General features: G+C 62.0%; 34 protein-coding genes and 1 pseudogene. 17 read left to right on the top strand and 18 right to left on the bottom strand.

Going from position 1 to position 42,075, the window contains the following annotated elements; all coding sequences use genetic code 11:
• The first annotated feature begins 103 nt into the window (after nucleotides 1–103).
• The 8 genes from eat to ACPZMI_RS20605 all read left to right on the top strand — a co-directional run bounded on the left by eat (nucleotide 104) and on the right by ACPZMI_RS20605 (nucleotide 7,602).
• On the top strand, nucleotides 104–1,552 hold the full coding sequence (gene eat / locus ACPZMI_RS20640; RefSeq protein WP_426352952.1) for an ethanolamine permease: 1,449 nt from the start codon (nucleotides 104–106) through the stop codon (nucleotides 1,550–1,552).
• A gap of 49 nt (nucleotides 1,553–1,601) precedes the next feature.
• Nucleotides 1,602–2,996, top strand: a complete 1,395-nt coding sequence (locus ACPZMI_RS20635) for an ethanolamine ammonia-lyase subunit EutB (RefSeq protein ID WP_426352951.1) — start codon at nucleotides 1,602–1,604, stop codon at nucleotides 2,994–2,996.
• 8 nt (nucleotides 2,997–3,004) lie between these two features.
• Nucleotides 3,005–3,823 (top strand): ethanolamine ammonia-lyase subunit EutC, encoded by an 819-nt coding sequence (gene eutC / locus ACPZMI_RS20630; protein ID WP_186720316.1) that lies wholly within the window; start codon nucleotides 3,005–3,007, stop codon nucleotides 3,821–3,823.
• 108 nt (nucleotides 3,824–3,931) lie between these two features.
• Nucleotides 3,932–4,390 carry a GNAT family N-acetyltransferase gene (locus ACPZMI_RS20625; protein WP_186669225.1) on the top strand — a complete coding sequence of 153 codons (459 nt, stop codon included), beginning with the start codon at nucleotides 3,932–3,934 and terminating at the stop codon, nucleotides 4,388–4,390.
• A 209-nt stretch (nucleotides 4,391–4,599) separates the two neighbouring features.
• The gene (locus ACPZMI_RS20620) at nucleotides 4,600–5,247 is read left to right on the top strand and encodes a DedA family protein (RefSeq protein ID WP_186669223.1); all 648 of its coding nucleotides are present in this window, start codon (nucleotides 4,600–4,602) and stop codon (nucleotides 5,245–5,247) included.
• Between the two features lie 6 nt (nucleotides 5,248–5,253).
• Nucleotides 5,254–6,069, top strand: a complete 816-nt coding sequence (locus ACPZMI_RS20615; protein ID WP_426352950.1) for a M90 family metallopeptidase — start codon at nucleotides 5,254–5,256, stop codon at nucleotides 6,067–6,069.
• Nucleotides 6,070–6,162: 93 nt separating this feature from the next.
• The gene (ppa, locus tag ACPZMI_RS20610) at nucleotides 6,163–6,690 is read left to right on the top strand and encodes an inorganic diphosphatase (protein ID WP_003255365.1); all 528 of its coding nucleotides are present in this window, start codon (nucleotides 6,163–6,165) and stop codon (nucleotides 6,688–6,690) included.
• 225 nt (nucleotides 6,691–6,915) lie between these two features.
• A complete protein-coding gene (locus ACPZMI_RS20605) occupies nucleotides 6,916–7,602 on the top strand; it encodes a LexA family transcriptional regulator (RefSeq protein WP_186669218.1) in 687 nt (228 codons plus the stop codon).
• Between the two features lie 267 nt (nucleotides 7,603–7,869).
• On the opposite strand, the gene ACPZMI_RS20600 is transcribed toward ACPZMI_RS20605, so the two are convergent.
• From ACPZMI_RS20600 to ACPZMI_RS20575, 6 genes are all read right to left on the bottom strand, one after another.
• Nucleotides 7,870–8,376 (bottom strand): fimbrial protein, encoded by a 507-nt coding sequence (locus ACPZMI_RS20600; protein WP_186669216.1) that lies wholly within the window; start codon nucleotides 8,374–8,376, stop codon nucleotides 7,870–7,872.
• A gap of 16 nt (nucleotides 8,377–8,392) precedes the next feature.
• Entirely contained in the window at nucleotides 8,393–8,872 is a 480-nt protein-coding gene (locus ACPZMI_RS20595; protein WP_186710326.1) for a fimbrial protein, read from the bottom strand.
• Between the two features lie 17 nt (nucleotides 8,873–8,889).
• Entirely contained in the window at nucleotides 8,890–9,810 is a 921-nt protein-coding gene (locus tag ACPZMI_RS20590) for a fimbrial protein (RefSeq protein ID WP_426352949.1), read from the bottom strand.
• An 11-nt stretch (nucleotides 9,811–9,821) separates the two neighbouring features.
• Nucleotides 9,822–12,407, bottom strand: a complete 2,586-nt coding sequence (locus tag ACPZMI_RS20585) for a fimbria/pilus outer membrane usher protein (protein WP_426352948.1) — start codon at nucleotides 12,405–12,407, stop codon at nucleotides 9,822–9,824.
• Nucleotides 12,408–12,449: 42 nt separating this feature from the next.
• Nucleotides 12,450–13,151, bottom strand: a complete 702-nt coding sequence (locus ACPZMI_RS20580) for a fimbrial biogenesis chaperone (RefSeq protein ID WP_426352947.1) — start codon at nucleotides 13,149–13,151, stop codon at nucleotides 12,450–12,452.
• A 61-nt stretch (nucleotides 13,152–13,212) separates the two neighbouring features.
• A complete protein-coding gene (locus tag ACPZMI_RS20575; RefSeq protein ID WP_186669210.1) occupies nucleotides 13,213–13,794 on the bottom strand; it encodes a fimbrial protein in 582 nt (193 codons plus the stop codon).
• Nucleotides 13,795–14,639: 845 nt separating this feature from the next.
• Between ACPZMI_RS20575 and ACPZMI_RS20570 the strand changes: the two genes are divergently transcribed.
• The 5 genes from ACPZMI_RS20570 (at nucleotide 14,640) to ACPZMI_RS20550 (ending at nucleotide 22,813) form a co-directional block, all read left to right on the top strand.
• Complete coding sequence (locus ACPZMI_RS20570) at nucleotides 14,640–14,984, top strand: hypothetical protein (RefSeq protein WP_186669209.1); 345 nt, start codon at nucleotides 14,640–14,642, stop codon at nucleotides 14,982–14,984.
• Nucleotides 14,985–15,095: 111 nt separating this feature from the next.
• On the top strand, nucleotides 15,096–17,918 hold the full coding sequence (locus ACPZMI_RS20565; protein ID WP_426352946.1) for an ATP-binding protein: 2,823 nt from the start codon (nucleotides 15,096–15,098) through the stop codon (nucleotides 17,916–17,918).
• Complete coding sequence (pvrR, locus tag ACPZMI_RS20560; RefSeq protein WP_426352945.1) at nucleotides 17,915–19,114, top strand: response regulator cyclic di-GMP phosphodiesterase PvrR; 1,200 nt, start codon at nucleotides 17,915–17,917, stop codon at nucleotides 19,112–19,114. Before ACPZMI_RS20565 ends, pvrR begins: the two co-directional genes overlap by 4 nt.
• Before the next feature lie 116 nt (nucleotides 19,115–19,230).
• Nucleotides 19,231–22,134: a hybrid sensor histidine kinase/response regulator gene (locus tag ACPZMI_RS20555; RefSeq protein WP_411383702.1), complete on the top strand. Its 2,904-nt coding sequence runs from the start codon at nucleotides 19,231–19,233 to the stop codon at nucleotides 22,132–22,134.
• A gap of 31 nt (nucleotides 22,135–22,165) precedes the next feature.
• Complete coding sequence (locus ACPZMI_RS20550) at nucleotides 22,166–22,813, top strand: response regulator (protein ID WP_411383701.1); 648 nt, start codon at nucleotides 22,166–22,168, stop codon at nucleotides 22,811–22,813.
• Between the two features lie 585 nt (nucleotides 22,814–23,398).
• On the opposite strand, the gene rocD is transcribed toward ACPZMI_RS20550, so the two are convergent.
• From rocD to ACPZMI_RS20515, 7 genes are all read right to left on the bottom strand, one after another.
• Complete coding sequence (gene rocD / locus ACPZMI_RS20545) at nucleotides 23,399–24,592, bottom strand: ornithine--oxo-acid transaminase (RefSeq protein WP_426352944.1); 1,194 nt, start codon at nucleotides 24,590–24,592, stop codon at nucleotides 23,399–23,401.
• Nucleotides 24,593–24,604: 12 nt separating this feature from the next.
• Nucleotides 24,605–25,723, bottom strand: a complete 1,119-nt coding sequence (locus ACPZMI_RS20540) for a succinylglutamate desuccinylase/aspartoacylase family protein (RefSeq protein WP_426352943.1) — start codon at nucleotides 25,721–25,723, stop codon at nucleotides 24,605–24,607.
• 73 nt (nucleotides 25,724–25,796) lie between these two features.
• Nucleotides 25,797–27,044, bottom strand: coding sequence for an OprD family porin (locus ACPZMI_RS20535; protein WP_426352942.1), 1,248 nt, complete (start codon nucleotides 27,042–27,044; stop codon nucleotides 25,797–25,799).
• 118 nt (nucleotides 27,045–27,162) lie between these two features.
• Nucleotides 27,163–28,800, bottom strand: coding sequence for an ABC transporter ATP-binding protein (locus tag ACPZMI_RS20530; RefSeq protein ID WP_426352941.1), 1,638 nt, complete (start codon nucleotides 28,798–28,800; stop codon nucleotides 27,163–27,165).
• Entirely contained in the window at nucleotides 28,797–29,687 is an 891-nt protein-coding gene (locus tag ACPZMI_RS20525) for an ABC transporter permease (RefSeq protein ID WP_081255193.1), read from the bottom strand. The genes ACPZMI_RS20530 and ACPZMI_RS20525 overlap by 4 nt, the downstream gene beginning before the upstream one ends.
• Nucleotides 29,684–30,625, bottom strand: coding sequence for an ABC transporter permease (locus tag ACPZMI_RS20520; protein WP_063542551.1), 942 nt, complete (start codon nucleotides 30,623–30,625; stop codon nucleotides 29,684–29,686). Before ACPZMI_RS20520 ends, ACPZMI_RS20525 begins: the two co-directional genes overlap by 4 nt.
• A gap of 1 nt (nucleotide 30,626) precedes the next feature.
• Complete coding sequence (locus tag ACPZMI_RS20515; protein WP_426352940.1) at nucleotides 30,627–32,183, bottom strand: ABC transporter substrate-binding protein; 1,557 nt, start codon at nucleotides 32,181–32,183, stop codon at nucleotides 30,627–30,629.
• A 416-nt stretch (nucleotides 32,184–32,599) separates the two neighbouring features.
• Between ACPZMI_RS20515 and ACPZMI_RS20510 the strand changes: the two genes are divergently transcribed.
• Nucleotides 32,600–33,517: a LysR family transcriptional regulator gene (locus ACPZMI_RS20510; protein WP_411383694.1), complete on the top strand. Its 918-nt coding sequence runs from the start codon at nucleotides 32,600–32,602 to the stop codon at nucleotides 33,515–33,517.
• Nucleotides 33,518–33,545: 28 nt separating this feature from the next.
• Entirely contained in the window at nucleotides 33,546–35,024 is a 1,479-nt protein-coding gene (locus ACPZMI_RS20505; RefSeq protein WP_426352939.1) for a serine hydrolase domain-containing protein, read from the top strand.
• Between the two features lie 106 nt (nucleotides 35,025–35,130).
• Here ACPZMI_RS20505 and ACPZMI_RS20500 read toward each other — a convergent pair whose 3' ends face one another.
• From ACPZMI_RS20500 to ACPZMI_RS20490, 3 genes and pseudogenes are all read right to left on the bottom strand, one after another.
• Complete coding sequence (locus ACPZMI_RS20500) at nucleotides 35,131–35,934, bottom strand: nucleotidyltransferase domain-containing protein (RefSeq protein WP_426352938.1); 804 nt, start codon at nucleotides 35,932–35,934, stop codon at nucleotides 35,131–35,133.
• Between the two features lie 37 nt (nucleotides 35,935–35,971).
• Nucleotides 35,972–37,177 carry an RtcB family protein gene (locus tag ACPZMI_RS20495; RefSeq protein ID WP_411383691.1) on the bottom strand — a complete coding sequence of 402 codons (1,206 nt, stop codon included), beginning with the start codon at nucleotides 37,175–37,177 and terminating at the stop codon, nucleotides 35,972–35,974.
• A 21-nt stretch (nucleotides 37,178–37,198) separates the two neighbouring features.
• Nucleotides 37,199–37,507: pseudogene (locus ACPZMI_RS20490) on the bottom strand (SPFH domain-containing protein); the annotation flags it as partial.
• Between the two features lie 316 nt (nucleotides 37,508–37,823).
• Between ACPZMI_RS20490 and rtcR the strand changes: the two are divergent.
• Complete coding sequence (rtcR, locus tag ACPZMI_RS20485; protein WP_426352937.1) at nucleotides 37,824–39,413, top strand: RNA repair transcriptional activator RtcR; 1,590 nt, start codon at nucleotides 37,824–37,826, stop codon at nucleotides 39,411–39,413.
• On the opposite strand, the gene ACPZMI_RS20480 is transcribed toward rtcR, so the two are convergent.
• Entirely contained in the window at nucleotides 39,404–40,120 is a 717-nt protein-coding gene (locus tag ACPZMI_RS20480; protein WP_426352936.1) for a hypothetical protein, read from the bottom strand. The two genes, rtcR and ACPZMI_RS20480, sit on opposite strands and share 10 nt — an antisense overlap.
• On the bottom strand, nucleotides 40,120–41,304 hold the full coding sequence (locus ACPZMI_RS20475) for an AAA family ATPase (protein ID WP_426352935.1): 1,185 nt from the start codon (nucleotides 41,302–41,304) through the stop codon (nucleotides 40,120–40,122). The genes ACPZMI_RS20480 and ACPZMI_RS20475 overlap by 1 nt, the downstream gene beginning before the upstream one ends.
• Before the next feature lie 418 nt (nucleotides 41,305–41,722).
• Here ACPZMI_RS20475 and ACPZMI_RS20470 point away from each other — a divergent pair, with 418 nt between their 5' ends.
• Nucleotides 41,723–41,995, top strand: a complete 273-nt coding sequence (locus tag ACPZMI_RS20470; RefSeq protein ID WP_426352934.1) for a DUF3077 domain-containing protein — start codon at nucleotides 41,723–41,725, stop codon at nucleotides 41,993–41,995.
• Nucleotides 41,996–42,075 lie beyond the last annotated feature (80 nt).

Here is a 42,075-nt window from a genome sequence, read left to right as displayed (position 1 = left end):
CTGGGCCGCAAAGCGGCCCCAACCGCTCTGGCTCGCTTCCTGCAACACAAATCACCAAGGCCCGGAACCCCTCCGGCCAGCAAAAAAAACAACAGGTGAAACCATGCCAAGCGATCACTCCGCCGGCACGCCGGCAAGTTCCTCCGTAGATTTCGAGAAAGTCGGCTCCGACTATTTCCAGCAACGTGAACTGAAAAAAGGCGCCGCAGGCTGGGTCCTGCTGGTGGGCCTGGGCGTGGCCTACGTGATTTCCGGCGACTACGCCGGCTGGAACTTCGGCCTCGCCCAAGGCGGCTGGGGCGGCATGTTCCTGGCCACGCTGCTGATGGCCACCATGTACCTGTGCATGTGCTTCTCGCTGGCCGAGCTGTCCTCGATGATCCCCACCGCGGGCGGCGGCTACGGCTTCGCGCGCAGCGCGTTCGGGCCCTGGGGCGGCTTTCTCACCGGCACGGCGATCCTCATCGAATACGCCATCGCCCCTGCCGCCATCGCCGTGTTCATCGGCGCCTACTGCCAATCGCTGTTCGGCATCGGCGGCTGGATGATCTACCTGGCGTTCTACATCGTCTTCATCGGCATCCACATCTTCGGCGTCGGCGAGGCGCTGAAGCTGATGTTCATCATCACCGCCATCGCTGCGATTGCACTGGCGGTGTTCCTGATCGGCATGGTGCCCCATTTTGATGCAGCCAACCTGTTCGACATCGCCAAGACCGACGCCGTCGGCGCCAGCAGCTTCCTGCCATTTGGCTATGTCGGCATCTGGGCGGCAATCCCCTATGCGATCTGGTTCTTCCTCGCCGTCGAAGGCGTGCCCCTGGCCGCCGAAGAGACCAAGAACCCCAAGCGCGACCTGCCCCGCGGCCTGATCGGCGCGATGCTGGTGCTGCTGGCCTTCGCCCTGCTGATCCTGGTGGTCGGCCCCGGCGGCGCCGGCTCCGAAGCGCTCAAGGCTTCGGGCAACCCGCTGGTCGAGGCGCTGTCGAAGGCGTACGGCGGCTCGACCTGGATGGGCGGCTTCGTCAACCTGGTGGGCCTGGCCGGGCTGATCGCCAGCTTCTTCTCGATCATCTACGCCTATTCGCGGCAGATCTTCGCACTTTCACGCGCGGGCTACCTGCCGCGCAAGCTCTCGGAAACCAACAAGAGCAAGGCGCCGGTACTGGCCCTGGTGATCCCCGGCATCATCGGTTTCGCCCTGTCGCTGACCGGCCAGGGTGACCTGTTGATCCTGGTCGCGGTGTTCGGTGCCACCTTGTCCTACGTGCTGATGATGGCCGCGCACATCACCCTGCGCATCCGCCGGCCGAAGATGGAGCGCCCGTACCGCACTCCCGGCGGCATCTTCACTTCGGGCGTGGCCCTGGTGCTGGCCTGCATCGCCGTGGTCGCCGGCTTCCTGGTCGACCCACGCGTGGTGATTGGCGCTGCCGTGATCTATGCGATATTAATTGCCTACTTTGCTTTCTACAGTCGCCACCATCTGGTGGCCGGGACGCCGGAAGAGGAATTCGCCGCGATCCAGAAGGCCGAAGAGGCCCTGCACTGATCGCCGACTTACGCCGCAGGCCAGCCCTGCGGCGCCCTGGAGATTCTGTATGGCAAGTTTCGTACACACGGTAGGCAATCTGGTCTACCGCTTCGACAGCCTCAAGGAAGTCATGGCCAAGGCCAGCCCGGCGCGCTCGGGCGACTTCCTGGCCGGTGTTGCCGCCAGCAACGACGGTGAGCGGGTCGCCGCACAAATGGCCCTGGCCAGCATCCCGCTCAGTCACTTTCTCAACGAAGCGCTGATCCCCTACGAACAGGACGAGATCACCCGGCTGATCATCGACACCCATGACGCCGCCGCCTTCGCCCCGGTCAGCCACCTCACCGTCGGCGGCCTGCGTGACTGGCTGCTCAGCGAGGCGGCCGACGAAGCCAGCCTGCGCGCCCTGGCCCCCGGCCTGACGCCGGAAATGGCCGCCGCCGTATCCAAGATCATGCGTGTCCAGGACCTGGTGCTGGTGGCGCAGAAGATCCGCGTGGTCACTACCTTTCGCGGCACCATGGGCCTGCGCGGGCGGCTGTCGACCCGCCTGCAGCCCAACCACCCCACCGACGAGCCGGCTGGCATCGCCGCCAGCATCCTCGACGGCCTGCTGTACGGCAACGGCGACGCCATGATCGGCATCAACCCGGCCACCGACAGCATCGCCTCGATCTGCGCCCTGCTGGAAATGCTCGATGCGATCATCCAGCGCTACGACATTCCCACCCAGGCCTGCGTGCTCACCCACGTCACCACCTCGATCGAGGCGATCAACCGAGGCGTGCCGCTGGACCTGGTGTTCCAGTCCATCGCCGGGACCGAGGCCGCCAACGCCGGCTTCGGCATCAACCTCAACGTGCTTCAGGAAGGCTACGAGGCCGGGCTGTCGCTCAAGCGCGGCACCCTCGGGCAGAATCTCATGTACTTCGAGACCGGCCAGGGCAGCGCGCTGTCGGCCAACGCCCACCACGGCGCCGATCAACAGACCTGCGAGACCCGCGCCTACGCCGTGGCTCGGCATTTCAAGCCATTCCTGGTCAATACCGTGGTCGGTTTCATCGGCCCGGAGTACCTGTACAACGGCAAGCAGATCATCCGCGCCGGCCTGGAAGACCACTTCTGCGGCAAGCTGCTCGGCGTGCCGATGGGCTGCGACATCTGCTACACCAACCACGCCGAAGCCGACCAGGACGACATGGACACCCTGCTGACCCTGCTCGGTGTAGCCGGGATCAACTTCATCATGGGCATCCCTGGCTCCGACGACATCATGCTCAACTACCAGACCACCTCGTTCCACGACGCGCTTTACGCGCGCCAGACCCTCGGCCTGAAACCCGGCCCGGAATTCGAAGCCTGGCTGGAACGCACCGGCATCTTCACCCAGGCCGACGGCCGGGTGCGCTTCGGCGACAACCTGCCTCCGGCCTTCCGCCACGCGCTGGCGCAGCTCGCATAGGGACGACCATGGACCGACATACCCCCACACATGACAATCCCTGGCTGGCCCTGCGCAACCTGACGCCCGCGCGCATTGCCCTGGGCCGTACCGGCACAAGCCTGCCGACCGGGGCGCAACTGGACTTCCAGTTCGCCCACGCCCAGGCTCGCGATGCGGTACACCTGCCCTTCGACCATGCCGGCCTGCGCCAGCAACTGAGCGACCGTGGCCGTGACAGTCTTTTGCTGCACAGCGCCGCTGCCGATCGTCACCAGTACCTGCAGCGTCCCGATCTGGGCCGTCGTCTGAGCGACGACTCGGCGCTGAAACTGCGCGAACACGCCCAGGCCAACCCGGGCGGCGTCGATCTGGCAATCGTGGTGGCCGACGGCCTCTCGGCGTTGGCCGTGCATCGCCACACCTTGCCGTTGCTGAGTCGCTTCGAGGAACAGGCCGCCGCCGATGGCTGGAGCAGCGCCCCGGTGATCCTGGTGGAGCAGGGACGGGTCGCGGTGGCCGACGAGGTCGGCGAGCTGCTCGGTGCGCGGATGACCGTGATGCTGATCGGCGAACGCCCCGGCCTGAGCTCGCCCGACAGCCTGGGCCTGTACTTCACCTACGCCCCGAAAGTGGGCCTGACCGACGCCTACCGCAACTGCATTTCCAACGTGCGCCTGGAAGGCCTGAGCTACGGCATGGCCGCGCATCGCCTGCTGTACCTGATGCGCGAGGCCTGTCGCCGGCAGCTTTCAGGGGTGAACCTGAAGGATGAAGCCGAGGTCCACAGCATCGACAGCGAAAATTCCCCCAAAAAATGCGGAAACTTCCTGCTCGGTGAAGGGTAAAAAACATGTAACCCAAGGCGGATTGCGCTTCTAGGCTGCCTTGGGGCAGCATGCCGGTACGAGGCAGCTTGCATCCCCCCGTTCCCACATGGACTCTGAGGCCTGCTCATGCGCATCATCAAGGCAACCCTGGAACACCTCGACCTGCTCACCCCGCTGTTCGTCACCTATCGCGAGTTCTACGGGCAACTGCCCTACCCCGATACTTCGCGCACCTTCCTCGAGAAGCGCCTGAAACGCGGCGAGTCAGTGATCTATCTGGCCCTCCCGGATGACGACGACCACAAGCTGCTGGGCTTCTGCCAGCTCTACCCGAGCTTCTCGTCACTGTCGCTCAAGCGCGTGTGGATCCTCAACGACATCTACGTAGCCGAGGATTCCCGGCGCATGCTGGTGGCCGACCACCTGATGCGCGAAGCCAAGAAGATGGCGAAGGAAACCAACGCCGTACGCATGCGCGTGTCCACCAGCAGCAACAACGAGGTGGCGATGAAAACCTACGAGTCCATGGGCTTTCGCAAGGATACCGAGTTCGAGAACTACGTCCTGCCGATCAGCCAGGATTGACCAGCCGGGCTTCTGGCCTGTGGGGACGGCACCTGCCGTCCCGTAACCCGCCGCTACAAACTCCCCGGGCATCTTCCCGACTTCGCCGTATAATGCCCCATTCGTCATGTGTGAAAAGTTACCTATCCACCGGTGAACATGCCCACGCAAAATGACGTCGTCCGTCATCGCGCGCCCGTGGAAGCGGGTCAAGACAACAGGTGCTGTACATGGAATTCAACCCGCTGGACCTTATCCTGCATCTCGATGCCTACCTCGACCTGCTGGTGACCAACTATGGTCCCTGGATCTACGCCATCCTGTTCGCGGTGATCTTCTGCGAGACCGGCCTGGTGGTCATGCCCTTCCTGCCGGGCGATTCGCTGCTGTTCATCGCCGGCGCCGTGGCCGCGGGCGGTGGCATGGACCCGGTACTGCTCGCCGGCCTGCTGATGATCGCGGCGATCCTGGGCGACAGCACCAACTACGTGATCGGACGCACGGCCGGAGAACGGCTGTTCCGCAACCCGAACTCGAAGATTTTCCGCCGCGACTACCTGCAGCGCACCCACGAATTCTACGAACGCCACGGCGGCAAGACCGTCACCCTGGCGCGCTTCCTGCCGATACTGCGCACCTTCGCGCCATTCGTCGCCGGCATCGCCCACATGCATTACCCGCGCTTCCTCGGCTTCAGCGTCGCCGGCACCCTGCTGTGGGTCGGTGGCCTGGTCACCCTGGGCTACTTTTTCGGCAACGTGCCCTTCATCAAGCAGCACCTGTCGCTGATGGTCGTAGCCATCATCGTCCTGTCGCTGGTGCCGATGATCCTCGGTTTGCTGCGTGGCCGGCTGGGCCGTACCGCCAAGGCCCACTGACCGTCCATGTGGTCGTTCAGCGCCTGGCGGCGCAAGCGCACCCTGGCGCGCTACCAGGTCGATCAAGCACTGTGGCAGGCGATCCGTGACCGTCTGCCCCTGCTCGACGGCATCAGCGACGAGGAAGACCGCTGGCTGCGCGAGGCCAGCGTGCTGTTTCTCTACGACAAGCACCTCACCACCCTGCCCGGCGTCGAGCTGGACGACGAGCAGCGCCTGTTCCTCGCGGCCCAGGCCCAGCTACCGCTGCTGCACCTGGGCGAGCTGAACTGGTACCAGGGCTTTCACGAGATCATCCTCTACCCCGACGACTTCAAGAGCCCGCAGCGCCACCGCGACGCCAGTGGTGTCGAGCACGTGTGGGACGCCGAACACAGCGGCGAGGCCTGGCAGCAGGGCCCGGTGATCATGGCCTGGGCCGGCGTCGAGGCCAGCGGCGGCTGGGAAGCCTACAACCTGGTGATCCACGAGCTGGCGCACAAGCTCGACATGCTCAACGGCGACGCCAATGGCCTGCCGCCCCTGCACCCAGGCATGGACGTCAGTGCCTGGGCCGAGGCCATGCAACAGGCCTACGACGACCTCAACCGCCAGCTCGACGCCAACCCTGACCTGGAAACGGCCATCGACCCCTACGCAGCGGAAAACCCGGCCGAGTTCTTCGCCGTGACCAGTGAATACTTCTTCAGTGCCCCTGACTTGCTGCATGAAAGTTATCCACAGGTGTACCGGCAATTGTCGCTGTTCTACCGCCAGGACCCGCTGGCCCGCCTGACACGCCTGCAAGCCGAGCACCCGCAGTACCGCGACGCCTCCGTCTGATCTGCCCGCACATCAGGCCGACCGTGGCATGCGTTGGCGGAATGTGCCTATAATCGCCGCCACTTTTTTGGTCAATCACGGGGGCAAAGCCCAATGAGCTACAGCAAGATTCCTGCGGGCAAGGACCTGCCGAACGACATCTACGTCGCCATCGAGATCCCGGCCAACCACGCGCCGATCAAATACGAGATCGACAAGGACAGCGATACCCTGTTCGTCGACCGTTTCATGGCAACCCCGATGTTCTACCCAGCCAACTACGGCTTCATCCCCAACACCCTGGCCGACGACGGTGATCCGCTGGACGTGCTGGTCGTCACCCCGTACCCGGTCGCCCCAGGCTCGGTGATTCGCGCCCGTCCGGTCGGCGTGCTGAACATGACCGACGACGGCGGCGGCGACGCCAAGGTCATCGCCGTACCGCACGACAAGCTGTCGCAGCTGTACGTCGACGTGAAAGAGTACACCGACCTGCCGGCCCTGCTGATCCAGCAGATCGAGCACTTCTTCGCCAACTACAAGGATCTGGAGAAGGGCAAGTGGGTCAAGATCGAAGGTTGGGAAGGCGCTGACGCCGCCCGCGCCGCGATCACTAAGTCGGTTGCCGCCTACAAGGGCTGATGACCGCCTTGCCATGAAAAAACCCGGCCATGTGTGCCGGGTTTTTTTATGCCTGTCAGATACAGACACCGTTTTCTTGCGGGGTCTTCAAATGCCTCATCCAGAAATAAGAGAAAAATCCCACATTAGCCTGCAAAAGCGGCCGACAAAAACTCCAGATTCCCACCATCAGCATAAACATCCTGTTTATTTCCTCGCCTCGCGCCACAATCTAGACTCGCCGCCATGAACAATTCCGGTGACCGTCTCAAGACCCTTCTGCAGGAATGTGGCCTGACCGCTTCCGACTTCGCCGCCCAGCGCAAGGTCACGCCCCAGCACGTGAACAATTGGTTCAAACGGGGTATTCCCCTGGCGCGCCTGGACGAACTCGCCGACCTGTTCTGCGTCCATCGCCGCTGGCTGCGCAACGGCGAAGGCCCCAAGCACCCGAGCCCGATCCTGCGTCCCGGCCTGCCTCAACCCGAAACCACGCTACCCGGCCATGGCGGCAGGCAGATCTGCGTCGATTTCCACCGCCTGCTCGACGGCCTGCTCATACCGGATCCGGACCGCCACCTGCTGGTGTCGGCCCAGGCCTTGGAGACGCTCGGCATCCTCCCGGAAAATGCCATCTGCCTGGACATGCCGGACGCCAACATGGCCCCGCTGATCCCCATTGGCGCCGCCCTGGCCATCGACCGCAGCCTGACCCGCGTGGTCGACGGGCAGACCTACGCGCTGCTGCACGAGGGCCGGCTGCGGGTGCACAGCCTCAGCGTGGGGCAGAACGGCACGCTGTGCCTGCACAGCCACGACCGACGCAACTACGCCGTCGAGCGCTACACCCCGGCCCAGCGCCACGCCCAGGGCATGCAGGTATTGGGTTGGGTATTCTGGTGGTCGTGGTTCAGCCGTCAGCGGCCCGTATGACACACCCGGTGCCAATTTTCGCTGGGCATCCCTGGCGAGCCCTAGTATGCTACGCGGCACATTTAGCCGAGGGTCGGCACAAGCCGCATCCCAGAGCACCTGACGACGCCCCACACGGCCGTTTGTCATCTTTTTCAGGCCTCGATGGCCAACCTGTTAAGGCGGTTGCGGCTTACCAAAAATTAGCCAAGCCCGTCCCCGAGAGCCGGCCACAAGCCGGCTTTTTATTTGTCCGAAGAAATCCAATAGTACTCATCGGCCTTCCCCTCACAAATACTCCATAACCATCAGCAACTGTGTCTGATACCCCCCAACCGCTGGAGTCTGATCCCCCATCTTGATCGCCTTGGCTCCCAAACTAAGCTGCAGATTTCCACCGGAAACGGTGAACGCCAACACTTCGTTGAGCCGCAAAGCAGATGTCGGCGAGGCCGAAGTCAGGTCACGCAGCCGCAGACGCAAACCCAGTCCATTGAGGGTGGTCTTGAGCGTGGCGTCGTCGTATGCCGCATCAGCCGGCACCAGGCGCAGATTCACCCGAGTATCGTCGGCGCAGCGAAACGCCAGCGGCACGTCGGTCCAAGGAGATGAGCCAGCCGTCAGTTCGTTGCGGCTTATCGCTGGCAACGAAACGCTCTGGCTCTGCGGGAACAGTGTGGTGCACAAAGGCCGTACCAACGCGCCGGTAACTTGCAGCTCACTCGCTGCGTCGGCGCGGACCAGGCTTGCCTGGCACATCAACACAGGCAGGCACAGTGCAATGATCCCCCTCATCCCAGCCCCCGTCGATTTACAGATAAACAATATTCACGACCGCCGAGGCCGAAAAGGCTCCCTCAGTCAGCGCGCCCTGCGCAACCAGCCTGGCCGACATACCAAGATCGACTGCCCCCGATACATTGCTCACCGTCCGCGCCACCCCGCGCACATTGATGGCGGTGTTGTTGTCCTTGCGCAGCAGCTGGTAGCCGAGGTTCGCTCGACCGGCAGATGCGATGGTGTCGGTCAGCGCGCTCGAAGCCGTAATTGCGATCGTGAACGATGAGTTAGCGGGACAGGTGAGCGCCAGGGGCAGATCGATTGCCGGCGCTGCGGCCACTTTGTCGTATTCGATACTGCCAAAATTGGCGGTGAGGGTTCTGGCGCTGGTCAAGGTGCACGGCGGTCGCGTGAGAGTGCCACTCACGTTGATGGTCACCGACTCGGTAGCGGCGTTAGCTGATGCGCTCATTACAAGGGCAGCCGCAGCACAAAAAAATGGAATTCTCATGGTTCAGCTCCGGAAGATCAGGGGTACGTTAGCGTTAGGGTGTACTGGCTGGAAAAATTGCCTGTTGGCGGAGCGCCCGCATTATTCAACCTCGGCTGAAAGCGCAAACTCAGGTTGTTAGTGCCCGCTGCCAGCGCGATGCTTCGCGCGCTGCCAAGTGCGACCGGGCTGTTCGTGTCAGCCCAGGTGCTGGCCATGGACAAGCCGGACAAGGTGGTCGCGGAAAGTCCTTGTGCCGCGTTCACGACAGCTTGCGTGGGTGTGAGGGTTGCACGAATGGTCGATGCTGACTGGCAGTTGACAGCGATGTTCGCTACCTGACTGGCGCTTGCAGTTTCAGCGTTCGACAGCGTACCGAAGTACACGTTGGAAGGTGCGGTGGAGTTCAACCTGCAGGCCGGGTTTGCCACGGTGTATTGCACCAACCCGGAATAAACCCACTCCGACCAATTCTCGTAGCCGCCAATGGAAGTGATTGCGTAGTTGAACTGCAGAAAGTAGGGCCCAGGCCTGTCCACCGCCCTCGTGTAGATATTGGTCGAAATCGTGAATCGCGTGCCGACAGGCAGCGCGGTGCAGCCGTTAGGCATGCAAGTCGTACCGGTAGTTCCAAGCCCCCCCCGACTGACTTGCTGACCGTTGGCCATGACCACAAATGTGCCAAGGGGTGTACCGTTCGAATATTGCGCGTTGTAAGTGATGTTGGCACCGACGGGGAAGCGCCGAGTGATGTTGCAATCAAGGCTCACGGGAATCGTGAATATATCGCCCGGAGCCAAGGTGCCTCTGTCCATTTGCAAAGGCGTGCTGGCGCAGGTCAAGTTGTTGCCGACGAACGCTTGCGCAGCGGGGTGGAACAGCACCGCCATGATCATGATGAGTGCTGTCCAGCACGTCTGGGCCATGTTCGGGCGAGGGGTTGAGGTAAGAAGCTTCATATCAAGAATCCTTAGGAGCTCATCGGTGAACGCGCGCAGGTGATCGCTATCTGCTCGATGCCTTCGCCCTTGAGCGCGAAGTGTTCGAGATCCAAAGGCGCTTGACACCAAGGTTTGCCGTCCACCTCGACGATCAATTGCGATACATCCGGCACCCCCGTGAGGTATACCCGGCCGCTGTCGGCAATCATGGCGCTACTGAGCAAATGGCCGGCCTGGTCACTGAGAGTGGCCTGGGCCGCAAACGGCGCTTCCTCACCGTCTGGTGTCACCAGCCTGACCAACAGACGTCGACCGTTACGGGTTTCGAAAGCCGCCTTGATGAAGGCGCCGCGTGTAGGCAAGACTTCTTGGACCAGATCACTGATGTCAGTGGTGTCAGACAAGGTGTCGGTGTTGAGCGACACTTTGTTAGCCCGATAAGGCTGAGCTGACGGCACGATGGTATAGCCGGACTGATTGGTGCGGATGCCGCTGCGCGACTTAACGCCAACGCCAGCGGCGCCCGGCGTAGAGACGATGATGTTGGTCTCGCCCAATGGCTGGGTGAACATGACAGTATCGCTGGTGGCGACCAGGCCACCTTCGACGCCATAGTCGAATTGCGTGCTTTGCCGATCAGAGCTGTAGGCACCATGCCAAACGGCATTGGCGGCGTTGTAGCGCGCGGCCAGCGAATGTCCCGTCAAGCGGTCACCCTGGGTATCGCGTTGCTCCAGGCCCAGGTTGTAGGTCAATGCGTTGTCGGCAAGCAGCGAGTCGCTCAAATTGAGGTTGCGGTTGGCGTTGCCAGCATTGTCGCGGCTGGCTCCCGCACTTACCCTGCGACTCGACCCTGGACCGCCGAGCGGCAGGCTGACCCCTATCGATACACTGTTCTGCGTTTGCCCTGCCCCGCGCGCTTGGGCCAGGCTCAGGGTATAGGCTGCACTGCCGACGCTGAAGTTATAGCCCAATTGAAGCGAGGTGGTACTGCGTGTCTGGTTCCAGAACTGGGTCTTGCTAAGGTTGGCAAACATTCCGCCATACGCGCCGAACTGCTGCGAAATATTGGCGGTGAACGCACTTTTCATATGCCCGGAAAAGTACTCGGAAGCTAACAACGCGCTGTCGAGCAGGTGTTCGTCATCAATCACTGCGGTCGCAGGCGATTTGGCACGCAAGTTGACCGCCTCGTTGAAACTGTAATAGCCCGCTGTGGAATAACGGTAGCCAACCAGACTGAAATTGGTGTCGGTCGCCTCTACGGACTTCGAGTAGCGAAAGCGATACGACTGGCCAGAACTGCTGCGCGCATCGATACCACGCGTCGCTGCCTGAGTCACGTCAAGAGAAATTGCGCCAAAGCCTGCGATGTCCTGCGCGATGCCGAACAGCGCGGAACGATAATCAGCGCTCAAGATGCTGCCGGCCAGCAGCGTCGTGCCGCTGGCCACGCCGCGGCGGTAGCTAAGCTGGGCGAAGGTCGGTTTTGGCAGGCCGGACGTCGAGTTGGCGGAACGATACTGGCCCACGGTGAATTCATAGCTCTGCTGCCCTTCGCGCAGCATGTAAGGCACCGACGAGAACGATTGAACGTAGACCTGACGATCGCCATTGGGCCCCTCCACGGTCACTTCGATGTCACCATTATTGGGTGTGGAATACAGGTTTTTCAGCGCAAACGGGCCAGACGGCACCCACTGCTCGCTAATGACATAACCACGTTGACGCAGCGTCACCAACGAGCGACCGTTGGCGATCCCGCGGATCACTGGGGCGAAGTTACGCGCATCATCCGGCAGCATGTCCAAGTCCGTCGCGACACTGACGCCGCGATAGGAAATCGCATCGAACAAGTCACTGCTGGTCGCACCCTCGCCAACGGTCGCAATGGCCATGCTGTCGCCGAGCGCATGCTGGACATAGGTATCCACCGACTTCCACTGGCCTGCCGTGCCAGTACTTTTCTGGTACGTAGAGAAATTACGCAGACGCCATGCACCGGCATTGATCCCACTGCGCAGGCTGCCGAATTCTGCTTGCCGGCGGCTGTTGTCGTTGCGGTTATCGCTGCCGGTGAACGTGTAGTTGGCGAACGCCACAGACTCACCGTCCGACCAACGCCGACGCCGCAACTCGAAGGGCACTTCGCCAATGAACGCTTGAGGGACTTGCAACTGCAACTGCTGTTTGCCGAAGTTGTAGTCATACGTCACGCCAGCCAAGCTGCCGGAAAACGCTATACACCCATGTTCGTAACTTTCGGCGCTCGCAAGACGGTCAGTATCGACGCCCAACTCCTGCAACGCAGCCAGGGTAAAGCAAGGGTACAACGCGGTGATGCTCGCCGGCTGGTCTGCCGGCGTGCGGATGAACTGAACATCCCGCACATCCAGCGCCTTGCCGTTCAAGCTGAGCGACACCTGGTAGATTCCGGGCAATTGGCCTTGACTGAGCGCACCAACTTGCGCAACCACAGCCTCACCGCCGCGTCCTCCGCCGATTTCCAGAAAGCTGGGATCGAAATCAATGGCAGCCAGCGCACTGGATGGACCAGCGCAAACGAAAACCAAGGATAGACAGGCAGCCGGGGTGTGACGCAGCCGCTGACTCATGCGCCCCGTTGCCATGGCGTATCCCTCATGCAAGCAAATGAATTAATTGACCAGGGTCTTTACCGGTGCTTCGACTGCGCTGCCGTACTCATTGATGTAAGTAAGGTTAATCGTGTCGCCTGCGCGTACAGGGAGGTCAACGATCCTACTTTCGCCTGGCTTGATGAGTTCGAGCAGCCCTTTACGCTCGATGCCATTGACCACCAGCTTGCTGACGACCACGTGGTAGCCAGACGGGTTTTGAATATGCAGACGGCCCCGTCCAGCTGAAGCTTTTAGCCCTGCCACAGCGTCAACTAAATTGCCTTGCAACCCCTCAGGGCGATAAAACAGTTTGATACTGGTTTTAACGGCAATCTGCAGTACGTTCTGATGGGCCGGATCGGTGGACTTTGCGGGAATAGCTTTTACATTGACCGTAAACAAACTTTCTTTATCGCTGGCGAAGACACTTTTATCGATGGCCATAATCCGCAGCATGTTCTGACTACCGGGATCGAGGCGAAACAATGGAGGCGTAATCAGAAAGGCATCGCTGCTGCTCTCACTGCCACCGTACTCACTGACCCAGGACTGGATCAGATAAGGAATATTGTCTTCGGCGGAGTTGGTTACTGACAGGCTCGCTTCCTTTTGCTTGGCCTGATAGACGACCCGCGTGGCGCCTACATTGACACCCGCATGCGCCAGCACGCTGCTAAGGCTAAGTACCAGGGCGAACAACCCTGCGAGTTTCGATTTCATCTGATGTCACACCCTTGGCCCAGGATCCACGCTGCACGTGGACCCTGGTGATTCAGCGTAATTAGCGATAAGTGATGTCGAAGCTGGCAATGGCATTGACGCGACCGGTGCCAATACCACGCGCAGTGACGGCACCGTCGGTGTCTACCGTGTCGGCTACCAGGCGCACGTAAGAGGCAGTGAAGTCGAAGGTGTTGCTGGCTGGGCGCAGGCTGTAGGCAGCGCTTTCAGTGTTGAGCGGCAGCTTGGCACCGGTGCGGGCATCGGCGATCTGAATACCCACGCCTGCAACCTGATTGCTGCCGACCATGCCCAATACCGTCGCATCGCTGGCGGCTTGCTGACCGCTGAACTTCACGGTTGCGTTACGCAGAGTCGGCCCGCTGCAGTTCTCCAGCGAAATGCTGAAAGGTGTACCGCCATTGGCAGCCAGGGCACCGACGGTATTTGGGAAGTCTGCGATACGCACTTGACCCATATCGACAGACTGAGTAGCACTTTGAGTATTGATTGTGCACGCGTTGTCATTGACCACGCCTGTGAACTCGATTTGACCATCGGCCGCTTGCGCAGCGGTGAGCATGAAAGAAGTTACCAGGGCAGCGCAGGACAATGCGGAGTATTTGATTGAACGAACAGACATGACAGGCCTCGCTTTATAAGTGATAGGTCCCTGGCAACGCATACTGTCAGCAGGGGATTGAACTATCGCTTAGCTCACCCGTGATCAACATAAGACGAATCTCAAAAGCCAATCTGCCCAGCACAGGGCAACTAATAGAGGCAGAGGCGCCATTCAGCAAATAGGTTTCCACGGAAAAATAGTTGGCCTTCAGGCATTAGGAAACCCCAAGCGAAGTTTCTGACCAACCGGAAATGGGCGGCATGGGCATGCAGAAAAGCCCGATGTTCAGGTGCTGATTTTATTGGATGACCAATGCAACGCTTTGGTTATCCGCCCCTGGTGCACAGCCCCCCACACCACGAAATGATTGCCAGCGTACCTGCGACGAGCCGCAATCTGCCAGATCGCGGGTCGCCCTTCATGCGCCGGCCGTTTCTCCACGCCGGTATGACCCGCTTCGGCACAGATAAAACTTTCCTAGGGTCTGTATGAAAAGCCTTGAGACGAAGGTCAGGCAAGGCGAAAACAGCCGAGGAAGCGGAGTTTACGGGTTGTAAATGAGCATTCCGAGGCTGTTTTCAACGCAGCATCACCGAGTATCAAGGTTTTTCATACAGAGCCTAGCCATGCAACAGGTGGCGGGCGCCGCTACATCGGCCACATTCGCCGCGGCACCATGCCCGGGCAGTTGATCAGAGTGCTATTTCAGCCCCGCTAAGGAGGTCTGTACTGACTTGATGGAAAAATCCTCGCGGCAGGGAATCGTGCATGCCGGACCATTCGTCGGGTGAAAGGATTCAGCTATCACCCTATTTGGCCGCCAGCCGATAAGCCGATTAGTCACACAAAATTGGAATGCAAACATGAAAGGATTTTTCGTTGCTGCGGTGCTCTGCTCTTTGCCCCTATTGAGCCAGGCCGAAGATAGGACGCCGCTGCATGGCACTGTGCGCTTCACTGGAGCGGTGGTGACTGGACTCTGCAATGTCACCACTTACAGCCAAGGCAGGGTGTGGGAATCATGTGCGCAGGATGCGACGTTTTCGACCTTGACGGTTCAAGCCGCTGCGAGCACACCGCCCCAGCACATCAGCATCCAGCCATTGCCGCAGCCCTCAACCAAGATGGATCAGGAGTATGTACTGATCAACGCCACGGGCAGCGCGGTCAAACAAGGCCGCTATGTGATTACCCAGAAAGTGCTTTGAAGCATGCCTAAGCATCCCCCCATGCTCAGCAGCCGCTGACCAAGGCTTGCCGACTAGAGATTGAGATCCGTCCTATTCAGGACACGGCAGCCGCGCACTAGGCTGGCGCCGATGAGACCTGACCACCTGATCCCGACGCTCCACTCCTCGCTCTCGACGCCGCAGGCGGCGCGCAAGCTCCTGTGCCTGTTCGCCTTCAGCCTTGTAGCGGGAGTGTTCATCGGTGCTTACAGCTACCTTCGTGTAACGCTGAATCAGGAGATATCGTCCCGCCGCAGCTACATGAACGAAGCGATCTTTGATGCTCAGGGTTTCTTCGTCAGCCGCCAGACGCTGCTCAAAGGGTTGGGGTTGTCTACGGTCAGGCAACCCACGCTTGCCGCCGCCGAAACCAACAATGTGCCGGAAGAGGAGATTCATATCATCCTCGGCCAGGACCATGAAATCTGGAGCCTATGGCTGACCCGGCGCATGCTCGATTACTTGCGGACCAACGAGGTCAACCTGATCTATGTGCCGCAAACGCCAGGCGCAGAGGTGCAACGCCTGTTCACCGCCGCCACCCATGCTGAGAGCATGCCCTCGCGGGTGCTTGAGCGCGTGCGATCGGCCAACGATATCCAGGCGTCTCAAGATGAACTCTGGCTGACCGATCCCGGCCGACTGGATTCACCGCTGTATATCTTCATCAGAATGGACGAACGCAAGGCCACCTCAGGCTGGCTGGGGCTCGAGGTCGATGGCCCAAACCTGATCAAAGCCCTGCAGCACGAGCAGGCTGGTGACTTCAAGTTGCTGGATGCCAATGGTCAACTGATTCTGAGCAACGCCCCGCTCCCGCCTGCAAGCACGCGACGGGCTGATAACGTCCCGACGTCCACCAGCTTCGGCTGGGAGGGCGGGTTCTGGTTGCCGGAAAGGCTGACTATCCGCAAACATCTGGACTATTCCAACTGGCAAATCATCTACAGCATACAACTGAAATCCTTGCTTCCCAGCTTGGCAATACCGCTTGCGGCGGCGCTTCTTATTTGCCTTCTGGCCACGGTGTTCATGCTCTGGTGCGTCAAGCGGATCAACCAGCGGTTGATCGTGCCGGCCGCCGCGCGTATTGACGCCCTGATAGAAAGCGAGGCGTTCTGCAGCGCAGTGATTCACGTCGCCCCTGTGGCCTTGTGCGTGCTGCGCCGCAGCGATGGCGCGGTGGTGCTGGAAAATCAACTATCGACACAGTGGCTGGGGATGGGCGATGAGCGAACGCGGCTATGCCATCAATGGATTGACCGCGCTTTTGGTTCCGAAGCAGAGCGAAGCAGCACTGACGAACTACAGATGGCGGACGGTCGACATCTGTTCCTGAGCTATGCTCCAACGCGCTATCAGCGCGAAGATGTACTGATCTGTGCATTCAGTGACATCACCGAACGCAAAACCACCGAAATGGCCTTGCAGCAGGCTCGCACCCTGGCCGACGCAGCCAATGAAGCCAAGACGCTGTTCCTGGCAACGATGAGCCACGAAATCCGCACCCCGTTGTATGGCGTGCTGGCAACGCTCGAACTGCTTTCCCGGACTCAGCTGGACACACAGCAGCGCGGCTACCTCACCGCGATCGAAGGCTCCTCGGCATCCTTGCTGCAATTGATCTGCGATGTGTTGGATGTGTCGAAGATCGAAGCCGGCCAACTGGCACTGGAGCTCACGACTTTTGCGCCGCTGGAGCTGACTCAGGACGTAATCCAGAACTATACCGGCGCGGCCCAGAGCAAAGGCCTGCAGCTGTTCGCCTGTATTGATCCGCGACTGCCCGAGCACGTGCTGGGGGACGTCACCCGGATTCGTCAGATTCTCGGCAACCTGCTGAGCAACGCAGTCAAATTCACCGAGACCGGACGCATTGTGGTGCGCCTGCTGCTGATGTCCCGCGAGGGCGAACGGGCCATGTTGCAGTGGCAGGTAGTCGATACCGGCAAGGGCATTCCTACGCAGGATCAACAACAGCTGTTCGAGCCGTTCTTTCAAAGCAGCCCGACCGCCAATGTGGTCGCTGGCACCGGCCTGGGCCTGTCCATCTGCAAGCGCCTGGTGCACTTGATGAATGGCTCGCTCAGGGTGTTCAGCGAACCGGGCCTGGGCAGCAGCTTCACGTTCACCCTGCCGCTCGAGCAGGTCTCAGCGCACACGCAGTACGCCTGGGCTCAGCCACTGGTCAGTGAGCGCATCTATGTCCACTCGCAGGTGCAGGAACTGGCTGAGCACACTGCGGGCTGGCTGCGCCGCTGGGGGGCACGGGCACAGCTGACAGGCCAGGATACGAGTCAACTGGATACTGGCGCGACGCTGGTCGAGCTGTGTCCAGGTCAGGCCAGTACCACCCTCAAAGATGACTGGAATGGTAATCGGGTCGTGGTGGCGCAGGATGCACACGGCATTGTCCAGGTCGACGAGCGCACCTGGCGCGTGGGGCTGAACAACCTTCAGGCACTCAATCGTGCCGTCGGCCAAGCGTTGGGCATAGAACTGCAAGACGAGCCGATGAAGCCTGTCACGGTTCAGAAAGGCCGGCTGAATCTGCACCTGCTGGTGGCAGAAGACAACATGATCAATCAGCTCATTCTGCGCGACCAACTCGAGGAACTAGGCTGCACCGTGGTGCTGGCGCGCGACGGTGTCGAGGCCCTGGCGCTGTGGCAAGACGCCGACTTCGACATCGTCCTGACCGATGTCAACATGCCGCGCATGAACGGCTATCAACTCACCGGAGAGCTGCGCGCAAGGGGCTGCAGCGTACCGATCATCGGTGCTACTGCCAACGCCATGCTGGATGAGGCAGAGCGTTGCCTGGGGGCAGGCATGGCACACCTGCTTGTCAAACCCTTCACGCTGCACGCCTTGTACCAGTGCTTGCAGCCTTACCAGAGAAGCGTGTCGTGAACGTGTATCGCGTGCTAATAGTCGAGGACCATCCGTTTCAACACCAGTACCTGACGACTGTCTTCCAGGCGGCAGGCGGCTTTGAGGTGGAACTGGCCTGGGATGGCGCCACTGCACTGCAGCGCCTGGCAAGTAGCCGATATGACTTGCTGCTGACTGACCTGATGATGCCGCATATGGACGGTGTGCAACTGATACAGCAACTGGCGCAACTGCATCGTCCCCCTGCCCTGGCATTGATGACTGCAGCATCGCGACGCATGCTGGTTGGCTCCGGCCAGGTCGCCAAGAATCTTGGGCTGCGCGTCGCCGGCCTGATCTCCAAGCCGGTCCGAGAGGCTGAAGTTGTCGGTTTGCGCGAACGACTCGATGACCTCACCGAGCAGGCCCGAGCGTTCAGCAGCAGACCGCGAGGCTGCCGTTCGCGAAGCACCTTGGCCAAGGCCCTCGAGACCGGTGAAATCCAAGCGTGGTTCCAGCCGAAGATGTCGCTGCATGACGGAAGCATCGTCGGTGCCGAGGCGCTCGCGCGCTGGGTACATCCTGCCGAAGGTTTGCTTATGCCCGGCGCTTTTCTCGATGAGATCGAAAACGCCGAACTGGAAATCGAGCTGCTCACCTGCATGCTGGGTCAAACCCTTGGCGCCCAGGCACAGTGGGAGCGCATGGGCCATCCGCTGCCTGTATCGATCAATCTGCCGACCCACCTGCTCGATCATGCCGACCTGGTCGACCGCTTGCTGGCCCAGGTACAGATCAACCAGGCCGACCCCCGCCAGATCACCTTCGAGCTCACCGAGACCTCTACCACCCAACTGTCCAGCAGCTACTACGCCGGTGCATGTCGCTTGCGGCTGATGGGGTTCGGCCTCGCTCAGGACGACTTCGGCAGGGGGTACAGCTCGTATTTCAATCTGGTGTCGACGCCGTTCACGGAGCTCAAGATCGACCGCTCGCTGGTATCAGGCTGCGGCGAAAACGACGGCTTGGCGTCAGCCTTGCTCAGCATCACCGAACTGGGACGCAAGCTTGGCCTCATCACGGTCGCCGAGGGTGCAGAAACCCAAGCCGAATTGGCAGTGCTTCGCCGAATCAAGTGTGACCACGTGCAGGGTTTTATCATCTCTCCAGCCGTCGCGCGGGATGACTTGGCCAATTTATTAAGGGAAGATGGCCCACGGCCAGCACTAATTTGAAACCTCATGGTCAAACGATTCAGCTCAGGGAAGTGCTGACTTTTCAAGGACGATAGACGCTATTTGCGCACCTTTAGCGTCGGTCTATTTTCTTCCTTTAGCCGAGCCCTACCCCCATGAAACACGCGAGCCTACACCTGGACGCCCTGGCGCTGAGTTCCCAACGCCTGAACAAAGCTCTGTTGCTGATGACAGGCTTGCTGATACTTCTGTCCAGCACCTGCTACTGGGCGGTGTCGCGGCTGCTGGAGGCCGAACAACAGCGCGTCGAATTTCATTTCGCTCGGGTCGTGGAAATCATCCACGAGCACGAGTCGTTTATGCGAAATGTAGCGACCGGCTACCGTTACAGCAGCTCGCCGCCCCTGCACTCGGTACAGTCCGTTTCAGTGATCCAGACTCAGCCTATTGGTGATCAGGTGTTGCTCAAGGCCAAAGGTTTCGACCTTTCGTTGCCGTTCTCCCTGGCCCATGGCCCAGGCTATAGCAAAGAAGACGAAGGCCGAGCGCTGGCCTTGGGCGTGCAGATGACCGACTACTTTGGCGGGTTCTGGGCCAGTTCATTCTATTCTTCACCACAACTGTTCATTCTCAGCCCGGCCGGCGAAGCCAGCCTGGCAATTCCCGCCGCAGATGCACCTCGCCAGCATCTGCCGTTGCTGCAAGAGCAATACAGCTCTGTCATCAACCGTCTGCAGCAGATCCTGCCCTCACAGACCCTGCTGAACGATCATCGTGTGCGCTGGATGCGCGCGCCCTCGCAGCTGTACCAGAAGCACCGCAGCATTGTCGCGATGATCGGCCTGGACGCTGCCAGTGCCCTGCTTCCTGCCGGCAAAGCGAATGGCCTGCTGGTCCTAGCCGCCACCGTCGATACCGCCCAGGTCGATGAGTTCGAGCGGGTGCTGCAATTGCCGGTGTACAACCAGTTCACCCTGATCTCGCCTGAGGACGACGTAGTGCTCGGCACTCTGGAGCCAGGCACCACTGCTCCTTTGGGGCTGAGCTTCAATCAGCAGGGGCTGCGTTTCAAGTTGATATCGAACTCCGGGGAGCGCTGGACCGGCCTTTATGCAATCAGCTATCAGGACTTTCTGCGCTATGCCAAATGGCCGTTGATGGGGCTGATGCTGACGTTTATTGCGGCGATTCTGGTCGGCCTGTGGATCAACCGCTGGTACCAGACCCGTATCGTCATACCAGCTCAAAAGGCGCAAGAACGCCTGTTCGAGAACGAGTCATTCAACCGCCTGATGCTGCACAACGCACCCGTTGGGTTGTGTGTTCTGCGTCGCAGTGACCGCAAGCTGCTGCTGGAAAACCAGCGCGCTGCGCAGTTGGCTGCCACCCCAGCCGTCCTCCAATTGCTGGAAAGCCATGATGGCGATCAGGCGCCCGGGGAGACCTGCCTGCTGGTCGACGGTCGCTATGTTCAGGTCGTGGTCGTGGCCGCCCGCTACGAGGGCCAGGACGTGTTCCTGTGTGGCTGCAATGACATCACACGGCATGTAGACGAGACCTTGATGCTGAACCAGGCACACCGCCGCGCCACTGCCGCCAACGAAGCCAAGACCGTGTTCCTGGCGACCATGAGTCACGAAATCCGCACGCCGCTTTATGGCGTGCTGGGCAATCTGGAACTGCTCTCGCTGACTGATATGACCGAGCGTCAACGCCACTACCTGGAAGTCATCCAGGGCTCGTCAACAGTGCTGTTCCAACTGATCAGCAACGTACTGGACGTATCCAAGATCGAATCGGGCCAGATGCCGGTTGAGGAGGCGCCGTTTGACCCCGCTCAACTGGTGGAGGATGCAGTGGTTGCCTTCAGCGCAACCGCACGCAACAAAGGCCTGGATATCGAAGCGGAGATAGATCCGCAGATCCCCAAGCAGATCCTGGGTGATGCCGGGCGGCTGCGGCAGATACTGCACAACCTGTTGGGCAACGCCATCAAGTTTACCGACTCGGGCCGTGTTCGCCTGCGTCTGACTGTGCAATCGCGCAACGCCGACTGCGTTTCGCTGCAATGGCAGGTCACCGATACCGGCGTCGGCATCAGGGAGCAAGCGATTGAGCAACTGTTCAAGCCGTTCTATCAGGTCGCGCCCGGCCAGGATGGCAATGGTGCAGGGTTGGGTCTGTCGATCTGCAAAAAGTTGAGCGAACTCATGGGCGGGAGCATGCGGGTTGTGAGCGAGCCCGGGCTGGGCAGCAGCTTCTCTCTGCTGATCACCCTGCCTATCGTTCACACTGCGCCACCGCCACCGCCGACCTCACTGCTGCCTACATGCCTGGATGAGCCCTGCCTGAACGTGCGCGTACTGGTTGCAGAGGACAATCCGGTCAGCCAAGCGGTGCTGCGCGAGCAGCTCGAAGCGCTGGGTGCCCACCCGACGGTTGCCAACGACGGTCAACACGCACTGAAACTGTGGCATACCCAGACATTCGACCTGGTCATCACCGACATCAACATGCCACGTCTCAACGGTTATGAGCTGGCGCAAGCCCTGCGCGTGCAGGGCGTGGATGTACCGATCATCGGCGTTACCGCCAACGCCCTACGTGAAGAAGGCGAGCATTGCCTGGCCATGGGCATGAGCGCCTGGGTGGTCAAGCCGCTGAGCCTGGGCATGCTCCGCCAAGCCCTGATGTCGCACTGCCGTAAAGCCAATAGCCAGCAGTTGCAGCCTTTGGCGCCGTCGGCAAAGGACGATCAGGAAGGCTGGATCGAGCTGTCGCCTGCCATGCGTGAGCTGATGGCTCAGACGCTGGTGGCGGACATTTCTCAGATCGAGCAAGGGCTTCAGGCGTCAGATGCACTTGTCGTGCGTCAACGCCTGCACAGCATGAGTGGAGCTCTGGCCAGTGTGCACGCACAGGCACTCCACCACCTCTGCCAGCAACTGGAAGAAGCGTTGCATGCGGGTCCGCTCGACGCGCCGCTGATCGTACAGATCAGAGCCCTCTGCGCCCGCCTCGCGGCATTGGCGCAATCTTTGGGCGAGCAAACTCAATGATGCCTACCATCTACTGCAAGAGATTCCACCAATGTCTCAATTGAAGATCGTCATCGCCGATGACCATCCCATAGTGCTACTCGGCGTGCGCGAAATCATCCAGCGCGATGGGCGCTACACCGTAGTAGGCGAGGCGGTCAGCTCCAGTGAGTTGATCGAGCAGCTGCGCAAGCACAACCCGCAGCTGCTTATCACTGACTTCAACATGCCCGGCGATGCCACCTATGGCGATGGCCTGAAGTTGATCGAGTACGTGCTGCGCAATTTCCCACAGACGCAGGTCCTGGTGCTGACGATGATTTCCAACAGCCTGATCCTGTCACGCCTGCAGGAACTGGGGGTTGTCGGCGTGATCCAGAAAAACCACCTGCATCAAGAGATCGAGAAGGCGTTGACCGCTCTGAGTTCGCAGCGTCGCTACACCAGCCCTAAACCCGAGGCGCGCTCGGTGCTGGTCCGCCCCGGCCAGATAGAGGATCGCTTTCAAAGTCTCTCGCCTCGTGAAATGGAGGTGCTGCGCCTGTTCGTGACTGGCTTGTCGGTGAGTGACATTGCGCGGCAACTGTGCCGCAGCAACAAGACGGTGAGTGCACAAAAAGTGTCGGCCATGCGCAAGCTGGAGATCGACAGTGATCAAGAGCTGATGGCCTACTGCATAGAAACTCGTCAGTTTTCCTGACAACGCCCAATAAGCGGGCTTCGTACCTGACGGCCGACACATGACACCTAGAACAGCGCAGGCAATGGTCTTTGCGGTACGCCGCAATAACGCAATAGCGCTGAGCGAGAACCTTCAGAGATAATCGATGATCGGCTGCACATGGGGCTGATAGCGTCCAAATGCAGGAGATTGATCACTTACCATGACAACCCGCACTGCCCGAGTTAGCCGCACGCCTGATTCTGCGACAGTGAAGCTCAAGGCGTCATACAGTCGCATATCCAGGACCGCAGGGCCTTGATCGAGATCGTGCAAGCGCAGCCCCAACCCTTAAAAGGATAGCGCTCAAGGTCACGCTGTCGCCTGCCGGGACACGGTCAATGAAACGCAGATTGACTTGCGTATTCTCGACATATCGAACTCCAACTTCAGCCCACAGCGGCGTTGCGGCCTTGAGCACGCTCAAACTGACTGGCGGTAGCGCAGCCGATTAAGTGATCGGGAACAGGGCCGCGCACAGGGAAACAGCCGAATCAGGATCAATAGCAAGATCGTGGGGGCGGGCTTGCCCGCGAGAAGAACACCGCGGTCCAATCCACTCGGCTAGCAATCAACCAGCACCTGGGCAATCCGCTCCAGCCCCCAGTCCAACTCATCGCGGCTGATGCACAGCGGCGGCGCGATGCGCAGCACGGTCTCGTGGGTTTCCTTGGCCAGCACGCCCAGCGCCATCAGCACCTCGCAATACGGCCGCGCCGGGCGGTCCAGCTCGATCCCGACCCACAGCCCACGGCCACGAATATCACGCACGAACGGCACCGCCATCTCACGCAGGCGCTGTTGCAAGTAGGCGCCGAGCTCGGCACTGTTCTGCGCCAGTTGCTCGTCTTGCAGCACGCGCAGCGCCTCCAGGCCCACCGCTGCCGCCAGCGGGTTGCCGCCAAAGGTCGAACCATGGCTGCCGGCATCGAACAGGTCCATCAGCGCATGGTCGGCGATGAACGCCGAGACCGGCAGGATCCCGCCGCCCAGCGCCTTGCCGACGATCAGGCCATCCGGGCGAATGCCCTCGTGCTCGAAAGCGAAGGTCTTGCCGGTACGCCCAAGGCCCGACTGGATCTCGTCCAGAATCAGCAGGGTGTTGGTGGCGTCGCACAGCTCGCGCAACTGACGCAGGAAGCCCTGTGGCGGCACGCGAATGCCGGCCTCGCCCTGGATCGGCTCGATCAGCACGGCGCAGGTATTCGGGCCGATGGCGGCACGGAAGCTGTCGATATCGCCGAAGGTCGCGGTGTCGAAGCCGTCGCTGAACGGGCCGAAGCCATCCTTGTACTGCGGCTCGGTGGAGAACCCGACGATGGTAGTGGTGCGACCATGGAAGTTGTCGGTGGCGGTGACGATACGCGCCTTGTCACGGGCGATGCCCTTGACCCGATAACCCCAGCGACGCGCGGCCTTGATCGCGGTCTCCACCGCCTCGGCGCCGCTGTTCATCGGCAAGGCGGCCTCGAAGCCGGCGATCTCGCACAGGGCTTCGAGGAAGTGACCGAGGGTTTCGGAGTGGAAGGCCCGCGATACCACGCTGACCTTCTGCAACTGGGCGATGGCGGCAGCGACGATCCGCGGGTGGGCGTGGCCATGGCTGACCGCCGAGTAGGCCGACATCATGTCCAGGTAGCGCTTGCCGTCGCAGTCCTCGACCCAGACACCCTGGGCACGGCTGATGGCCACCGGCAGCGGCGAGTAATTGTTGGCGCCGAAGCGCTGTTCACGATCGATGATATGGGTGATGTTCATGAAAACTCCTGATCAGGCGCTGAGCAGCTTGCCGGTGCGAATGGGGGTGGTGCCGGTGACGCGTCCCAGCGGATCGCCAGGGCGCACGAAGCGCACGTCGCGGCGCATGTACAACACGCCGGCAGTGGCGCTGCGGACCGTGGTCACCTCGCCGCTGAGCGGGTCGATCAGGTCGAACATCGGTTCGCCCGGCTGCACCCGGGCGCCCAGGGCGACGCGGTGCACCAGCACGCCACCGACCGGGGCGATGAACTGCTCGCTGCCAGCCAGCGGGGTGCCCGGCCACAGCAGTTCCGGCAGGGGCGCCGGCTCGCCGCTGATGAAGCCGGCATGGCACAGGTAGTCGATGATCGCGCTGGCGTCCTGCTGTGCCAGCGCGCTGTCGACATCGCGCTGGCCGCGGTGTTCGACGGTGACGCAGGCATTGCCCAGCGGAATCGGGTAGGCGCCTTGCAGACGCTCGCGCAGGCGCCACCAGATCAGGCTCAGCGCCTCGTCGAACGACAACGCCTGGGAATCCACCGACAGCAGCGAAGCTTGCGAGCCGATGTAGCGGGCCAGCGGCTCGACCTGCTCCCAGCTCCATTCGGAGGTGTACAGGTGCATCACCGCCTCACGCGAGCAGTGCAGGTCCAGGACCAGGTCGGCATCGTGTGCCAGCAGCATCAGCCGACGCTGCAGCGACGCCATTTCATCGCGCGGGGCGATCGCCTCCAGGCTTAGCTGCCAGGCGGCGCGCACAGCCTTGAGGTTGTGTTGGGCATCGTCGGTGAGTTCCCCTTCCACCCGCTGCAGGATCGCCTCGAGCGGGAAGGGAAAATCACGGTTGTAGTTGCGCCCGCTGCCCAGCTCGAAACGTCCGCTCGGCGCGCCCATGACGAACTGGGCGAGCCCTGCCGGATTGGCCACCGGCACCAGGACGATCTGGGCCGCCAGCCGGCCGTCGGCCTCCAGGGCGAGCAGGCGCTGGCGCAGGTCGGTGGCGACCAGCATCGCCGGCGTTTCGTCGGCGTGCAGGCAGGCCTGGATATACACCTTCCTGGTGTAGACGTCCGGCCCAAAGTGCTCGCTGACGATCTCGCGTTGGGTGCCGTGCGTGGCAGTGAGCAGTGGATGTGCGATTCGTTTCATACAGTATTCCATGGCCGCGGGCGGCGTCGTTCATGAAGCAGAAGGCAGGCCACCTCCCGCGGGAAACCCGGCGCTACCAGAGCGCCCAGGTGTACCCCACGATGAAGCGGTTCTCGTTGATGTCGTTGGCATAGCTGGAGTTGAGCTGGGCGTTGCGCCAGCGCAAGGACAAGCCCTTGACCAGGCCGGACTGCACCACGTAGCCAATATCCAGGTCGCGTTCCCACTCACGACCCTGCTCGCCGACCAGCCTGGTGGTTTCGATCCCCCAGCCCTGGGCGTAGCGCATGCCGAAGGTCAGGCCCGGCACGCCAAGGGCGGCGAAGTCGTACTCGTAGCGGGCATGCCAGGCACGCTCGTTGGTCTGCGAGAAGTTGACCAGCTGATACTCGGTGAACAGGTAGGTGTTGGCGCCATCGACATACGGGAACGGGGTGTCGCCGTACTGCTTCTGGTAGCCCACGCCGAAGTTGTGGCCAGCCCACTCGTAGCTGAAGCGGGTGCTCAGCGCGCGGTTGTCGACCTTGCCGGCCAGGCCTGCGCCGTCCTTGTCGGCATCCCAGTAGCGCAGCTCGCTGCGCACGGTGCCGGGGCCGAACTTGAAGGCGTGCTTGAGACCGAAGAAATGCTGCTGATAGAGGCGCTCGAGCTCGCCGTAGTAGTAGCTCAGCTGCAGGTCCGGCAGCAGGTTGTAGTCACCGCCCGCGTAGCGGAACTGATTGCTGGTGGCGGCTTTGTAGGCGCCGTTCTGCGCGGTCATGTTCATGGTTTCGCGGTCGGTCGACTCGCGGTCACGCATGCGGTCGAACTGGCCCAGGCCCAAGGTCAGGTTGGAGATGTCCTTGGAGCTGACGGTCGCGCCCTGGAAGGTCTGCGGGAACAGGCGGCTGGTGTTGGGCTGCAACACCGGCAGCTTGGGCACCTGCTCGCCGACACGCAGTTCGGTCTTGCTGATGCGCACCTTGCCGGCCACACCCAGCTTGGAGTACTCGTCGGCGGCACGTCCGTCACTGCCCTTGGGCAGCAGGCCGGTGCCGGAACGGTCGGGGCTTGAGTCCAGCTTCACGCCCAGCATGCCGGTGACATCCAGGCCGAAGCCGACGGTGCCCGGGGTGTAGCCGGAGATGAAGTTGAAGGTGAAGCCCTGCGCCCACTCATCGCGCTTGGACTGCTTGGCCGCTTCGCGGTAGTCGCGGTTGAAGTAGTAGTTCTTGGTATCCAGGTTGGCGCTGGAGTCCTTGAAGAAGTCGGCCATGGCCGCCCCCGGAAGGACCGTGACGACGCTCGCGCCCATCAGGATTTTCTTGAAATCTCGGTTCATGTCTGTGCTCCCCACCTTCTTGCTTTTTTCGTTGTTGGATGTTTTGAAGGCATGACTTCCCCCTGGGCGCTCAACCGGGGTTGGCGCCATCCGAGGAAGGTGAATCAAGGTTTGTGGATCAGCTCGTCGCAGGCGTCTGGCGCAGCCTGAAACCGCCACCTTCGAGCTTCTCCAACGGGCACGACGCTGCCAGCAATTGCCGGGTATAGGCATGCTGAGGGCGATCGAAGATCTCGTCGCGCGGCCCGATTTCCACCACATCGCCCTGGCACATCACCGCGACCCGGTGAGCGATGCGCTCCACCGCTGCCAGGTCGTGGGAGATGAACAGGCAGGCGAATCCGTACTGCTTCTGCAGGCGCTCGAACAGCTCGAGGATCTGCTTCTGCACGGTCATGTCCAACGCCGAGATCGGCTCGTCGGCCACCACCAGGCTGGGCCTGCGCACCAGCGCCCGGCCGATCGCCACACGCTGGCGCTGGCCGCCGGACAGCTCGTGCGGCAAGCGGTCGATCAGACGCTCCGGCAGGTTGATGTCGTTCAGCGTCGCCAGCACCCGGGCGCGACGCTGGGCCGGGCTCATGTCCGGCACATGGCGCAGTGGCTCGGCGAGAATCTGGCCAATGCTCATGCGCGGGTTAAGCGACGAGAACGGGTCCTGGAAGATCATCTGGCATTGCAGGCGATGGCTGCGATTGGCCGCCTGGGCGATATCGTGGCCCTGGAAACGGATCTCGCCAGCGCTGGGCTTGACCAGCCCGACGATGGCCCGGCCCAGGGTGGTCTTGCCCGAGCCACTGCCGCCCACCAGCGCCAGCGTCTCGCCCGGTGCGATGTGCAGGTTGGCGCCATGCACCACGCGCCGTGCCTCGCTCTTGCGCCACAGGCGGCGCGGGCCGGGATAGGCGATCTGCACGCCATCGATCTGCAACAGCGGCGCGTTCGCCTGCGGCAGCGGCGGCAGCTCGCCACGGCTGGGCAGTGCTTCGAGCAACTGGCGGGTGTACTCGGCACGGGGGTTGAGCAATACCTGGTCGATCGGGCCCTGCTCGACCTCCTTGCCATTGCGCATCACCACCACCTTGTGCGCATAACGCGCCACCAGCGACAGGTCGTGGCTGATGAACAGCACGGCGGTGCCCTGCTTGGCGGTCAGCTCAAGCATCAGCTTGAGCACGTCCAACTGGGCCAGGCAGTCGAGCGCAGTGGTCGGCTCGTCGGCAATCAGCAGCGCCGGGCGCAGCAGCATGACCGAGGCGAGCATGATGCGCTGGCGCATGCCGCCCGAGAACTCGTGCGGGTAGGCCTGCAGGCAGCGCTCGGCATCGCGGATGCCGATGTCGCCGAGCATCTGCAGGCATTTCTGGCGGATGGTCTGCTCGTCGAACTCGGTGTGCAGGCGCATGCCTTCGGCCATCTGCTCGCCGATGCGCAGTGCCGGGTTGAGCGACACCATGGGCTCCTGGAACACCATGCCGATCTTCGCCCCGCGAATCTCGCGCAGGGCTTGCGGGCTCAGGTTGCCCAGGTCCTGGCCCTGGAAGCGGATGCTGCCACCGCACACACGCATCGGCGGCGGCAACAGGCCGATGGCGGCACGTGCAGCCATGGTCTTGCCGCTGCCCGACTCGCCCACCAGCGCCACGATCTGGCCCGGCGCGATATCGAACGCCAGGTCATCGACCACCACCGGGCCATCGACACCGGCGCGGATCTTCAGGCCCTCGACGGCCAGCAAGGGTTGGGTCTGGCTCATTGCAGCGTCCTCATGCGCGGATCGAGGCGGTCGCGCAGGGCGTCGCCGGCAAGGTTGAAGGCCAACAGCGAAAGGGCGATGCACATGCCGGGGAACAGCCCCAGCCAGCCCGCGGAGGCAATGAACGGACGGCTGGCGGCAAGCATGTTGCCCCAGGTCGCAGCAGGTGGCGGCACGCCCAGGCCGAGGAAGCTCAGCGAGCTTTCGGCGAGGATGGTCCAGCCGAACATGCTGGTGGCGATCACGCATACCGGTGCCACGCAGTTGGGCGCGACATGGCGCAGCATGGTGTACAGCTCGGAGTTGCCGATCACCCGCGAGGCCTCGACGAACTCACGCTCGCGCAGCGACAGCACGCTGCTGCGCACCACCCGCACCACCGATGGCGTGTAGGCGATGCTCAGGGCCAGGATGATGCCGTACTGGCTCGGGCCGATGATCGCCATCAGCGCCAGCGCCATGAGGATGCCGGGGAAGGCCAGCAGGGTGTCGTTGATCATCATCAGCACCCGGTCGACGTTGCCGCGCAGGTACCCGGCGAGCAGACCGAGAATGGTGCCGCAGGTCACCGCGACGATCACCGTCAGCAGGCTTACCCACAGGCTGGTGTGCGCGCCGACCATCAAGCGGCTGAGCACATCGCGGCCGTATTCGTCGGTGCCCAGCCAGTGCGCGGCCGAAGGCGGCTGCAGGCGCGTCAGCAGGTCCAGGCGCACAGGGTCGTGGGGTGTCCACACCAGGCCGAGCAAGGCGACCAGGGTCAGGATCGCCAGCAGGGTCAGGCCGACCAGCGCATTCAGTTGCAGTGGCCGACGGCGACGTGCGCGCGGTGCCGGCGTGGATGACATGTCCGCAGGGGACAGGGTCGGAGTCTGAGGCTTGCTCATAGCTTCACCCTTGGGTCGAACAGTGGGTACAGCAGGTCCACCAGCAGGTTGACCAGTACGAAGATGAAGGTGACCAGCAACAGGCAGCCCTGCAGCACCGGGTAGTCGCGACCGAAGATCGCATCGACCATCAGGCGCCCGATACCGGGCAGGGTGAACACCGTTTCCAGCACCGCGATACCGCCCAGCAGGTTGCCCAGGATCAGCCCGATCAGGGTCATGGTCGGGGCGAAGGCGTTGCGCAGGGCGTGCTTCCACAGCACCGCGCTTTCCGACAGACCCTTGGCCCGGGCATGGGTGATGTACTCCAGGCGCAGCACCTCGATGGCGTTGGCCCGGGCCATACGGGTGATCGCGCCGATCTCCACCAGGGTCAGGGTCGCCACCGGCAGGATCATGTAGCGCATCGACTGCCAGGCGTCCTGGTCGAAACTGACGTAGCCCACGATCGGCAACCAGCCCAGCTTGATGCCGAAGCCGTAGAGCAGCAGCAGCCCCAGCCAGAACGAGGGGATCGACAGCAGCAGGGTCGCCACCGCCACCACCGACAGGTCGAGCGAACCGTTCTGCTTCCAGGCCGCCAGCATGCCGGCGGGCACCGCGATCAAGCTGGCGAGCAGCACGGCAATCAACACGATGCTGGAACTGACGCCGAAGCGCTCGAGCATCATCGGCAGCACCGCCTCGCGGGTGGTGATGGAGTGGCCAAGGTCGCCACTGAGCACGGCCTTGAACCAGATCACGAATTGCACGGCCATCGGCTGGTCGAGCCCCAGAGCCTGGCGAGTGCTCGCCAGGCTCTGTTCGTCGGCCATGTCACCCAGCATCAGCAGGGCCGGGTCGCCCGGAATCAGCCGAATGATGGTGAACACCGCCACCGCGATCAGCAGCAGGGTCGGGATCGCCATGCCCAGCCGCTGAAGGATGTACCGAAACATGTCAGCTCTTCCCCTGTTTATCGACGCTGATCATCCACAGGCGCGGCTTGGACACCGGCCATGGGCGCTGGCCCTGGACGTACTCGCGGGTCACGGTGATGGCATTGCCGTTGTACAGCGGGATCAGTGGCAGGTCGCGCAGCATGTCCTTGTGCAGCTCGTCGAACAGCGCCTGGCGCTTGGCCGGCTCGCCTTCGCGGCGGGCTTCGGCGATCAGCTCGCGGGCCTTGGCGTCATCCCAGACCTTGCGCGGCTCCTTGCTCTTGTCGCCGGTGGCGGCGTCGTAGTTCAGCGCCGGGTCCAGACGCTCGGAATAGGTGGAAACCATCACTTGGTAGTTACCGCTCTGGTAGCGCTCGAGCTGGGTGCCCCATTCCATGGTCTGCAGCTGGATGTTCAGGCCGACCTGGCTGGCCATGGCCTGCACATAGACGGCGATGTCGAACATGTTCGGGTAGCGCTTGTTGGTGATCAGCTGGATCGGCTGGCCTTTGTAGCCGGCCTCCTTGAGCAGCCGTTTGCTTTCTTCGGGGGAGTAGCCCCAGCCCTTGTCCTGGGCAGCGGTGTGGTAGCGGCTGCCAAGGGCGACCATCGACGGGTTGGGCTTGGAACGCCCTTCGGTCAGCGCGGTGACGATGGTGCTGGTGTCCAGGGCATGGGCCAATGCCTGGCGCATGCGCACGTCGGAGAACAGCGGGTCCTTGGTCTGGAACAGCACGGCACTGGTCGACATGGTGGTGCTCGCCGAGATGCGCACGCCAGGCAGCGCTTCGAGCTCCTTGGCTTCCAGGGCGCTGACGTCGTTGAGCATGTCGACGTCGCGCGACAGCAGCGCAGTCTTGGCGGCGGCCGGGTCGGGGATGATGGTCATGTGCACGCGGTCGAGGGTGGTCGACTTGTTGCCGGTATAGCCATCGGCAGCCTCGTCACGCGCCTTGTATTCGGCGAAACGGTCCAGGTCGACGTACTGGCCCGGCTTCCAGGTCGCCAGCTTGAACGGGCCAGTGCCGATCGGCGTGGTCCATTCACCATTGACCACCGAGTCGGGGTGCATGATGCCGCTGCCACCGCACTCGGGCAGCGCCATGCTCGCCAGGAACAGGGCGTTGGGCTGGTCGAGGGTGAAGACCACGGTCTGGGCATCCGGGGCCTTGATATCGACGATCTTGGCGCCGCTGTGGCCGTCGAACGACGCGGTGCAGCGCCACTGGGTGGCCGGGTCCATGTAGCGCTGCCAGGTCCACAGCACTTCCTTGGAGGTCAGCGGCTTGCCGTTGTGGAAGGTGACGCCGTCGCGCAGCTTGAAGGTGTAGGTCAGGCCGTCGTCGGAGGTGACGACTTCCTTGGCCAGCAGCGGGCCGACGCTTGCGTCTTCGCGGAAGGCAACCAGGCCTTCGAACAGGTGCAACACCACCGCATCGGAGTTGGTGTCACGGTTCACGCCTGGCTGGGTGCTGCGGATGTCGGCGTTGAGGGCGACATTCAGGGTGTTTTGTGTCTGAGCGTTGGCACAGATGGAGGCCATCAGGCCAGTCATCAGAATCAGAGTCTTGTTCAAGTTATTCCCCTCGGGCTCGAGATCCAATGCAGTCGGCGGCAGAGTCGTGAAAGGTTGCGCTCCGATCCGGGAACTCGTTGTTGTTGTTATGACCGTGGCCTGGTGCGACGTACGCCCGAGGCCCGGTAGCGATGCCTGGCTCATCCTGTCTCAGGTGGCGCCGCTGCGTAAGCACATAAATTCCGATCATGAGCGGTGAGCCCAATCGCATGAATTGAGTATCTGCTCTACGCCACTGCCAAAAACCTTCGGCAAAGGCCATGCTGTGCTGGTCGTCAGGCGACAAGCACATCGGCACGCATGATCCAGTAAAGCTATCGGGATCAGCAAAAGCGCACTGACGGTCTATTCGATCGCTCTCTAACATGGCCGCACAAAGCACGGCCCCACGCATCCCTGGCGGAGTTCGAACAACAATGACCCTGACCCACCTGCGCGCCTTCTGCTCCGTGGTCGACATGGGCAGCTTCCGGGCTGCGGCCCGCGCACTGAACATCGCGCAAAGCACCCTCACCCAGTCGGTCCAGGCCCTGGAGCGCGAACTCGGCGGCCCGTTGCTGCACCGTACCAACCAGGGCATCCGGCTCAGTGATTCCGGCCAGCGTTTCATCGCCCATGCCCGCGCCATCCTCATGGATTGCGACCGCGCCGTGGCCGATGTCCGTGCGCTGGTCGAACCCCAGGGCCATGTCGCCCTTGGCGTCACCTCCGAACCATTGGCCGAACTGCTGGTGCCGGTGTTCGAAAGCTTTACCTCCCAGCACCCGCAAACCCGCCTCGAGGTGACCAGCGGTTCGACCAAGATCCTGATCGAGAAGCTGCGCGAAGGGCGCCTGGACTTCGCCCTCTGCGCCCTGCCCGCCCACGTCGACGAAATCGACCTGTCCATCCAGCGCCTGCACGCCTCGCGCGCCGGGGTGATCGCCCGCAAGGATCACCCGCTGCGCGAAGCCCGCTCGGTACGCGACCTGACCCAGTGCAAATGGATCAGCGTGCGCCGCGACGGCCTGGTCGGTGGCACCGAGGGCCGCCTGATCGAACTGTTCCGCGCCCACGGGCTGGGCATGCCGAAGATCGGCATCACCACCGAATCGCTGCTCGAGACCCTGCACATCGTCGCCGAGACCGACTACCTGACCATCGAGCCGGCGATCATTCCGTCGCTGAAACTGTTCTCCTCTTCGCTGGTGAGAATCCCCATCGAGGAGCGCCTGAGCCACCGCGACGTGGCCCTGATCACCCGCAAGAACGCGACGCTGACCAGCGTGGCCCAGGTCTTCATCGGCATGCTGGTGTCCTACAGCCGATTGGTCCACCCGCGCACCGCCGACTGAACAACGCCCCGCATCATGAGGACTACCCATGCCCCAGCCAATCACCGTCGATCAGCTTGCCGCCCATGACCTGCCCCGTGGGCTGCCCTCCTCCGTCGGCATCGATGGCTTCGAGGTCGCCGCCTTTCTCGAGGCGGTGCAACACGCCGGGCTCGAGCTGCACGGGGTGATGCTCGAGCGCGACGGCGTACTGGTGGTGGACGCCTGGCGCTGGCCGTACGATTCGCTGACGCCACGGGTGACCCACTCGATCACCAAGAGCTTCACCGCCTGTGCCATCGGCCTGGCCATCGACGAAGGGCTGCTGCGCCTGGACGACACCCTGGCGAAGTTCTTCCCGCAAGCGGCGGCAGGCGCCACCGACCCACGCGCCGCACAGATCACTGTCGAGCACCTGCTGACCATGCGCACCGGCCACGGCGGCAACACTTCCGGCTCGATCTGGCGCGGCATCGACGGCAGTTGGGTCGAGGAGTTCTTCCGTATTCCGCTGACCAGCGCGCCGGGCACCGATTTCGTCTACACCAGCGCCGCCAGCTACATGCTCTCGGCGGTGCTGACCCAGGTCGCAGGCGTCACCCTGCATGACTACCTCAAGCCGCGCCTGCTCGAACCGCTGGGCTTCCAGGCGCAGCACTGGGACATCAGCCCGGAAGGCATCAACCCCGGCGGCAACGGCCTGACGGCGCGGCCTGTGGATGTCCTCAAGCTGGCCATGCTGCACCGCGACGGCGGGCGCTGGAATGGCGAGCAGGTTCTGCCACACGCGTGGGTGGAGGCGGCAACGCGCGCCCAGGGTGGCGAAGGCAGCCGCTATGGCTATCACTGGTGGACCGACCGCCCGGCGAACGGCTACAGCGCCGTAGGCGTGTTCGCCCAGATGGCCGCCGCGATCCCCGGCGAGCGCGCCACGCTGGCAGTGTTCGGCGCCATGGAGAAGTCGGCGCAGGTGACGCCCTTCATCGATCGTCATCTAGGCGCGGCGCTGCGCGGCGAGCAAGCCGGGGCCGCGGCCGACGAACGGCTACGCGAGGTGCTCCAGCGTTTTGCCGAGGAGCGACCACTGCGCTCGCTCGCACGCCCGACCCAGCCGCTGCCTGCGCGGATGAGTTTCGCCCTCGAGGCCAACCCGCATGGCATCGAAACGCTCAACCTGTTGCAGGCGGGCGAGCGGCTGGTGATGGAGTGGGTGGAGGCGACGGGCAGCGAGCGCATCGAAGCCGGGATCGATCATTGGGTTGCGGGCACCAGCTCGTTGCCGGGGGCACAACTGCACCATGGTTATGCATTGCGTGATGCACCCGTGGTAGCGACGGCCCGCTGGGTGGCGGCGAATCGACTGGAGCTGGAATGGGTGTACCCGCGCTCGGCATTCCGCGATCGGGTGTGCCTGAGTTTCGAAGGCGAGCGGGTCTGCCTGGAGCGCAGCGTGAACATCAACAGCGGCATCCGGGCCTGGGAGCCGCTGTATGGAATGAGCACCCACAACCCGACCCGACACCCGTAGCAGCAACTGTCATGCTCAAAATCTAAAGACCAGCCCAATTCCTGTAGGAGCGGCGAACCGCCGTTCCCACAGATGCTGCGCCAGCCTCGAAATCACAGGCTCGACCCTACTGCGCCTGAAACCGCCCGACCGTCTCCAGCAGAAAGCGATCCAGCACTCCAGTGTCGCTGCGCTCGCCACGCGCCACCTCGACCGTGTCGGCCCGCGCCAGCTCGGCCTCGATGAAACGGTGCAGCACCTCATCCCGCGGCCCGTGCTGCGTCTCGCCCGCCCGGCGCTTGCGCTCGAGCAACTGATCGATCGCCTGGCGCACATCTGCCTCATCGACGGTTCGCTCGAGCAGTGCCGTGAACGCGGTCGGTGGCATACCCAGGCCCTGGTCGATCCAGCGCACCGCCAGCAACGGGCGGATCACGTAGAGGTACTTCTTCAGCCGCACCGTGTCACCCAACAGATAGCCGCGCAGGTTCTTGCGGGCCATCGACAGGTAGTGATGGCGCACAGCGCGTGGCGAATAGAACGCACGAGCCAGCGCGCCCAGTTGCTCACGGGCCTGCTCGTCGGCCCGGTACACCAACGGCGAGCCCAGCCACTCGAGCAGGCTCGGATTGGCACCTCGCAGCAAACGCAAGGCCTTGCGCAACTCCCAGCCACTGACGTCCAACTCATCGCTCAGGGGCCGCTCGATCACATCGCGCGGCTCCTCCACGCGCAGGTACCACTCGGCACGCTGCACATAGACGAAACGCACGTCGTAGTCACTGTCCGGCGAGGCGAAGCCCCAGGCGCGGCTGCCGGACTCACAGGCGTACAGCACAGTCACGTCATGCTCGCGCTCGATGCGCTGCAGTTCTTCGAGCACCCGTACGCGCATGGCGTCGGACAGTGGATGTGGGTCGTCCTGGTACATACTTTCACTCCTTGTCAGGGCGCCCCTGGCGCCTGCTTCAACCTTTCACGCACACCACCTGACGCAGGGTGTGCACAACCTCCACCAGCTCGCGCTGGGCATGCATGACCGCATCGATATCCTTGTAGGCCATCGGAATCTCGTCGATCACACTCTTGTCCTTGCGGCACTCCACATGGGCCGTGGCACGCTGCTGGTCTTCGACGGTGAACAGGTTCTTGGCCTTGGTCCGGCTCATCACCCGCCCTGCACCGTGGCTGCACGAGCAAAAAGCCTCTTCGTTGCCCAACCCTCGGACGATGAAGCTCTTCGCGCCCATGGAGCCGGGAATGATGCCCAGCTCACCCTTCTGCGCCGAAACCGCGCCCTTGCGGGTCACCAGCACTTCGCGCCCGAAGTGTTGCTCACGCTGCACATAGTTGTGATGGCAGTTGACCGCCTCCAGGCTGGCCTCGAAAGGCCTGCCCAGCACCTTGCGGGTCGCCGCCACCACCGCCTGCATCATCAGTTCGCGATTTTGCCGGGCAAAGTCCTGCGCCCACTCCACCGCCTCGACATAGTCGGCGAAATGCCGGCTACCTTCCTCGAAATAGGCCAGGTCCTTGTCCGGCAGGTTGGCCAGGTGCTGACGCATGTCGGCCTGGGCCAGCCCGATGAACAGGTTGCCGATGGCGTTGCCCACTCCACGCGAACCGCTGTGCAGCATGAACCAGACCCGGTCGGCCTCGTCCAGGCAGACTTCGATGAAGTGGTTGCCGCCGCCCAGGGTGCCGAGGTGGCTGCGGTTGTTGGTCTTCTCCAGTTGCGGATGCTTGTCGGTTATCACCTTGAAACGTCCGGCCAGGCGGCCCCAGGTCTGGTCGGCCTGGCTCGGCACTTCGCCCCAGGCGCCCTGGTCACGAAGACCGAACGTCTTGCCATGGGGCACGGCCTTCTCGATGGCACTGCGCAGGCCATGCAGGTTGTCCGGCAGGTCGCGCGCGTGCAGCGAGGTGCGTGCGGCGATCATCCCGCAACCGATGTCCACGCCAACCGCTGCCGGGATGATCGCACCCACGGTGGGGATCACACTGCCGATGGTCGAGCCCTTGCCCAGGTGCACGTCCGGCATCACCGCAAGGTGCTTGAAGATGAACGGCATGCGTGCGGTGTTCATCAGTTGCCGACGCGCGTCGTCCTCGACCGGCACGCCATCGGTCCACAGTTTGATCGGCTTGCCGCCGGCCACTTCCAACAGGTTCATGTCCTTGTTCCTCGCGTTCGATCAGCCCGCCTTGAGGCTGACCAAGCCATTCAATACCTGATCCAGACCACCGAATACCGAGATCCGGTCGATGCGTTCGGCCACCCGCTCCAGGGTTTCCAGCTCCTTCAGGCGCAGGGCCGTCGGGCTACCTTCCATCACCTTGGCGGTGTTGAGCAGCGAGCGCGTCGCCTGGGTTTCCTCACGGCGACGAATCACGTTAGCCTGCGCCGCCTTTTCCGCCTCCACTACTTGCGCCAGCAGGGTCTTCATCTCGCCCGGCAGGATGATGTCGCGCACCCCGAGGCTGCTGATTTCCAGACCGCTGCCCGGCAGTTGCGTCTGCAGGTGGCGGCTTGCACAGGGCGACCGATCGTTGCAGCGGCGGTATGCACGACACCGACACCTGAGTGGGTACGTGCACCAGCGGGGTCTCACCCCCTTGCCCTTGGGCCTGCCTGGCGATTCGGTCGAGAGGGATATAGCGAGCGGCATGCCAGCTTTTTGCAACTGCTCCATTTATTTTTTAGGTAACTGATTTTTAACGATTTATTTTTTAATCTGATTTTCAGGCAATTTTAGTGGCGGCAGAAAACTCGATTATTCATATATGCTTGGATAAGACTTTATCTTTTGGGATAACTCCATGAGCAAAGCCCGTGTTGCCATCGGTTTTCTCGGCACCACCCTCGACCGCAATGGCAAGGGCGCCGCACGCTGGAACCGCTGGCGCCCCACGATCGGCCTGTGCCGCCAGCCAGACCTGCCGCTCGATCGCCTGGAACTGATTCACGGCCCCGGTTTACGTGACATCAGCCTGGCCGAACGCATCCGTACCGACGTACAGCAGATATCACCCCACACCGAGGTGCGACTGCACCCGCTCAGCCTGCGTAACCCATGGGATTTCGAAGAGGTCTATGGCGCCCTGCACGACTTCTCCAGCGGCTACCCCTTCGACACCGAGCGCGAGGACTATCTCGTGCACATCACCACCGGCACCCATGTCGCGCAGATCTGCTGGTTCCTGCTCACCGAAGCGCGCTACCTGCCCGCACGCCTGGTGCAGACCTCGCCCTCACGCAAGCACGACGAAGCCAGCGATCCGGCCGGTATCGCCACGCTGATCGACCTTGATCTGTCGCGCTACGACCTGATCGCTTCGCGCTTTCGCCGCGAGCAGGTCGAAGCGCAGTCGCTGCTCAAGTCCGGCATTGCCACGCGCAACGCGGCATTCAACCGCACCATCGAACAGATCGAGCGCGTCGCCCTGCGCTCGAAGGCACCGATCCTGCTGGTCGGGCCTACCGGCGCCGGCAAGTCGTTCCTGGCCCGGCGCATTCACGAGCTCAAGCGCGGCCGTCACCAGTTGCAGGGGCGGTTCATCGAGGTCAACTGCGCGACCTTGCGCGGCGATGGCGCGATGTCGGCACTGTTCGGCCATGCCAAGGGCGCCTTTACCGGTGCGCATAACGCCCGCGATGGCCTGCTGCGCGCTGCCGACGGCGGCATGCTGTTTCTCGACGAGATCGGCGAGCTTGGCGCCGACGAGCAGGCCATGCTGCTCAAGGCCATCGAAGAGAAGCGCTTCTTCCCGCTGGGCTCGGATCGCGAAGTGCAGAGCGACTTCCAACTGATCGCCGGCACCCATCGCGACCTGCGCGCCAAGGTCGCCGAAGGCACGTTTCGCGAAGACCTGTTCGCCCGTATCAACCTGTGGACCTTCGTCCTGCCGGGGCTTGCGCAGCGGCGCGAAGACATCGAGCCGAACCTGGACTTCGAGTTGCAGCGCCATGCCCGCGAACAAGGCCGACAGGTGCGTTTCAACCTGGAGGCCAAGCGCAGCTACCTGGCCTTCGCCCACGCCAGCGAAGCCCGCTGGTCTGGAAACTTCCGCGAGCTGTCGGCCTCGATCACGCGCATGGCGACACTGGCCGACAGCGGGCGAATAGACGAAGCCCTGGTGGCAGAGGAGATCGAGCGTTTGCGTCATGCCTGGGGACTGGAGGCGCAGAGCGAGCCGGTACTGGCCGGGCGCGAACTGGACCTGTTCGACCAGGTGCAGTTGCAGGCGGTGATCGACGTTTGTCGCCGCGCAGCAAGCCTGTCCGAGGCCGGGCGCCAATTGTTCGCTGTGTCGCGCCAGGAGAAGGCCAACCCCAACGACGCCGATCGCCTGCGCAAATACCTGGCGCGATTCGGCCTGGATTGGCAGCAGGGGAAGGGTCAGGGGTGACCGTTGATTTGGTCGAGTACGTGGTTCAAGCGTGCACGGAACGCATCGAAGCTAGGCATTGTGATACGCAGGGGGTCGATATCGCCATTTTCGATGGCTTCGACCAACTCCTGTGCGCTACTCCTACCATTACGTGCCGCATGCAGCATCGGTTTGAGTGAGGCAGGCGCGTCATCGTTTCCGGGGGCGCTCTCCAACTGTGCGCAATGCTCGTACTGAGGGTCCCTGCACGCACAGAGCAGCCACGCTTCGGACTTTGGCTGCGGAATCATCGGCACACCCAACGATGAACCACCAGACTCGAACCCATTCAGCATTGACTGCCATTTGGCGCGCCACTCCCTGATCGATACGGTGTCGCTGTCTCGGAACAGGACCGGAATCACCGCCCTATCCTCCTGCGCCTGACGTTCGGCAGACAGAATGGCTAGACGCTGCGCATTCTCGTAGAAGAAGTTTGTTTCCTGCTCTTTGCGCTTTCCAGGCGCCCGAAACTTGCGGCCTGAATGCTTTTCCTTCGCCGCTACGAGCGCTTGCTCGGAAATGAACTCGATCATTTCATACAGCAATGCAGAATAGTCGTATCGATGTTCGAACAAGCGATCTATGACAAGAGTCATCGGTCCTGGCCTGAATACCCAACCTTGCTCACCTTGCACGTCCAAGCCAATATCCGAAGGTCCCTCTCCACTGACTAGCAGCAGCATCAGTGCTCTCCCTGAGCCAGCTTTTTGGTCAATGCAACAAGATTGGTATCGACGAATACCTCACCCGGCCCCATGACCCTCAGCTTCTCGGACATCGCTGGTATATCGAAGAACGCAATAGCCCGGGTCCGCCCATCCTGCGTCTTGTAGATCAGTTGCACCCCCTCGCGTGCAACTTCATCCTCGAGGTAGTTCAACACCATTGGGCTGTGCGTGGTCACCATGACCTGCTGGGGGGTATTTACAAGGTGATCGAGCAAAAACTCGATCACTTCGGGGTTGATGCCATTTTCAACTTCATCAAACAGCATGAACTGGTGATCGGACAAGGTTTCAGCAAGGATCGCCATCAGGCGCAACATGCCATCGTTCATGTGCCGAGCTTCGGTACTGAAGCGATGATCGGCATAGCACTCTTGGATGCTTAGCGACTTCCAGCCTGCGCGCAACGCCGACGAGTCGATGGTCTGGATATGTGGATAAGGGCCACTCAACAACTTGAGCAATCGAAGCTTGCTGGCTTCGGGCAAGGCATGGAGAAACGAAGAAAACTTTTCACCGGCAAAACCCAGCCCACCATCCGCTTCACGGGACTTGCGGCGTAAATGCTGAGGGGACAGGGCATCCAATGAAGTGATCGTCGCAATAAAACGCTTGAACAGGCGCAATTGCGGGCTCACGCTATCTTCCTTGAGCTGAGACAGCAAAGATCCCTGATATTCGAATGCGATGGCGTTCGTCATCCACGCACCCCGGCCGTTCTCATCCACCAAGTATCGGCCGTCGTCGATCTTCATGACCACGGTATCGTCAATCTCGATACTTTCCTGAGTACAACGTAGCAAGGAGCGATTGAAACTTCCTCGCCATACCAACGCTGAGTTATCCAACGTGCAGCGCAGCTCGAAAGTTATATTGCTGGTCTTGCCTAGCTTGGACTTGAGGTCAGTCGCTTTCCACTCCCGACTTTTCAACCAGCCCGTGAGATCGCCACGCATCTGTTGCGACAGGAAGTCCATTGCCTGAAGGATCGTCGACTTGCCGGCACCGTTCAACCCGATCAGACAGGTGAACTTGGTCAGTGACATCGAAAAACCGACCAGCGACTTGAAGTTGTCGATGGTCATGCTCTTGAGTTGAATTACTCCTGCACGCGATGTCTTCAATGGGTCACGCTCGGTCATGTCTAGTGTCTTCCCAGGCCCTGCAAATTCGCATGCCGAACGATAACCCTTTTTGGCGCAGTCGTCCCGTTCTCAACCGCCTTGGCAGCGCAACAGAGCGCACAACCGTAGGACATTTCCCAATCTGAAACCAAATGCTTCGGGTCAAAGCGGCTTGGGAAGTATCCTACGCGCCTTGCCGAAGCTTCTCTGTTGTCGGGAAATCACCTCAGGAATAACGTCCCTGGGTCGCGATGTTTGCGGCCGGGCGTGAGAACCCGTTGATGAGTAAAAGAGCATGTCTTTATGGCAGCCGCGCGCGGGCAGACTTCGGTCTGGCCGAGTTTTTTACTCCCTCGGTTTCTCACCCCGCGCACGGCTGCCACCCAAAGTCCTTGAGAAAGATTGTGGCGGCTCCCTTGCCTAAAGGAGTAAAGCCATGAAAAAGATCGTCCCCGACCCACCTCTCCTGACTGCTGGCCTGGAAACTTTCCACGAGTCCGGCAACCCGCCTGTGGACATGTTCCGCATCCTGCCCGGCATCCCCGCCGAACACGCCTACGACGAAGTGATGAACCTGCTCGCCTGCATCCGCCACCTGCTGCACGAAGGGTTGATGGAGCAGGATGCCCGGCTGCTGACCGCCGCCGACTACCTGAGCGCCTTTGCCAAAGCACTGATGACGGATGTCGAGCGCGGCAGGCTGCACTGAACTGTCTTGCTCAAAACCCAAAGACCGGCCTAATCCCTGTGGGAGCGGGCTTGTCCCGCGATCGGGCGCGCAGCGGCCGT

The sequence above is a fragment of the Pseudomonas wayambapalatensis genome (genome assembly GCF_049942315.1).
GTDB classification, from domain to species: domain Bacteria; phylum Pseudomonadota; class Gammaproteobacteria; order Pseudomonadales; family Pseudomonadaceae; genus Aquipseudomonas; species Aquipseudomonas wayambapalatensis.
This window is presented reverse-complemented; position numbering and strand designations above follow the sequence as displayed.

What these genes read in the sequence shown, in the direction of transcription:
- eat (WP_426352952.1), top strand. Translation starts at nt 104, where the DNA reads ATGCCAAGCGATCACTCCGCCGGCACGCCGGCAAGTTCCTCCGTAGAT.
- ACPZMI_RS20635 (WP_426352951.1), top strand. Translation starts at nt 1,602, where the DNA reads ATGGCAAGTTTCGTACACACGGTAGGCAATCTGGTCTACCGCTTCGAC.
- eutC (WP_186720316.1), top strand. Translation starts at nt 3,005, where the DNA reads ATGGACCGACATACCCCCACACATGACAATCCCTGGCTGGCCCTGCGC.
- ACPZMI_RS20625 (WP_186669225.1), top strand. Translation starts at nt 3,932, where the DNA reads ATGCGCATCATCAAGGCAACCCTGGAACACCTCGACCTGCTCACCCCG.
- ACPZMI_RS20620 (WP_186669223.1), top strand. Translation starts at nt 4,600, where the DNA reads ATGGAATTCAACCCGCTGGACCTTATCCTGCATCTCGATGCCTACCTC.
- ACPZMI_RS20615 (WP_426352950.1), top strand. Translation starts at nt 5,254, where the DNA reads ATGTGGTCGTTCAGCGCCTGGCGGCGCAAGCGCACCCTGGCGCGCTAC.
- ppa (WP_003255365.1), top strand. Translation starts at nt 6,163, where the DNA reads ATGAGCTACAGCAAGATTCCTGCGGGCAAGGACCTGCCGAACGACATC.
- ACPZMI_RS20605 (WP_186669218.1), top strand. Translation starts at nt 6,916, where the DNA reads ATGAACAATTCCGGTGACCGTCTCAAGACCCTTCTGCAGGAATGTGGC.
- ACPZMI_RS20600 (WP_186669216.1), bottom strand. Translation starts at nt 8,376, where the DNA reads ATGAGGGGGATCATTGCACTGTGCCTGCCTGTGTTGATGTGCCAGGCA.
- ACPZMI_RS20595 (WP_186710326.1), bottom strand. Translation starts at nt 8,872, where the DNA reads ATGAGAATTCCATTTTTTTGTGCTGCGGCTGCCCTTGTAATGAGCGCA.
- ACPZMI_RS20590 (WP_426352949.1), bottom strand. Translation starts at nt 9,810, where the DNA reads ATGAAGCTTCTTACCTCAACCCCTCGCCCGAACATGGCCCAGACGTGC.
- ACPZMI_RS20585 (WP_426352948.1), bottom strand. Translation starts at nt 12,407, where the DNA reads ATGAGTCAGCGGCTGCGTCACACCCCGGCTGCCTGTCTATCCTTGGTT.
- ACPZMI_RS20580 (WP_426352947.1), bottom strand. Translation starts at nt 13,151, where the DNA reads ATGAAATCGAAACTCGCAGGGTTGTTCGCCCTGGTACTTAGCCTTAGC.
- ACPZMI_RS20575 (WP_186669210.1), bottom strand. Translation starts at nt 13,794, where the DNA reads ATGTCTGTTCGTTCAATCAAATACTCCGCATTGTCCTGCGCTGCCCTG.
- ACPZMI_RS20570 (WP_186669209.1), top strand. Translation starts at nt 14,640, where the DNA reads ATGAAAGGATTTTTCGTTGCTGCGGTGCTCTGCTCTTTGCCCCTATTG.
- ACPZMI_RS20565 (WP_426352946.1), top strand. Translation starts at nt 15,096, where the DNA reads ATGAGACCTGACCACCTGATCCCGACGCTCCACTCCTCGCTCTCGACG.
- ACPZMI_RS20555 (WP_411383702.1), top strand. Translation starts at nt 19,231, where the DNA reads ATGAAACACGCGAGCCTACACCTGGACGCCCTGGCGCTGAGTTCCCAA.
- ACPZMI_RS20550 (WP_411383701.1), top strand. Translation starts at nt 22,166, where the DNA reads ATGTCTCAATTGAAGATCGTCATCGCCGATGACCATCCCATAGTGCTA.
- rocD (WP_426352944.1), bottom strand. Translation starts at nt 24,592, where the DNA reads ATGAACATCACCCATATCATCGATCGTGAACAGCGCTTCGGCGCCAAC.
- ACPZMI_RS20540 (WP_426352943.1), bottom strand. Translation starts at nt 25,723, where the DNA reads ATGAAACGAATCGCACATCCACTGCTCACTGCCACGCACGGCACCCAA.
- ACPZMI_RS20535 (WP_426352942.1), bottom strand. Translation starts at nt 27,044, where the DNA reads ATGAACCGAGATTTCAAGAAAATCCTGATGGGCGCGAGCGTCGTCACG.
- ACPZMI_RS20530 (WP_426352941.1), bottom strand. Translation starts at nt 28,800, where the DNA reads ATGAGCCAGACCCAACCCTTGCTGGCCGTCGAGGGCCTGAAGATCCGC.
- ACPZMI_RS20525 (WP_081255193.1), bottom strand. Translation starts at nt 29,687, where the DNA reads ATGAGCAAGCCTCAGACTCCGACCCTGTCCCCTGCGGACATGTCATCC.
- ACPZMI_RS20520 (WP_063542551.1), bottom strand. Translation starts at nt 30,625, where the DNA reads ATGTTTCGGTACATCCTTCAGCGGCTGGGCATGGCGATCCCGACCCTG.
- ACPZMI_RS20510 (WP_411383694.1), top strand. Translation starts at nt 32,600, where the DNA reads ATGACCCTGACCCACCTGCGCGCCTTCTGCTCCGTGGTCGACATGGGC.
- ACPZMI_RS20505 (WP_426352939.1), top strand. Translation starts at nt 33,546, where the DNA reads ATGCCCCAGCCAATCACCGTCGATCAGCTTGCCGCCCATGACCTGCCC.
- ACPZMI_RS20500 (WP_426352938.1), bottom strand. Translation starts at nt 35,934, where the DNA reads ATGTACCAGGACGACCCACATCCACTGTCCGACGCCATGCGCGTACGG.
- ACPZMI_RS20495 (WP_411383691.1), bottom strand. Translation starts at nt 37,177, where the DNA reads ATGAACCTGTTGGAAGTGGCCGGCGGCAAGCCGATCAAACTGTGGACC.
- rtcR (WP_426352937.1), top strand. Translation starts at nt 37,824, where the DNA reads ATGAGCAAAGCCCGTGTTGCCATCGGTTTTCTCGGCACCACCCTCGAC.
- ACPZMI_RS20480 (WP_426352936.1), bottom strand. Translation starts at nt 40,120, where the DNA reads ATGCTGCTGCTAGTCAGTGGAGAGGGACCTTCGGATATTGGCTTGGAC.
- ACPZMI_RS20475 (WP_426352935.1), bottom strand. Translation starts at nt 41,304, where the DNA reads ATGACCGAGCGTGACCCATTGAAGACATCGCGTGCAGGAGTAATTCAA.
- ACPZMI_RS20470 (WP_426352934.1), top strand. Translation starts at nt 41,723, where the DNA reads ATGAAAAAGATCGTCCCCGACCCACCTCTCCTGACTGCTGGCCTGGAA.